General features: G+C 42.8%; 46 protein-coding genes and 2 pseudogenes (1 of these 48 running past the window's edge). 10 read left to right on the top strand and 38 right to left on the bottom strand.

The annotated features are described in order from the left end of the window. Positions 1–160, top strand: a pseudogene (locus J2S00_RS16400) (IS256 family transposase); the annotation flags it as partial. Positions 161–310: 150 nt separating this feature from the next. Here J2S00_RS16400 and J2S00_RS16405 read toward each other — a convergent pair. The 8 genes from J2S00_RS16405 to J2S00_RS16440 all read right to left on the bottom strand — a co-directional run bounded on the left by J2S00_RS16405 (position 311) and on the right by J2S00_RS16440 (position 11,649). Beyond that, positions 311–835 carry a hypothetical protein gene (locus tag J2S00_RS16405; protein WP_307342288.1) on the bottom strand — a complete coding sequence of 175 codons (525 nt, stop codon included), beginning with the start codon at positions 833–835 and terminating at the stop codon, positions 311–313. 81 nt (positions 836–916) lie between these two features. Further along, a complete protein-coding gene (locus J2S00_RS16410; RefSeq protein ID WP_307342291.1) occupies positions 917–2,602 on the bottom strand; it encodes a restriction endonuclease subunit S in 1,686 nt (561 codons plus the stop codon). Beyond that, positions 2,599–4,041: a type I restriction-modification system subunit M gene (locus J2S00_RS16415; RefSeq protein ID WP_307342294.1), complete on the bottom strand. Its 1,443-nt coding sequence runs from the start codon at positions 4,039–4,041 to the stop codon at positions 2,599–2,601. The genes J2S00_RS16410 and J2S00_RS16415 overlap by 4 nt, the downstream gene beginning before the upstream one ends. 19 nt (positions 4,042–4,060) lie before the next feature. Beyond that, on the bottom strand, positions 4,061–6,418 hold the full coding sequence (gene hsdR / locus J2S00_RS16420) for an EcoAI/FtnUII family type I restriction enzme subunit R (RefSeq protein WP_307342298.1): 2,358 nt from the start codon (positions 6,416–6,418) through the stop codon (positions 4,061–4,063). 122 nt (positions 6,419–6,540) lie between these two features. Continuing rightward, the gene (locus J2S00_RS16425) at positions 6,541–7,812 is read right to left on the bottom strand and encodes an McrC family protein (protein WP_307342301.1); all 1,272 of its coding nucleotides are present in this window, start codon (positions 7,810–7,812) and stop codon (positions 6,541–6,543) included. Between the two features lie 6 nt (positions 7,813–7,818). Next, positions 7,819–10,281 (bottom strand): DUF8426 domain-containing protein, encoded by a 2,463-nt coding sequence (locus tag J2S00_RS16430; RefSeq protein ID WP_307342303.1) that lies wholly within the window; start codon positions 10,279–10,281, stop codon positions 7,819–7,821. 272 nt (positions 10,282–10,553) lie between these two features. Next, positions 10,554–10,889, bottom strand: coding sequence for a RusA family crossover junction endodeoxyribonuclease (locus J2S00_RS16435; protein ID WP_307342306.1), 336 nt, complete (start codon positions 10,887–10,889; stop codon positions 10,554–10,556). A 475-nt stretch (positions 10,890–11,364) separates the two neighbouring features. After that, entirely contained in the window at positions 11,365–11,649 is a 285-nt protein-coding gene (locus J2S00_RS16440; RefSeq protein ID WP_307342477.1) for a hypothetical protein, read from the bottom strand. Here J2S00_RS16440 and J2S00_RS16445 point away from each other — a divergent pair. Beyond that, the gene (locus tag J2S00_RS16445) at positions 11,543–13,105 is read left to right on the top strand and encodes an AbgT family transporter (RefSeq protein ID WP_307342309.1); all 1,563 of its coding nucleotides are present in this window, start codon (positions 11,543–11,545) and stop codon (positions 13,103–13,105) included. The two genes, J2S00_RS16440 and J2S00_RS16445, sit on opposite strands and share 107 nt — an antisense overlap. 80 nt (positions 13,106–13,185) lie before the next feature. Here J2S00_RS16445 and J2S00_RS16450 read toward each other — a convergent pair whose 3' ends face one another. The 5 genes from J2S00_RS16450 to J2S00_RS16470 form a co-directional block, all read right to left on the bottom strand. Then, entirely contained in the window at positions 13,186–14,505 is a 1,320-nt protein-coding gene (locus tag J2S00_RS16450) for a Zn-dependent hydrolase (protein WP_307342312.1), read from the bottom strand. Between the two features lie 278 nt (positions 14,506–14,783). After that, the gene (locus J2S00_RS16455; RefSeq protein ID WP_307342315.1) at positions 14,784–16,310 is read right to left on the bottom strand and encodes a sodium:solute symporter family protein; all 1,527 of its coding nucleotides are present in this window, start codon (positions 16,308–16,310) and stop codon (positions 14,784–14,786) included. Positions 16,311–16,325: 15 nt separating this feature from the next. After that, a complete protein-coding gene (locus J2S00_RS16460) occupies positions 16,326–16,457 on the bottom strand; it encodes a hypothetical protein (protein WP_307342319.1) in 132 nt (43 codons plus the stop codon). Positions 16,458–16,511: 54 nt separating this feature from the next. Continuing rightward, a complete protein-coding gene (locus J2S00_RS16465; RefSeq protein WP_307342322.1) occupies positions 16,512–17,714 on the bottom strand; it encodes an AMP-binding protein in 1,203 nt (400 codons plus the stop codon). Continuing rightward, positions 17,690–18,013, bottom strand: coding sequence for an AMP-binding protein (locus J2S00_RS16470; RefSeq protein ID WP_307342464.1), 324 nt, complete (start codon positions 18,011–18,013; stop codon positions 17,690–17,692). Before J2S00_RS16470 ends, J2S00_RS16465 begins: the two co-directional genes overlap by 25 nt. A 122-nt stretch (positions 18,014–18,135) precedes the next feature. Between J2S00_RS16470 and J2S00_RS16475 the strand changes: the two genes are divergently transcribed. After that, complete coding sequence (locus J2S00_RS16475; RefSeq protein WP_307342325.1) at positions 18,136–18,747, top strand: TetR/AcrR family transcriptional regulator; 612 nt, start codon at positions 18,136–18,138, stop codon at positions 18,745–18,747. 45 nt (positions 18,748–18,792) lie between these two features. Here the strand turns inward: J2S00_RS16475 and J2S00_RS16480 are convergent, their stop codons facing one another. Continuing rightward, complete coding sequence (locus J2S00_RS16480) at positions 18,793–19,977, bottom strand: thiolase family protein (protein WP_307342328.1); 1,185 nt, start codon at positions 19,975–19,977, stop codon at positions 18,793–18,795. Positions 19,978–19,997: 20 nt separating this feature from the next. Continuing rightward, positions 19,998–21,551 carry an acyl-CoA synthetase gene (locus tag J2S00_RS16485; protein WP_307342330.1) on the bottom strand — a complete coding sequence of 518 codons (1,554 nt, stop codon included), beginning with the start codon at positions 21,549–21,551 and terminating at the stop codon, positions 19,998–20,000. Between the two features lie 408 nt (positions 21,552–21,959). Between J2S00_RS16485 and J2S00_RS16490 the strand changes: the two genes are divergently transcribed. From J2S00_RS16490 to J2S00_RS16500, 3 genes are read left to right on the top strand one after another with little or no spacing between them, the layout of a single operon-like run. Next, complete coding sequence (locus tag J2S00_RS16490) at positions 21,960–24,134, top strand: hydantoinase/oxoprolinase family protein (RefSeq protein ID WP_307342333.1); 2,175 nt, start codon at positions 21,960–21,962, stop codon at positions 24,132–24,134. A gap of 25 nt (positions 24,135–24,159) precedes the next feature. Further along, positions 24,160–26,433: a hydantoinase B/oxoprolinase family protein gene (locus J2S00_RS16495; protein ID WP_307342336.1), complete on the top strand. Its 2,274-nt coding sequence runs from the start codon at positions 24,160–24,162 to the stop codon at positions 26,431–26,433. Between the two features lie 52 nt (positions 26,434–26,485). Further along, complete coding sequence (locus tag J2S00_RS16500) at positions 26,486–26,989, top strand: acetone carboxylase subunit gamma (protein WP_307342467.1); 504 nt, start codon at positions 26,486–26,488, stop codon at positions 26,987–26,989. 94 nt (positions 26,990–27,083) lie between these two features. Here J2S00_RS16500 and J2S00_RS16505 read toward each other — a convergent pair whose 3' ends face one another. Together J2S00_RS16505 and J2S00_RS16510 are read right to left on the bottom strand one after the other, a co-directional pair. Then, a complete protein-coding gene (locus J2S00_RS16505; protein WP_307342339.1) occupies positions 27,084–29,156 on the bottom strand; it encodes a sigma-54-dependent Fis family transcriptional regulator in 2,073 nt (690 codons plus the stop codon). Between the two features lie 125 nt (positions 29,157–29,281). Beyond that, a pseudogene (locus J2S00_RS16510) lies at positions 29,282–30,191 on the bottom strand (S66 peptidase family protein). Between the two features lie 205 nt (positions 30,192–30,396). On the opposite strand from J2S00_RS16510, the gene J2S00_RS16515 reads away from it, so the two are divergent. Genes J2S00_RS16515 through J2S00_RS16530 form a run of 4 tightly spaced genes read left to right on the top strand, consistent with a single transcriptional unit; the run spans position 30,397 to position 33,128 of the window. Next, positions 30,397–30,786 carry a GntR family transcriptional regulator gene (locus J2S00_RS16515; protein ID WP_307342469.1) on the top strand — a complete coding sequence of 130 codons (390 nt, stop codon included), beginning with the start codon at positions 30,397–30,399 and terminating at the stop codon, positions 30,784–30,786. Further along, positions 30,786–31,688, top strand: a complete 903-nt coding sequence (locus tag J2S00_RS16520; protein WP_307342342.1) for an ATP-binding cassette domain-containing protein — start codon at positions 30,786–30,788, stop codon at positions 31,686–31,688. The genes J2S00_RS16515 and J2S00_RS16520 overlap by 1 nt, the downstream gene beginning before the upstream one ends. After that, positions 31,669–32,412 carry a hypothetical protein gene (locus J2S00_RS16525; protein ID WP_307342345.1) on the top strand — a complete coding sequence of 248 codons (744 nt, stop codon included), beginning with the start codon at positions 31,669–31,671 and terminating at the stop codon, positions 32,410–32,412. Before J2S00_RS16520 ends, J2S00_RS16525 begins: the two co-directional genes overlap by 20 nt. Continuing rightward, positions 32,412–33,128 (top strand): hypothetical protein, encoded by a 717-nt coding sequence (locus J2S00_RS16530; RefSeq protein ID WP_307342348.1) that lies wholly within the window; start codon positions 32,412–32,414, stop codon positions 33,126–33,128. Before J2S00_RS16525 ends, J2S00_RS16530 begins: the two co-directional genes overlap by 1 nt. Before the next feature lie 103 nt (positions 33,129–33,231). Here J2S00_RS16530 and J2S00_RS16535 read toward each other — a convergent pair whose 3' ends face one another. The 21 genes from J2S00_RS16535 to J2S00_RS16635 all read right to left on the bottom strand — a co-directional run. After that, the gene (locus J2S00_RS16535; protein ID WP_307342351.1) at positions 33,232–33,729 is read right to left on the bottom strand and encodes a glutathione peroxidase; all 498 of its coding nucleotides are present in this window, start codon (positions 33,727–33,729) and stop codon (positions 33,232–33,234) included. Beyond that, complete coding sequence (locus tag J2S00_RS16540) at positions 33,726–34,034, bottom strand: 4a-hydroxytetrahydrobiopterin dehydratase (protein ID WP_307342354.1); 309 nt, start codon at positions 34,032–34,034, stop codon at positions 33,726–33,728. Before J2S00_RS16540 ends, J2S00_RS16535 begins: the two co-directional genes overlap by 4 nt. A 21-nt stretch (positions 34,035–34,055) precedes the next feature. After that, entirely contained in the window at positions 34,056–35,012 is a 957-nt protein-coding gene (locus tag J2S00_RS16545) for an alpha/beta hydrolase (protein WP_307342359.1), read from the bottom strand. An 82-nt stretch (positions 35,013–35,094) separates the two neighbouring features. Next, on the bottom strand, positions 35,095–36,762 hold the full coding sequence (locus J2S00_RS16550) for a DUF4127 family protein (protein ID WP_307342363.1): 1,668 nt from the start codon (positions 36,760–36,762) through the stop codon (positions 35,095–35,097). A 60-nt stretch (positions 36,763–36,822) separates the two neighbouring features. Then, entirely contained in the window at positions 36,823–38,148 is a 1,326-nt protein-coding gene (locus tag J2S00_RS16555; RefSeq protein WP_307342472.1) for an FAD-dependent oxidoreductase, read from the bottom strand. Positions 38,149–38,185: 37 nt separating this feature from the next. Continuing rightward, the gene (locus tag J2S00_RS16560) at positions 38,186–39,007 is read right to left on the bottom strand and encodes a carbohydrate ABC transporter permease (protein ID WP_307342366.1); all 822 of its coding nucleotides are present in this window, start codon (positions 39,005–39,007) and stop codon (positions 38,186–38,188) included. After that, positions 38,997–39,899: a carbohydrate ABC transporter permease gene (locus tag J2S00_RS16565; RefSeq protein WP_307342475.1), complete on the bottom strand. Its 903-nt coding sequence runs from the start codon at positions 39,897–39,899 to the stop codon at positions 38,997–38,999. The genes J2S00_RS16560 and J2S00_RS16565 overlap by 11 nt, the downstream gene beginning before the upstream one ends. A gap of 78 nt (positions 39,900–39,977) precedes the next feature. Beyond that, positions 39,978–40,673: a beta/alpha barrel domain-containing protein gene (locus tag J2S00_RS16570; protein WP_307342369.1), complete on the bottom strand. Its 696-nt coding sequence runs from the start codon at positions 40,671–40,673 to the stop codon at positions 39,978–39,980. Positions 40,674–40,731: 58 nt separating this feature from the next. After that, complete coding sequence (locus tag J2S00_RS16575) at positions 40,732–42,027, bottom strand: ABC transporter substrate-binding protein (RefSeq protein WP_307342373.1); 1,296 nt, start codon at positions 42,025–42,027, stop codon at positions 40,732–40,734. A gap of 70 nt (positions 42,028–42,097) precedes the next feature. Next, complete coding sequence (locus tag J2S00_RS16580; RefSeq protein WP_307342377.1) at positions 42,098–42,841, bottom strand: response regulator transcription factor; 744 nt, start codon at positions 42,839–42,841, stop codon at positions 42,098–42,100. Beyond that, positions 42,841–44,586, bottom strand: a complete 1,746-nt coding sequence (locus J2S00_RS16585; protein WP_307342381.1) for a cache domain-containing sensor histidine kinase — start codon at positions 44,584–44,586, stop codon at positions 42,841–42,843. The genes J2S00_RS16580 and J2S00_RS16585 overlap by 1 nt, the downstream gene beginning before the upstream one ends. 244 nt (positions 44,587–44,830) lie before the next feature. After that, positions 44,831–46,417 carry a BCCT family transporter gene (locus J2S00_RS16590; RefSeq protein ID WP_307342384.1) on the bottom strand — a complete coding sequence of 529 codons (1,587 nt, stop codon included), beginning with the start codon at positions 46,415–46,417 and terminating at the stop codon, positions 44,831–44,833. A gap of 37 nt (positions 46,418–46,454) precedes the next feature. Continuing rightward, complete coding sequence (locus J2S00_RS16595) at positions 46,455–47,663, bottom strand: iron-containing alcohol dehydrogenase (RefSeq protein WP_307342386.1); 1,209 nt, start codon at positions 47,661–47,663, stop codon at positions 46,455–46,457. A 64-nt stretch (positions 47,664–47,727) separates the two neighbouring features. Continuing rightward, the gene (locus tag J2S00_RS16600; protein WP_307342389.1) at positions 47,728–48,894 is read right to left on the bottom strand and encodes a Zn-dependent alcohol dehydrogenase; all 1,167 of its coding nucleotides are present in this window, start codon (positions 48,892–48,894) and stop codon (positions 47,728–47,730) included. 28 nt (positions 48,895–48,922) lie between these two features. After that, the gene (locus J2S00_RS16605) at positions 48,923–50,440 is read right to left on the bottom strand and encodes an aldehyde dehydrogenase family protein (RefSeq protein WP_307342392.1); all 1,518 of its coding nucleotides are present in this window, start codon (positions 50,438–50,440) and stop codon (positions 48,923–48,925) included. Next, positions 50,427–51,806, bottom strand: coding sequence for a lyase family protein (locus tag J2S00_RS16610; RefSeq protein ID WP_307342395.1), 1,380 nt, complete (start codon positions 51,804–51,806; stop codon positions 50,427–50,429). Before J2S00_RS16610 ends, J2S00_RS16605 begins: the two co-directional genes overlap by 14 nt. A gap of 8 nt (positions 51,807–51,814) precedes the next feature. Further along, positions 51,815–53,269 carry an NAD-dependent succinate-semialdehyde dehydrogenase gene (locus tag J2S00_RS16615; protein ID WP_307342398.1) on the bottom strand — a complete coding sequence of 485 codons (1,455 nt, stop codon included), beginning with the start codon at positions 53,267–53,269 and terminating at the stop codon, positions 51,815–51,817. 1 nt (position 53,270) lies between these two features. Beyond that, positions 53,271–54,401 carry a mandelate racemase/muconate lactonizing enzyme family protein gene (locus tag J2S00_RS16620; protein ID WP_307342402.1) on the bottom strand — a complete coding sequence of 377 codons (1,131 nt, stop codon included), beginning with the start codon at positions 54,399–54,401 and terminating at the stop codon, positions 53,271–53,273. Positions 54,402–54,666: 265 nt separating this feature from the next. Continuing rightward, positions 54,667–55,632 (bottom strand): ABC transporter substrate-binding protein, encoded by a 966-nt coding sequence (locus tag J2S00_RS16625; RefSeq protein ID WP_307342405.1) that lies wholly within the window; start codon positions 55,630–55,632, stop codon positions 54,667–54,669. 12 nt (positions 55,633–55,644) lie between these two features. Then, positions 55,645–57,012, bottom strand: a complete 1,368-nt coding sequence (locus tag J2S00_RS16630) for a sigma-54-dependent transcriptional regulator (RefSeq protein WP_307342408.1) — start codon at positions 57,010–57,012, stop codon at positions 55,645–55,647. Continuing rightward, a protein-coding gene (locus J2S00_RS16635) for a sensor histidine kinase (RefSeq protein ID WP_307342411.1) crosses the window boundary here: on the bottom strand, positions 57,009–57,671 show its 3' portion. The gene runs 1,512 nt beyond the window's last position; 663 of the gene's 2,175 nt are visible here — the last part of the coding sequence; its start codon lies off the right edge, out of view; the stop codon is at positions 57,009–57,011. Before J2S00_RS16635 ends, J2S00_RS16630 begins: the two co-directional genes overlap by 4 nt.

Genomic DNA, 57,671 nt, shown 5'->3' on the forward strand with positions numbered 1-57,671 from the left:
AAGACCCATGAACAGTCTTCCAGATGTCAAAGCAGCCGAAAAAATCGTGTACCTTACTGTACAGGATATCAATCACAAATGGTCAGAAAGAAAATTACGTGGATTTGCTAGTGCCTATCAACAATTGCAAGCTATGTTTAAAGAACGCTATGAGATATAAGCTTCATCATCCTTATGCCATTTTAAAAAGTTCGAAGAACCTGTCAAGGGGCTCGTATACACTTCGCCCTTGACAGAACCTTCTGATACTTTTTTCATTAGTAATTAAGGATGATGAAGGTCTAAATATAGTCACGATTCCAGAGGTGCCCTACGGGCTTACACAAAATTCTTGACGGTACTCAAAAATCTGATCGGTGCCTATTGACAATCCTAAAAAATCTCGTGCTAAACCGTGAAAGCGATTGTATATCTCCTTAGCCAGTTCATCGATTCCTATCAAATGAAGGAGTACACCTTTGGAACGACATACTTCCATTAATCTATAATGTTCCCCTGCGGAAAGGTTTGAAGATGTAAAACAACAAATGATTTCAGCTATATTAGCTGTCTCAACTCCTGTTTTCTCGGGATTTAAGCAATCGCATATATCTTGGTAGAGCTTTTTATAAATATCTGATTGTTGAGTAGTATACATAACAAAGATATATTTGTTTTGAGAATTTAAAAAATATGTGTCTGGTATTCCTATAGTGGTTTTCTTGGTCCCCGGTTTCATCCCTAGAGCAAGAATGTTATCATAACCTATTTTGGATAAATAAGCATCACACAACTCTTGGAATGCTCCACCTTCCAATTGTAATATTTTTTGCTTAATATCAGTTAAATTTGACATAGATTTCCCTCCTAAAAAAATCAACTGTATATAAACTTAGATTCTTTTAAAAAAACTAATTTTCGCCACTTGCTTTTTACCTTAGGATGCTAATATTGCTCTAATAAGGGTGCTATGGGATTTCTCGTACTCCTCAATTCGTTTTTCTAGTTCATCACAAATTTTCATAAGCTCATCAACTTTGGCTACAATACGTTTTTGTTCGTTGAATGGGGGAACAGGAATTAATGTGGCTCGTACTCGATCAATGTTTAAGTTTTTTACACCTGTCCCAACTGCTTTTTTTTCAAATTGTTTAAAACTACCATTTAAAAAATAAAGCAACCATTCGTTGTTTACATATTTCTTAAATACTTGAAAAGACAGCCATCCATCATGAATACAACCATTAATACCAAGAATATAGGCTTTTCCAAAACTCATACTGTTTGACATAATTAACGAGCCTGATGTTAAATATACAGATTTTTTTGCTCCTTCTTTAGTGATTTTTTCTTTAGTTGATGTAATGTATTTATTACTTTTTTCTGCATCCCCAATTTTAATCCACGGAACCCCATTTTCATCTTCTGTAATAAAACTTTTAATAGGTCTGGGAGAAGCACCTCTTCTAATCAGAGTTATATCGTCTAATCGTACCCATTCCCAACTCTCCGGTATCTTATAGGGAATCTCCTCATCTTTAATCGTAGGCAACGCTTTTTGGCGACGCATTTTCTTCTCTTTTATAAACCGCTCTTTTTCTTCTTGAATCTTCTCAAGCAACACAGACGCAGGCTCGTCACTCGGATCTTGTGGTACAAGTTTTCCTCGCGTAGCGAGACTTAATATACTGTTACGTAACATTTGTACGTCCTCTTTTGTGTGTACTAAAGAATCCATATGTTCAAGGACAAACCGGATATCGTTTTCTACCTCGGTATTATTCGTATCCTGAATCCGAGTGAAAACCGTTTTATTGAACACAGATGATGTGTTATTCTTTTGCTTTATCCTTTCAACCAGTTCATCACACAAAGCCATTAGTTCATCAACTTTAGTTACAATACGTTTTTGTTCGTTGAATGGAGGAAGTGGGACTAATGTATCTTCAAAAAATGACTTAGAAACTCGTTGTTGTCCAGCAGTACCGGTATACGTAGATACTCCTTTATCTATAAAAAGTTTAGTCTTAAATAAAAATAAGATGTATTCTGGGATTATTAAACTAAAATGTAAAGGTCTAAAAACATGCAACTCAGTGGTAGCTGCTCCATATCCATTAACAAGCTTAGATAAGACTGCAGATTTTCTATTTTCAAAGCACGGGGTTATTTTTGCAACCACCACATCTCCTTCTCTCACATGAGTATACCCTTTTTTTACAGTACACCATTTTTTAACTTTATATGAATATTTATTACTAAACCCATCATGAATAAGTTTCATTGGGATAAATGATACTTCAATACTATCTTCTATATTGCTGCGAGGATTTATTAATCCTATATCACCTAACCTCACCCATACCCAACTCTCGGGTATTTTGTAGGGAATTTCCTCTTTTTTTATTGGTAGCAACTTTTTTGGCCGACGAATTATTTTTTCTCTAATCAACTGCTCTTTTTCCTTTTGAATCTTTTCAAGTAATACAGTTACGGGTTCATCGTTAGGGTCTTGAGGCACTAATTTCCCCCTAAAGGCTAAATCCAAAATCTTTTCCCTTAGTAGATCAACATCTTCTTCTGTTTGCACAGCATCATGTAAGTGTTTTAATAATTCACTCATACGCTCACCCTACCTATAATTGTAGCCAGTTCATCTGCTAACTTCTGTTTGGTTTCTTTTACACGTTTTAAGGCGTTTTGATACTGTTCATATGCTTCTTCGGGAGATAATAATTCCTGTTCTTGTGAATAAGGATTTTTGATATCTAAGTTATAATTTCTCTCTTTAATCTCTTCAATACTCACTTTCCAGGCGTATTCATTTTCTTCGCGGTTATTCCACCATTGTTTTTCTAGTTCAAACTCTTCAATCCGAATCGGTTTCGTTTTAGAGTAAGATTTCTGTCCCTCCGGATACGGATGTTCAAAGTACCAGATTTCATCAGTGGGCTTACCTTTTTCAAAAAATAAGAGATTCGTTTTGATCCCTGTATAAGGATTAAACACACCGTTTGGCAAACGGACAATGGTATGCAAATTGCATTCTTCAACTAACCGTTCTTTTAAACGGGTTTTGACACCTTCACCAAACAGGAACCCGTCAGGTAATACTACAGCAGCTCGCCCATTATCTTTCAGCTTGGCAAGAATTAATGCCATAAATAGATCAGCTGTCTCTTTCGTTTGAAAAGCGGCAGGGAAATTCGCCTGAATACCATCCTCTTCTTCGCCACCAAACGGAGGATTAGTTAAAATAATATCCACTTTATCCTGAGCACGAATATCACGCAACGGATAACTTAATGAGTTATCTCTTCTTAATTTCGGAATTTCGATATCATGCAGAATAAGATTAGTCATCGCCAAAATGTGGGGTAAAGGTTTTTTTTCAACCCCTAGAATGGTTTCATCCAATATCTTACGTTTCTCAACTGTATCCGCTTGTTTCTTGAGATGTTCTAGTGCGCATACGAGAAACCCACCCGTACCACAAGCCGGGTCTAACACCGTTTCTCCCAGTTTAGGATCTATCATATCAACCATAAATTGAGTGACCGCACGAGGTGTATAATATTCTCCTGCATTGCCTGCACTCTGTAGATCTTTTAAAAATGATTCATAAAAATCGTTGAATAGATGGCGATCCTCTGAGCTATTAAAGTCGATTTCGTCTATTTTATTGATCACTTGCCGGATGAGTGTCCCAGATTTCATATAGTTAAATGTATCTTCAAACACTTCACGTATTATAAATCCACGAGTGCCTTCTATTACATCAGGTAATTCTTTTAAACCGGGAAAAAGTTTATTATTCACAAAATCAAGTAATTCATCTCCGGTCATGCCTTCATCATCAGCAGCCCAATTTCGCCATCTTAATTCTTCCGGAATAGGTGACTGATAATGATCGTCCAGTATTTCCAACTCTTGCTCTTTATCGTCTAATATCTTTAAAAAGATCATCCACACTAACTGGGCGATCCGCTGGGCATCGCCATCAACGCCTACATCCTTTCGCATTATATCTTGAATCGACTTGATGATTGTTGTGATGCTCATAGTAAATCTCTCCTATCCCCTAAGCTGAATAGATGTTTTGTTTAAGTTCATTGACGGCCTGTAGATATCGGTCTTTACCACCGAATAATTTGATAATTTCAACCACAGAGCCGTACTCGTTAAAGGGAGGCAATTTGAGGACTTCCATGCTTTCGATGTTTTCAATACCAGAATCAGCATACTTCTCAAGTAAGGCTTCCAATACCTTTCTGGCTTGCTCCCCGTACTTGGTGAAATAATCCTGCTTTTTCACATTTTGAGCTCGTTCTCTACGGGTCAATGGTTTTTGATCAAAAGCCACATGCAAAATCAGATCGAAGGGATCCATATCTTTTCCCACTTCTTCTTGTAACGCTTCTAGAAGAACCCCTTGTTCCATTAATTCTTGTATAATAACCTCTTTTCGTTCTGTTTCGTTCCATTTACGCAAAAATTCGTCCAGTGAACGATACTCTTTTTGTACGGTTTTTTTAGTATAATCCTTTAAAGATTCGGTAATGAGTTTACCATCTTCTCCAATATATTGCACTCTCTCATTAAGTACTTTAATTTGAACGTTATCGACAACATATACTCTTGGTTTTTCGTTAATCAAACCTGCTGATCCGGTGTCTACTGGGTAGTCAGATCCAGATTCTTCTGGGTCATTATTTCCTTTAGTGTCTTCGCTATTTTCTTCTGACGGTAGAATAGGATCATTTTTGCCAGGTTCATATACACTTTCAGGAGGCCCGTCAAAAGCGGGATCAGCAAAAAGTCGAGTAGCGTTGCGAAAATCTAAGATCGTAAAGGAGTACTTCCCAAATTCCTCATTGACTCTAGTGCCTCGACCAATAATCTGTTTAAATTCGGTCATAGAATTAATATTAGAATCTAAAACGATCAGTTTACACGTTTGAGCATCTACTCCTGTCGTCATAAGTTTAGATGTACAGGCGATCACGGGATAGGTACTTCCTGGATCAATAAAGTTATCCAGTTCCCTTTTACCCTCTTCATCATCACCAGTAATACGCATAACATATTTTCGATTTTGTGAAACCAAATCAGCGTTTTCGTTCATCATTGCCTGGCGCATCCGTTCAGCATGATCTATGTTGACACAAAAGATAATGGTTTTCTGAAACCGATCCGTCTTCATTAAATACTCTGTCACTTTTTTAGCAACTAACTTGGTACGTTCATCAATAATTAAATTCCGATCAAAATCCTTCTGATTGTAAATACGGTCTTTAATTTCATAACCATATCTATCTCGTTGACCTTTTTCCGGTCTCCAACCTTCAACATCTTTATCAATGGTGTAGCGAATGACGCGATAAGGGGCCAAAAATCCATCTTCTATCCCTTGTTTAAGACTATAGGTATAGATCGGTTCACCAAAGTAGTGAATGTTCGACACATCTTTTGTTTCTTTTGGTGTTGCTGTCAACCCTATCTGAGTAGCCGACGAAAAGTACTCTAAAATCTCTCGCCAGGCCGAATCTTCTGCGGCACTGCCGCGATGACACTCGTCTACAATAACCAAATCAAAAAAGTCTGGTGAAAATTGCTTATAAATATTTTTCTCTTCTTCTGCTCCAGAAATCCCTTGATACAGCGACAAATAGATCTCAAATGATTTATCAACTTGACGGTGGGCGATCTTCGTCATCTTGTCTTTAAAAGGTTTAAAATCATTGGCCTTAGTCTGATCAATTAATATATTGCGATCAGCTAAAAACAAAATCCGTTTTTTCGTTCTTGATTTCCATAAACGCCAAATAATTTGAAATGCAGTGTAAGTTTTTCCTGTTCCAGTCGCCATTACTAGTAAAATACGATTTTGCCCCTTAGCCACCGCTTCTACAGTTCGATTAATGGCAATGCGTTGGTAATACCGAGGTTCTTTACCACTACCATCAACATAATAGTCATAAGTGACGATCTTCTCTTCAACTGGTTGCAAACCCTTCCATTGTCGATACTTATCCCACAGTTCTTCGGGTGACGGGAATTGGTCCAACGATATCTCTTGTTCGAGAGGCTCGCTTTTACCGGTACGATCATGAAATAAAAATCCCTTTCCGTTAGAACTAAACACAAACGGGATATCCAATATCTCAGCATATTCTAAGGCCTGTTGCATACCGGCACCAATAGAATGAGTCATATCCTTTGCTTCAATGAGAGCAATGGGAAGATTCGGTTTGTAATAAAGAATATAGTCTGCTCGTTTAGATTTTTTTCGTGTATATACGTTGCCTTTGGCCACTATCCGACCTTTGGTAAAGGTCACTTCTTCTCTGACTTGTTTGTGTATATCCCATCCTGCTTTTTGAATGGCGGGCGTGATATACTTCGTACATACATCACGTTCAGTTAGTTTGCCTTTCACACTAAATACCTCCTATCTTTAACCCACTTTAAGAGGCATTCCAATTAACATATCATATAGGTATAGTTCTATTTTACCATTTTCTATGCAAATTGGTATCACCTCCAAATGGTAGATTTAAATTAGTCTACTAACGTCCAAACTTTCCTCTCTAATTTCTTGACTTCCCTATCCTTTATATCTGTTAAACACTCCTCGATACCAATCGGCTTGACTGCAAGAACTCCCTGATGGAAAGTATCAGGTAACAAACGAATTTGCAGAGGTTGTGTATTCACCCCTGAAAACTTGGGATAGACAATGATTGCCCTATGCGGCTTTTCAATATGATGGTGAAAGTACTGGGCATAAAAGTTGAGCTGGAAGATATCTGCAGTTTCCACCTTCCGCTCGCCATAGTTTTTATATTTAGTGTCCAGCACGCTGTGATCCCCTGTCTCCTGATCCGTCACGATCATATCAGGAATGATATGCCTGTAACTGCTGCCATCAGCCATGATCGCTGTGGTGATTCTTTTAGATGCTGTCACCTTATACCTTGCCGGTAAGTATTGCTTTAAGAGTCCCACCACAAACCGTTCAAATAACTCGTTCATATCAATTAGCAGACTATAATAAGCGCTTTCCTCAAAGCGGTACAGGTTGTTGACAGCCATACTTTTAAATAAATATGAAGTGAGTTTATGCACTTTTTCATAATGAGCGTTTAACCGATGATAGTGAAACGGGGGCAGCTGCTCTCCTCGATACGGTTCACACCATTGCTCCCATTCTGTTCGGTATTGGTGGACTTTCTTCTGTGTTGCTGGATATAGATCGAGCTGCTGAGCCAATGTCAGTCCCTTTAAGATAACCTGATTTTCCGGGATGTTGGTCGCTAGTTCATCATAGCGGCAATACAGACGATGGGCCAAAGCAAAGTTGTGCTGCAACTGTTTCATAAAATCAGGTCTTCCCCGCAACCGGGTCAAATTGTCCTCTTCGGTGACATACTCTTTCACTATGCCGATCTCCATCAGTTTTTCTAGTTCAATCAGATAGAGGCGGACAAAAAGTTCCATCAACTGATGTCGACCCCATTCAGCTTCCGTTTCATCCCACTGATGAAACGGAAGCTGTTCCACAAAACAAATCATATCGATCAGTGACTGAAACCCTTTGTTAAATTTGGGGGTGATCACAAGTCTAACGCCTTCCAGTTCAATCACCCCCACCCAGCTGGTAGAGCGGAATCTGACACCAGTCCTCAACTCATCAAAATAAAGTTTAACTTCCTGATTTTGCCCATTAGCAGTGGCTGACAACCTGGATAAATAATCCCTTTCCGCGATGGACAGCCGGTAACCGGCTACATGCAACTCACTGTATTCACTGAGATAACAGATTTGTTTCATTGCCATCTATCCTTTGAAATGTTCATTTAGAGCAGCAATAAATACATCATCGGGCTCCGTAAAAATGGAACGGTTAATATCCATGACTTCGGTATCCACAAAACTAGGACCGACGATACTGGCCAGTCGTTCATAATCATCAAAACAGTAGTCCTGAACAAGAGGGATAATGTCTAGCTCGTATATTTCCTTCAAGTCCTCCACAGTAGCAACAGGCTGGCCATCTTTCATAAAATAGGCATGACCGATTTGTTTGTCTCTGCCTCCCATGGCCACTAACTTTTCATTAATTTGTTCTAAAATGTCTTTTGGACTTAAGCCCAGTTGATCAATGGTTTGATCAATCAATTCATAGCGAGGCATACACTCAATGAAAGCAAAGCGCCGCTTTAAGGCTGCATCCATCATCTTAATACTTCGATCAGAGGTGTTCATTGTGCCGATGATATATACATTCTCGGGGATTGTAAATGTTTCTTTACTCTGGGGTAAGGTTACTTTCATACCCCGCTTATCTTTTTCCAGAAGGGTGATAATCTCCCCGAAAATTTTGGGCACATTGCCCCGGTTAATTTCATCTATGATCAGAAAATATGGTTGATCCGGGTTTTCTTCCGCTTTTTTACATAAAGTTTTTAAGATGCCATCTTGCAGGTTAAACAGAACTTGCCCATGATTGTTAGCTATTGGCTTAAACCCTTCAATGAAATCTTCGTAGGTGAAGGAGGGATGAAACGTACATACATCCATATTGGTATTGCGCGTTTCACTTAAATATTGAACAGCCTCTTCATCTTCGATTTCCAGGAGATAATTAACGAGCCATTCAGAGAAACTCTCACTTAACTCAAACATCGTTCCCCGGTTCCCCATCCGACCGGCTTGTGTTTGTTGGTACTCCCTTATGTCTTTGACCTCTTCAAAAGGAATTGGCTGTTTAAAGGCATACAAACCTTTAACCCTTAACTTCTGCCCGTCAAAAGGCTGATCAATTTCAGCCAAACCTACAAAGCATCGTTCATTTCCCCCACCTTTATAGCACAGCACTTTATCACCTTTTTGGGCCAGACGAAAATTACGTTTTACACTTTTGAGTTCAAAGTCTATCGTGCCTCCGTTGGTCAGTATATCTTCCCACTGAAAATCATGGCGGACAGACGCGATCATCATCCATAGTTTCTGAGATTGCTTTCCTTCACTCGTCAGCAGCTCTTCTTTCTCGTTTTTCCACTGAATGTAACGCTTGGCCAAGTATGTTTTACCGGTTCCGGAGGGCCCATACAGTATGCACTGACCTTTTCTTTCAAGGGCTTTTTCCAGCTTTGTGAAAAATAGTTCTTCTTCCTCAGTATAGTTTTCCGCATCAATACCACTGTGTTGCTCTCGATGTTTCGTCCACTTGAGCACCTCTTTTTTAGACACTTCACGTAAAGTCGCAAAAGCCCAGTAGTCTTGTTTGGGTATGGAAAGAGGGGGATCATATACTGTATCCCACTGTACATAGACAACGTGTTTGTATGGGCTAAGATCCTCCCGGTATTCATATCCTTTGGTTACTGTGCCTATGCCCAGAATTTTAGAAGTCCCTTGATTTGCAATAACCTTATCTCCCGGCTGTAAGTTGTAGAATTCCCATAATTCATTGGCCTTAGCATTGTTTGGGGTGCCAGTGTGGAAATGATGTTTAAGAAAAGCTGTTTTAAATTCCTCATAATCGGGATACTGCGTCAAATCCCCTACCTCGTTCCATCCTACTGAGATCAAACCTTCCTTCAAGAATTGAGACCATAGACTAGCATTTTCACCAGGTGCAATTTTGTAGTACTTTTCATCTGTTATGACAACATGCCATAAGAAAGCCATCAGTTTAACCGGATGCCACTTATTTAAGGGTTCTAACTCATTTACAACATTTTTGAGCAAAAGATTGCATTCGATGGTATCTTTACCTTTCCATTCATTCTCTGGAACGTTAAGTGCAGACAAAATGGCATGCAAGTGTTTGGCCTTGTAAATGGGTAAAAATTTATCGGGGTGATAGAGAAAGAGCAGCTTCCCTTTTAACATATTAGCGTTAAAAACTAAGCTGTCCGGACTAATACCTTCTGAGGGTAACTGATCATATGCGTCAAGAAGCTCACATATATCATGTCGTAGTTGTTGCCAAGCCTGCTCCACAGAATCGAAGTGATCCGGATACTTCCATTCCTGATCCTTGGTGCTGTAATAGATAATATGCTTGCCGGCAAATCCTCCTTTGATGCTGCCTAACGGGCTTGTATGGTATTCCAGCCACCAACATAACGAATCTTTCTTCTTATAGCCAAGGGCATATTCCTCCAGACTGAGGGAAGAGAGATTCTCGCGAGGAAAACGGGATAAAAATTCTTTATGTAACTGTTTTGCTTTTTCAAGTGTTTCATAATCGTATCTTTGCTCAAATTGAGAAGCCAACTCCATCAGTTCCATATTCGGTTTCCTCCTTTTTTTAACCGGGTTAAGGGATAAGTTTGGGTTTAATATACCAAATCATTTTGACACAATAGTGTCAGGGAAAATATGTTCTGATTACATGTGTTTACACTTTAATACTACAATGGACTCATTTCTATTACTAGATAATGTTATTTGATCCTAAATTTGATCGATCCCCTCAATAATGACTTTATAGTACGGGCGTCTGTGTTCAAATGATTTCCTTTTCCAGGCTGTAATGGCCATCACTTGGCTATCATCCTCAATCAGCAAGGGTCGGGAAGGATCAATATCTCTGTTCTTAGAATCTCTAAACACGGGATGAGGTTGAACCTTGGATGGGCCGCTTGAATCCCATCACATATACCGGTAATGAAATTATCCAAATCACCCACCCGCTCTATTTTATCTGGTGGAAGATAGATGAAAAGGGATAAATGAATATGCCCTTTAAAGCAGCAGTCAAAACCAACCCTTTGCATTGCCTCGAAGGCCCTCGTTCTGAGGGAAATAATCCGGTGTGCTTCAATTTCTTTTTTCCACATAGAATTCGCGCCGTCTTTTTTAGGTGGAATATCCTCCACAACAAATTCTAGTCTCATATTTCATCACCTATTTCAAGGAAAAATCCATCAAAATAAAATAAATTTTTATATTAGTTTATCGCAAGATTTTTACATATTAATGTCAGGGAATTTATGTTCGTAAAAAATTTAATAAGGAAAATTTCACCTAGAAAAAAAGCACGTGTTATCCCGTGCCTGTCTTGCATTGCTATCCCTATTACGTTCCATATTATTAAAACCTAAAATATTCCTCCTTGCTTGTGTCGATCAATAATCCACTTCACTCGCTGCCGTAACTTTGGCATAAATATGTTCAATTTCTTAAACCGGGAGCACATCTGGATATTGACAGATAAATTCTTGTAACTATTCTTCATCGAATTCCTTTTGCCTAAAAGGTATTGCCCTCAGGTTTTTCAATGTCTCCCCCGTGTTTGACCATCATCGGTCTTATACTTGTCCGTTCGCCCCACACCTTGATCTCTGCCTCTTTCCCCTCTCATTTACTCTGCTAGACAATAGTCCGATATTTTAAAACACCCTTATCCATTTCCTCCACAATCTCTCCCCATTCGATTAACAGGTCCAAATGACCAACCGTCTCGGAAACAGTTAACATCGGTTCAGATTGATATTTTGTGGGAAACAGGGCTTGCACAATTTCAAAGCCAGTTTTCGGACGGCCTTTGATGATCTCCTTGATATCGTTGGCCCGTTTTTCTGCATGGGTTAGCCGTTCACTGACCAATTCCGGAACATACCGTTTTTTGAATGTGATTGAGATATACGGTAACAAGCTTCCTGATCCTGTAACCTTGTTTGTCATCATTGCCCTTATTATTCTTGTCGCTTCTGCTTTGGCAGCGATGACCAATGTATCTGCTATTAATCCCTCAACAGGAGAAAACATTGAAGCCGTTAACCTCTTATCTGGTGAAGGATTGGTTCAAATTCTGACTGAAATGGTCTCCAACTTTGCCAATTTCCCGCCCCTGGGTCTGGTCTTAGTGGTGATGATCGGGGTTGGTTTGGCTGAAGCAACCGAACTGATTCAGGCGCTTATGAGACGAGCTTTATCAAGCACGCCGCCTAAGTTTGTCATTCCGGCTATTATCTTTATCGGCATGTTAGGCAATATGGCCGGAGACGCAGCCTTTATTGTTTTACCCCCTATTGCCGCCATGCTGCTGATGGGACTTGGCTTAAACCCGCTTGCCGGTCTGATCGTTGCTTATGCCTCAGTAGCTGGGGGATTTGCAGCCAACCTGATTGTGAATATGTTGGATGTGTTAGTGGCCGGTTTCACGGAAGTAGGGGCCCAAATTATGGATCCGAATTATGCGGCTAACCCGGCTATGAACTGGTATTTCTTAATTGTTTCATTCCTTGTCCTCGTGATCGTGGCCACCATTGTCACCAACAAATTTACGATTCCACGTTTAGGGAAATATGACGGTAAAGTGGAGCAAATGGAGGAATTAACAGACGATGAAAAAAGGGGATTGCGCTGGGCTGGCTGGTCAGCACTGATCTATGTTGCCATTCTGCTCGTTTTGACCCTGCCAAGCAACGGCATTCTCCGAAATCCTGAGACGGGATCACTCGTCAGTGGCTCTCCCCTCATGACAGGATTAGTCCCTATCATTATGTTCCTATTCTTCATCCCAGCCTTGTTCTATGGCCTGGGAGCAAAAACGATTAAAAATGACAAAGATGTGGCCACGATGTTAGGTAAAGCCATGGTCACGATGGGGCCATACATCATTCTGGCTTTTGTGGCCGCCCAAATGATCGCTTATTTCAACTGGAGCAACTTAGGGCCGATCATTGCCATTAAAGGAGCAGAATTTTTACAGTCTGTCGGTTTAACTGGTATAGGCTTATTGGTAGGCTTTGTACTCATATCTGCTTTGATCAACTTACTGGTGGCCAACTCTTCGGCCAAATGGGCCATTCTGGCTCCAGTCTTTATACCCATGTTCATGATATTGGGGTATGACCCAGCCTTTACCCAAATGGCTTACCGCATCGGTGATTCCATTACCAATCCGATTACACCCATGCTGCCATATTTTGCGATCCTCCTCTCATTTGCTAAAGTCTATCAGTCAAAAATAGGGATCGGGACATTGATGTCAGCACTGCTTCCGTATTCCATTTTCTTTGCTATGGCCTGGATCATACTCCTGGTGATTTGGTTCTTCTTAGGCCTGCCTTTAGGACCGGATGGCCCGATCTTTCTTCCATCATAAGGCGTAAACACAAAGGACCTCTAATCGTACCAAATGATTGGAGGTCCTTCACTTTAGCTTTCTATTAACTTCATGTGATCTTAACAGTGCTCTTCCGTCACCAATTGTTCCAGAAGGTGTTTAAGGACATGGACGGCTTGTACACAGTCATTAAGCTCAGACCACTCGTTAGGATTGTGGCTGATCCCCTCCTTGCTCTGCACAAATAACATGGCGACGGGCACATGGCGTCCCAATACCATGGCATCATGTCCTGCCCCACTAGGGAGAAACAGAGGGGGGATGCCCAACGCCTCAACAGCAGTCCTCACTGTTTGCTGCATGTTTTCATAGATGGGGACAGGTTCGACCCTCAATGTTTCCGAAAGCTCCACTTGCAAACGACGCTGTTGGGCAATGTGGTGTGCCTCTTTCTGCACAGCATCAATCAGTTGATCTCTCGTTTCCCGCTTAATGTCTCTGAGATCCACGTACACTTTCACTTCACCTGGAATAACATTGATACCCCCCGGATGAACTTGTATTTTGCCGACCGTACCCACTGCGGTCGAACTGATTCGCTTAGGCAATGATTCCACCTGAAGAATAAACTGACTGGCCGCCGCTAACGCATCGAAGCGTTGGTTCATAGGGGTATTACCCGCATGACCCGCTTGCCCTCTAAAAGTCACTTCCAGCCAGCAAGGGCCGGCGATTCCGTTGACAATGCCAACCGGAATTCCAGCGTCTTCAAGGGTTTTCCCTTGTTCAATGTGAACTTCAACAAAAGCCGCAATCTCCGCAGGATCCCGCTTGGCCGCCATAAATTGTTCAACCGTCAAGCCATCCCGTTCTATCACGGATTGAAATGAATCGCCGTTAATATCTTTTAACTGCTGCTGTTTCTCCAGGTTAACTTCACCCATCATGGCCCGGCTGCCGGTCAGTCCTCCGTTAAATCGGGCCCCTTCTTCATCTGAGAAAATGACCACTTCATAGGGAGCATCAGGGCGATAGCCAGTCTCCTTCCAGGCTTGCGCCACTTCCAGCGCGGCTAACACACCCAAGGTGCCGTCAAAATGGCCGCCGTTGGGAACACTGTCTACATGGGAACCGGACATGACGACAGGCAAGTGATCTTGTTGAGCCGTGAACCGTCCAATGACATTACCTGCACCGTCTTCCCTCACCTCCAGCCCTGCTTCGTTCATCCACTGTTTGACTAACTCTTTTGCAGCTCTTTCTTCGGGTGAAAAACCAATCCGCTGAGAACCACCCTCTTCCGTCAGGCCAATAGCTGCTAGCTGAGCCAGTCTTGCAGCCAGCCTTTCTCCACTGACACCTGAATGATCGTGACTGTCATTATATGTCGCCATTAGCCGGTCTAGCACCTTCTTGTTTACTTCCGATACACCAGCCATGTATAAAAACTCCTTCCTCTATTTGTCACTGTTCTTCCTGTTATGATTAGAGCAAATAAAACAGCGTTTTGTTATCATTTCTTTGTTTGTTTCGAAATTCCTGCCTATCAGTAGGAGGAATGTGGTATAAAAAAAGCCCCCTATTCTATAATAGAGGGCACCTTATTGTGACCACACATACCGATAAGCCTGTAAAGAGATATTTAAGGCCTTCTCACCTGAAGGTATAGTCGTTATTACAGAATAAACTTGTTAAATCATACTAAAAGTTAACACTCTTATTTATTAATAGCAGGAGATTGGTCAGTTTCGTTTTCCGCTTCAAATATCTTATTTAAATGCTCTTCGGGAAGCGGTATAGTAAATAAACTCACTATGATACAGGATGAAAAGGCGATAATCATCGCAACAGTACTCCCTGCCCAAGGGACTGTAAATAGTGTTACACCTAACTGCTGACCCATTATAAAGTATAGAATTAAATATGAACCAAACCCTAGAGTAGAGCCAACAATCGCACCGGCTTTTGTCGTTTTTCTCCACACGCTGCCCACTATCATGACTGGGGAGATCCCCCCTACAAATGCTCCGATACCAATCCACATAAGAGCCGTAAGGAATTGTGGAGGATTAAAAGCAATAATGATTCCAACAAGCATTACTATTGGTATCATCATTCTGGTTCCTAGAAATGTAATTCTGTCCGCTTGTTCTTCAGACATTTTCTTTTTAAAACGCGGAACTATTAAATCTCTAAAAATATCATTAGCCACCGCTATACTTAATACTAGAAACAGTCCTGACGTTGTTGACATGATAGCAGCAAGTATAGCCACTCCTGCCATGGCAATAACAGGTGCTGGCATAAACTTTGTAAGCATCTCTAATACCCCTACATCTGGAGGAACATCAGGGACTACTGCTCTTGCTCCCAAACCCCCTAACCACATTAACAGTCCCATGAAGAACATAAATACCAATCCTACAAGTAATGTAGTGGGGATTTGCCTTTCCTCACGCAGAGTAAACCACATCTTTGACAGTTGCGGTGTTAAGGCAAACAAAGCCAGTGAAATCATAATACCGGGTCCGGTAAATTCTCCGAAGAAGGGGTTATTAAATACGACATCCCAACTTAAATTAGGGTCTTGTGCTGTAAGCTTATCATTTATTTCGGAAATTGTACCTACGTAATATAAGACTGTAAATGTAACAAATAAGGCCAAGACAAGCATAATGACACCCTGAATTGCTGAATTCAAAACCTCCGCATGGGTACCTCCAATGACGATATATGCTGCAATAATTATTCCAGCCAAAATGACTCCAAAATGATAAGGAATATTTAATATCCGGTCAAAAATCCAACCTGTTCCGGCAAATTGGCCGGCCACATAATAAATCATTGTTAAGGTGACTATGGCAGTAATGGCTCTCATGTAATTGCTTTGGAATCTAATGCCCATGTAATCTGGCAAAGACTTGGCGGACATCCTTGTACTTATCTTAGATAGTTTAAAGGCTACAAACGCCCAAGCAACTACTGCTCCACCATAACCAAATGCGTACCATAAAGCCGGCCAGCCCATATTAAATACCAGACCAGGGTTACCCATAGTTGCCGCAGCACTGCATGTTGTTGCCCCTAATGCCAGCCCAACAATAATGGGCCCATATGACCTTCGGGCTGCAAGGAAATCAACTAACCCCTTAGTCTTCTTATGCCCGAAATATGTTAAAAAAGCTAAAAAAGCGAAAAATAGCAAGAACAAGTTCCAACCCCAAACTACAACTGATTTATCCATTGGCAGTACTCCTCTCTATACATTTTTACTTTCACTTTTCTTAGAATCGATTACTTTGTGTTTGTTTTTATGCCAGAAATATATACCAATTATTACAGCAGTCCAAAAAAACCATTGAGCATACCACAGTATTGCCATCGTTCCCATACTCAGTCACCTCCTTATCCTGATTCTCTGATAAACAAATAAGCAATACAGTTTTTACTTTATGTTGTAGTATTTATTTCTCCAGTCAGGAATTTCTTTATTTCTATCCCAACCATGACATTCACGCGCTCTTTCTTCATTTTTTAATGTCATTTTTTGAATCCTTTCTGTTGAAGTTTTCGGAAATTTACTCACAATTTCTATATATCTCGGCACTTTAAAGTACGCCAATCTTTGTGCACAATGCTCAATGATTTCCTCCATATTAACGTCATTTATTCCCTCTTTGAGCTTAATAAATATTTTTATTTCTTCTCCTCTAATGGGGTCCGGTACAGGTATGGCCGCTGATTGCTCAATAGCTGGATGACTATTGACAACATCTTCAACTTCAAAAGCAGATACATTTTCTCCAGCCACTCTAATGATGAACTTCTTTCTATCTACAAAATAGTGGTATCCTTCTTCGTCTTTTCTTACAATATCTCCTGAGTGAATCCACCCATCTGCATCAAATACTTCTGATGTTGCCTTTGGTGCATTGAGATACTCCTTCATCATAAAATCTTGCCCCTTTTGTATAAGTTCCCCTACCCCTGCTTTTACTTCTTGGTTATGATCATCAACAATTTTAGTTTCTCTACCGAGATCAGCAAAAATAGGTTTGCCAAATGAGCCAACTTTTCTTTTGCTTTTTTCCGGGTGGAAATTTCCAAATAATACAGGAACTTCACTCATACTATAAGCCTCAAAAATATCGACTTTAAATTTCTTTTCAAACCGTTCCCATAGCTCTTTAGGAGTTCCACCTACAGCTACAAATTTAGCAGTATGTTCCGGAACGTCTTCTTCTCCGAACGTTACATCTAAAATCTGCATCATTCCACCAATGGAATTAAAATATGTTGCCTTATATTTTGATATCTTGTTAAAGAAATTTCTTGGTGAGAAGTGATCCGACAAAACAAGTGATGCCCCTAAACATCTCATCCCGGTTACGGAGTACAATTGAGCATTGGCATGAAAGAGGGGAAGACATGTATAATTTCTCGATTTTTTGTTTACTAAAGGAATAGCACAAATACTTTTGGCAGCAAGAATATATGTTTTGTTTGAAAGTGGAGCTCCTTTAGGTAATCCTGTCGTACCTGATGTAAAAAATATGCAAGTTGGATCTGATTCATTTACTTTAATATCTGGATTACTTTCATCCGAATTCTCCATCAATTCAGTTAATAAATATATATTGGCTTCCATTTTTGGTTTTTTTTGATATCACCTACGATGATTACATTTTTTAATACAGATGATTCACTGGATATTTTAGAAAGAATATTTATGAATTCCATATTTGCTTCAACGATAATGGTCGATACATGAGCGGTATTTATAATATGCAGTATTTCTGGTTCTCTAAAGTTAGGATTTATCGGTACTTCGACTAATCCGGCTTTTCCAATTGCAAATAAGCTGAAAACATAAAACGGGTTGTTTTTCATGTAAATTCCAACACGGTCACCCTTAGATAATCCAATACCCAATAATGAGTGAGCAATTTTATTTGATCCTTCGGATCACAATAGATTTTTCGAAATATTTATGTTAATCTACTTACAAAAATGACTTGATTCAATGACTGTAGTCATCTTTGCAATGAAAATAAGGAGGGTAATCTGATATGGGTAAAGAAAAATTGACCCAAAGACAATTAAAAGCGTTACAGACAAAAAAGGATCTTTTTGAAAGTGCAATCACTCTTTTTAGACAAAAAGGATATGATGAAGTTTCTATTGATGATATTGCTGAAAGAGCAGGGACAGCCAAAGGTACTTTTTATACTTACTTCAAGTCCAAAGACCAGGTCATCATTGAGCAATTTAATAAAATAGATGAACAATACTTACAAGTATTTAAAAGCTTTAATAATCAACAATCTGCAACAGAAAAACTGATGCGGTTTGTTAAAGAACAGCATTTATATTGTAGCCATGTGATAGGGATAGATTTGCTAAAAATTGTCTATTACAGCCAAATTAGAAATAAAGGTGAAGCAGTCGAAGTCATTGACGAAAATAGATGGTTATATAGGTTAGTTCGCAATATAATTGAAGAGGGACAGGCTTCGGGTGAATTTAGGACTGATTTATCTTCTGAGGAACTAACAAGGATGGTTGTCCGCTGTATGAGAGGTACATTGTACGACTATTGCTTATACAATGGTCAATTTGATTTGGTCGAAGATGGACAAAAATTTTTCGAATTATTCATCAATGGTGTCTTAAAACAATGATACTTCAGTGTTTTTATATATAGCACTGCCCCAGCCACAACTCTTTTATTTTTTTAGTAAATGAATAAACGCAGCGGCATTATCGTTATTAATAAATCCCCCTACATTTTCTGTTAGACCAACTTTTGGATCGGTTGAGACTTGCCGTTTCCCTGCAGCACCTCGAAGCTGCCATACGATCTCAACGATTTGGGCCACTCCAGTTGCACCGACTGGGTGCCCTCTCGAAATTAATCCTCCGCTTGGATTTACAGGTAAATCACCATCAAGTTTTGTTTTCCCTGATTCAATCAGTTCTCCACCTTGCCCTTTTTGACAAAGTCCCAATTGCTCATAAGCTAACAGTTCGCCGATGACGGTTGCATCATGAACTTCAAGGACATCCAAGTCATCCGGACCTAATCCTGCCTTTTCATAAGATTTTATGGCAGCCCTTTCTACAGTACTTTTATCGTTTGTAGATCCTACTTCTGAAACACCAACTGAACTTGCAACGTATATAGGTTTTGTTGAAAATTTACTCGCCACTTTTTTATTGCAAAGTACTGCAGCTGCGGCGCCATCAGAAACCGGTGAACACATCAGTAACCTTAGCGGGTCACTAATCATACGGGATTGAAGTATACTCTCAAGTGAATGAGCTTCTTGATATTGTGCATAAGGGTTAAAACTTCCATTATAACTGTTCTTTTCTGCAATTTTTGCTAGTGTTTCAATTGATGTTCCATACTGATTCATATGCTTATTGGCTTCGTCTGCATAATAATCCATAAAAATACTTTTTCCTTTACTATTTTCACAGTATCCAGGAAAATTCTTGAGTTGTTCTACATCGGTTCCACTCTCTAGCGCCTTAAACGCTTTATTTTTATCTTGATAAACCATCTTTTCTGCTGCAAGTACCAATACAACGTCATATACTCCTGAAGCGACTGCTGTCCATGCCAAATGAAAAGCACTAGAACCACTTGCGCAGGCGTTTTCTGTATTAATAACGTTTACATCAGATAAACCTACGTCATTTAATATCACTTGCCCTCTGATACATTCCTGGCCAGACAATATACCTGCCATTGCATTTCCAACAAAAGCGGCTTCTATTTGCGAATGATCAATGTTGACATCTTCAATCGCATTTAATGCAGCCTCTTTCCCCAATTCTTTCAAACTTTTATCCAGATGCTTTCCAAACCTTGTCATCCCCACCCCAATGATACAAACATCGTTCATTTGTTTTCCTCCCCGGAGTTTTAATTAATTTGACGCTCTTTCTTTTCCCAATATCGTTTACGCAATGCCTTTTTATCTATTTTTCCATATGGAGTTAATGGTAAAGTGTCAACAAAGTCAATTGATTTAGGCACTTCATAACCGGATAAATGTTTTTTACAATGTGATAGGAGTTCAACTTCAGTAACATTTGATTTATCGTGTTTGACTACAATGGCCTTTACAGCTTCTCCCCATTTATCATCTGGAACACCGATGACGGCTGCTTGTTTGACACCGGGATGCTTGAATAAAGCGCTTTCAACATTTGTCGTATAAATATTAAAGCCACCGCTGATGATCATATCTTTTTTTCTATCTACCAGATAAATATAGCCTTCTTGATCTCGATAAGCTAAATCACCTGTATAAATCCAACCCTTCTTTATTGTTTCCATCGTTTCTTTCCTAAGTTTCCAATATCCTTTCATCATATGTGGACCACGTGTTATTATTTCTCCTACTTCTTCAACCCCCACCTCTTGCCCATTGTCATCTACAATTTTCACCTGTGAAATAATAACCTCTTTTCCACAAGAGGCCAGACGTTTCTTATCGTTTTTCAAAAACTTAACATGGTCTTGCTTAGTCAGTACTGTTGTTTGGTTGGCTACCTCCATTTGTGAATAGATTTGGATTAGTATTGGGCCAAAGGTTTCAAGTGCCTGTTCTATACGCGCAGGCGCCATTGGTGCCGCGCCATATACAATCGTTTGTAAACTGCTCAAATCATAGCTGGATCTTTCCTCAAGATCTAAAATGGCATAAATCATAGTAGGAACTAATAATGCAAATGTGACTCTTTCTCGTTCAACAGTTTCACAAAATTTGGCTGGATTAAATTCTTTATGGAGAATATGAGTGCATCCTCTTAGCAAGCCGGGTAGGATGAAGAAGCCAGCTGCATGAGGAAGTGGGGTACTGTGAAGTAATACACCTTCTCGAGTAATGTCACATTCAATAATTTCACTGTACATTAAAGAAATGAGTGATTTGTGTGTATGAATAACACCCTTTGAACGCCCAGTAGTTCCTCCCGTGTACATAATTGCTGCGATATCTTCTTCTTTTACATGAGGTTCTTGAACATCACTTGAAGACTTCTTCATTAGTGAATTGAGGCTAAAATCATCTTCATTATCTACTGTTACGACTATAAGGTCTTTTAGATCGCGATTTTTAATACTTTGTATACGATTATAAAATTCTGCACTACAAAAAATGGCTTTCGATTGTGAATCTGTTAATCGATATTCAACCTCTTTTTCATTTAAAAAATGGTTTAAAGGTACTCGCACAGCACCAACTTTGGCAATAGCAAATTCCAATACGATATATTCGATACAGTTTTTCATATATAATGCAACCCGATCACCATGTTTAATTCCGAGCTGCATTAATAAATGAGCACACTTATTCACTTCTACTCTTAGTTCGTTATAAGTAACCGACCTTCTATAGTCTTTAATAGCTGTTTTATGAGAGTATTGACTGACTGATTTTTCAAACAAATCTCCAATCGAAGTCCCTATCATCAAATTTACCCTCCCACTATAAATTAAGGTTTATCTAACTAAATATGGAAGTGTATACATGCTCACCTTCATCTAAGATTCAATAGGATCTTGATTTTGACCAGGGTCAGTGACTTAAGTCATTTTCAAGTATAATCACATTATTTAATATTGTCAATGTTAAAAATCATTTAACAAAATTTAACGTGTATATCACAGTTTGCATTTGCCGTTTGGCATTAGCGTCTATAGTTCAACAGTGTAGCGTTTCGCTGCAGTACTATAATACGTGTAGCGAAATGATACATGTCCCCAACTTCGGTGGATTTAACCGAAAAGTAGTGAAATACACAATTTTGCGCATTTTATGGCACGCTTTTTTGGGTTTTTAGCAGTTGGCACGGTTTTTGCTATTTAATTTAGTACAACATGATAAAAATTGTTGAAAGGAGCGAATGTAGGTTGGCCACAAGAAATTCACAAATTTTAGCCATTGATGCAGGCGGAACAATGACCGATACGTTCATCATTGACAACAACGGGGAATTTGTCGTTGGCAAAGCACAATCGACACCCGAAGATGAATCGATTGGTCTCTTAAATTCCGCCAGGGATGCACTCAGTTATTGGGATACCACGGTAGAAGAGGAATTCCCCAAGTTGCTTGCCGGTGTGTATTCGGGAACGGCGATGCTAAACAGGCTTGTTTCACGAAAAGGGCGCCGGGTCGGTTTGATCGTCAACAAGGGAATGGAAGATTTTCACCGCATGGGGAGGGCGATTCAAGCGTATTTGGGGTATTCGTATTCCGATCGCCTTCATCTGAATACGCACCGTTATGATCCACCGCTGGTGCCAAGGGAGTTGACACGTGGAGTAACCGAAAGAGTGGACTTGTTTGGAAACGTTGTCATTCCCCTTTATGAACATGAAGTGGCACCGGCTGTGCAAGATCTTCTCGATCAAGACGTGGAAGCCATTGTCATCAGCTTGCTTCATTCGTATAAATACCCGCATCACGAGAGAAAGATCAGGGACATTGCCCGCGACATCATCAAGTCGAGTGGAAAAGAGATTCCCGTTTTTGCCTCAGTTGATTATTATCCCGTGCGTAAGGAGTCTCATCGCACAAACACAACCATTATTGAAGCCTATGCCGCGGATCCGTCGCGGGAAACGTTAAACAAAATCAGCAAACGTATCCGTGACCATGGTGCAACCTTTGACCTCCGTGTCATGGCCAGCCATGGCGGGACGATCAGTACCAAGGCGAACGAATTGGCCCGGACCCTTGTCTCCGGACCGATCGGTGGCGTCGTCGGTGCTAAATATCTGGGAGAATACCTCGGCATTTCCAATATCGCCTGTTCAGACATCGGTGGCACCAGCTTTGACATGGCCCTTATTACACAAGGGGATTTAAGTATCAACACCAGCCCCGACATGGCTCGCTTAGTGCTTTCACTCCCGCTTGTCGCCATGGATACAGTCGGAGCGGGCGCAGGCAGCTACGTGCGCATAGATCCCAACTTTAAATCCATCACTTTGGGACCTGACAGTGCAGGACACCGCGTTGGTGTATGCTATCCTGAAGGCGGTGTGGAGACAGTGACCGTGTCTGACTGTCACGTCGTGCTCGGCTTGATTAACCCGGACAATTTCCTGGGCGGTGAAGTGAAATTGCATCCGGAACGGGCTTATGAAGCGGTTAAAACTCAAATTGCAGAACCGCTCGGATTGTCCGTTGAAGATGCGGCTTACGGTGTGATCGACTTGTTAGAGTCACAACTGCGCAACTACCTCGAATCGATGATCCTGGGCAAAGGTTATTCTCCTTCGCAATACGTCTGCTTCTCATACGGTGGCGGCGGGCCGCTGCATACGGCAGGTTATACGAAAGGACTCGGTTTCGAAGATGTGCTTGTTCCCGCTTGGGCGGCCGGGTTTTCAGCCTTCGGATGCGGTGCGGCTGACTTTGAATATCGCTACGATAAAACACTGGACATCAACGTCAATGATGGTGCAAGTGAGCAAGAGAAAATCGCGGCTGGACGTGAATTGCAGGACGCCTGGAATGAGTTGATGGAAAAGGTGGCCCAGGAGTTTGAGAAAAACAAATTTTCCAGAGATGAAGTAGATTTTCGTTTGTATTTCAGAATGCAATACCAAGGACAGCTAAACGATTTGGAAATCGAAAGCCCGATTCAGTCTTTTAAACACGTCGGTCACTGGGAAGATCTTGTGCAAGCATTTGAAGAGATGTACACCCGTGTCTATGCCAAAGCAGCAACCTCGCCGGAGTTAGGCTACAGCATTACCGGTGCCATCGTCCGCGGAATCGTCGAAGTGGCCAAACCGAAAGTGCCCGAAGAACCGCTGGAAGGCGAAACCCCGCCGCAAGACGCCTATCTTGGCAAACGCCGCGTGTATTGGAAAGGCGAATGGATTGAGGCCGACATCTGGGAGATGGAAAAACTGAAAGCCGGAAACAAAATCAAAGCGTTCGCCATTTTGGAATCACCAGCAACGACGTTTGTTATTCCCCCCGGCTTTGAGACCTATCTTGATCAACACCGCATCTTCCACTTGAAAGAATTAAAATAAATTAAAATGAAAGGGAGGAATTTCGATGGCCATTCGAGAGGAAGAGCTTTATCGTAAAAATAAATTTCCCATCGGTTGGGACGGAAAAACGCTTAAGCAAATGAGGATGGAGATTGATGAGATCAGCAGGGCCACAGGCCATTATGCGGGATTGAAAGAACTGCCTTTTAAAGAAGCAGAGCCGATCCGCTATGAAAAAATCTTCTCCAAATTGCGCGGTGGGGTTGTTCATGCCAGGGAAACGGCCAAAAAGGTAGCCGCCTCCCCGATTGTTGAACAGGAAGGGGAACTTTGCTTTACGCTGTATACACCGGAAGGAGACTCTATCGTCACTTCGACGGGGATTATTATACACGTCGGGACGATGGGAGCAGCGATCAAATACATGATCAAAAACGACTATGAAGACAACCCCGGGATTGAAGACGGTGATATCTTCTGTAATAATGACTGTCAAATCGGAAACGTACACCCGTGTGACGTGCACACCATTGTACCCATCTTTTATGACGGGGAATTGATCGGCTGGGTTGGCGGCGTTACCCATGTCATCGATGTGGGCGCAACGGCACCTGGAAGCATGACCGTAGGACCAGTCACACGCTATGACGACGGGTATCAGGTGGCTTGCCGGAAAATTGGCGCGAATGACACTTTGTTCAAAGATTGGCTCATTGAAAGCCAACGCTCTGTGCGTACGACCAAATATTGGCTGTTGGACGAACGAACTCGTCTCGCCGGTTGCCACATGATACGCGACCTCGTCCTCGATATCGTCAATGAAGAAGGCATCGAGGCCTACAAGCAATTTATCCGCGAAGTGATCGAAGACGGACGACGGGGCTTTATTAATCAAGTCAAAACCTTGCTCATTCCGGGACGATACCGCCAAGTCTCCTTTGTCGACGTGCCGTATAAAAATTTGGATGTTCCGCCATATGCTAAGGTGGATACGATCATGCACGCACCGACGGAGGTCATCGTGCATAAAGACGGCAAATTCGAGATCGACTTCGAAGGGGTTAACCGTTGGGGATGGCACAGTTATAATGCCACACCAGTCTCCATCACGAGCGGCATTTGGGTGATGATGTCTCAAACGCTCATCCCAAATGACCGGGTCAATGACGGCGCCTATTACGCCAGTCAGTTCGATTTGCCATATGGTTCTTGGTTAAATCCCGACGACATCCGCACAGCGCACAGTTACGCTTGGCACTTCCTCGTCTCCGCTTGGAGTCCGTTATGGCGGGCCTTGAGCCGCAATTATTTTGCCCGCGGCTATCTGGAAGAAGTCAACGCCGGAAATGCCAATACATCCAACTGGCTGCAAGGCGGCGGTTACAATCAGTTTAACGAAAACCACGCTGTGAACAGTTTTGAATCAGCTGCTGAAGGTGTCGGGGCAAGTGCCGTACGGGATGGAATCAGCCACGCCGCAGCTATTTGGAATCCGGAAGGCGACATGGGCGATATGGAAATTTGGGAATTGGCCGAACCGCTCATCTATTTAGGCAGAAGCATCAAGCCCAACACGGGCGGTTACGGCAAATACCGGGGAGGCAGCGGATACGAGACATTACGCTTAGTATATGGCGCCAAAGACTGGACCATGTTTTTCATGGGTAACGGTTATATCTCCAGTGATTGCGGGCTGATGGGCGGCTATCCGGCCGCATCAGGCTATCGTTTTGAGGCGCACGGAACGGACATTAAAGAGCGGATCGAAAAACGATTACCCATTCCGACTGGCGGCGATCCGGATCCTGACAACCCTCAATACGAAACAGTCATGAATGCCAAAGAAGTCGTTCGTGACAAACAATCGATTACGACCGAAACCATCTTTGAAAACTATGATCTGTATCTCAATTATTTACGCGGAGGCCCGGGATTCGGTGATCCACTGGAAAGAAAACCGCACATGATCGAAGCAGACCTGAACGAAGGTCACTTGCTGCCCCGGTTTGCCGAGAGCGTGTACGGCGCTGTTGTGTATCAGGATGAAACAGGCACCTACAAAGTTGATGTCGAAAAAACAGCACAACGCCGCCAAGAAAAGAGAAGAGAGCGCCTAAAGCGGGGCGTGCCGGTCAAAGAGTGGATGAAACAAGAAAGAGAAAAAATTATCAACAAAGAGGCGTCCGTACAAGTTCAGCATATGTATGCTTCAAGTTTCGGCCTGAGTGAAAAATTCTTTAATGAGTTTAAATCATTTTGGTCTTTACCTGCTGATTGGGTGTTAAAGGAAGAGGAGTTGGATATGCCAACCTTCGGAGTTAAAATCAAGCGGAATTAGGATAAAAAGAGCAGATCAGAACCAACAAAATTCAGACGGTGGGGTGAGTGATTTGACGGTTTATGATCGTAAGACGATTGAGGAGTTGATCGACGGCACGATCGAGTTTTATAAATTAAAAGAAATGCTGTCCAACTTTAAGGACAGGGACCGTTTTGACAAGTATATCAGCATATTGCAGGAACGGGTGCCCTGGGATGATCCGATCCTGTTGCCGGCAGGACTTCACTTATACATCGTTCAAAAACCGGATGGTCAGCGTATTGTGAAGTGCGATTGCGGTCACGAATTTTGTGATTATCGCGACAATTGGAAGTTGCATGCCTTAATTCATGTGCGCGATACAGAGGAAAAAATGGCTGAACTGTATCCGAAACTGTTAGCTCCAGATCCACAGTGGCAGGTTATACGTGAGTATTATTGTCCAAACTGTGCGACCCAACTCGAAGTGGAAGCAGTGACGCCGTGGTATCCGGTCATAAAAGATTTCGAGCCTGATATAGATACGTTCTATACGGAATGGTTGCAAAAACCGCTCCCTGGGTCAAAGGGATAAAATCTGAGAAGCTATTGTACTGAGATTGTTCCTGAGACACAAGAAGGGGCTGTCTCAAAAGTCTGGAGACAGCCCCATTTTACTTTGAACCGATTCACCTTAACCCGTACTTTTTGATTTTACGGTATAACGTCGTCCGGGCAATATTGCATTTTTTGGCCACCGCTGATAAATTCCAATTTGTCTGATCGAGCAATTGGAGCAACAATTTCTTTTCCTTGATTTCTAATGGGGATAAGTTCTTGTCTTGCTGCTGGGCATGGATGAGGTCATTTTCCCCTTCACTAAGGGACAAACCGGATGTCTCCTGCCCCTGCCCATAACCTTCAGTAGGGTCACGATGTCTTTCCTGCTGCCGTATTGTTGACGGGAGATGCTGAGGTTGTATGTAAGCTGTCTCTGCAAAAATAACGGCATATTGAATAACGTTTTGCAGCTCACGGATGTTTCCAGGCCAGGAATACGATTCAAACAGAGATAAGGTACTCTCATCCAAACCGTCAATATTTTTATTGTGTTGACGTGCATATTCTTTGAGAAAATAATGAGCCAGCGAAGGGATATCCTCTTTCCGCTCCCGCAAAGGGGGCATGTGTATGTCTACCACATTCAAGCGATAATACAAATCCTTGCGGAAACGCCCTTCCCGGACCATCTCCTCCAAATTTTTATTCGTCGCAGCAATGATACGTACATTGACTCTCCTGGGGGCGGAAGCGCCCAGCCGCAATACCTCACTCTCCTGTAAGACACGGAGCAAATAGACTTGCAGATCCAACGGCATTTCCCCGATTTCATCCAGAAACAATGTTCCGCCGTCTGCTTCTTCGAATTTCCCCTTTTTTCCTGCTTTGGCGCCACCGGTAAAAGTGCCAGGTTCATAACCAAACATTTCGCTTGCCATAAGCTCCTTCGGAATCGCACCGCAGTTAATGGCCAAAAATGTTTCTTTTTTACGCGGGCTGGCCTCATGAATTGTGCGGGCGATCTTTTCTTTTCCTGTACCGCTTTCACCGGTCAACAGGACGGGTACATCAGTATGGGCCACTTTCTGACATTGACGGATAACATTTTTAATGGCGTTGGATTGGCCAACGATGTGCTGCCACGGCTGGACATCATCAATAAGATAAAATGTACGGTTAATCTTGTTGATGTTTTTAAAAACGATTAAGTAACCGGCTATATCTTGATTGCACTGCAGGCGTTCAATGCAGGCGTTACATCCGAATGCAGGTAATTCAACTTCGCTTTTCGTGTTGTTTTGCTGCTGTGGTGGACTTTGTGAATGCCTGACAAGTTCATTGACAAGCGGGTGGAATTCAGGTTTACTTTGCAAGTCTTTCCATTTTGAAAGTTGGAAATATTTAAGCATATGCGGATCACCTTTTACAACTTCCATGGCCGGATTTAAGAGTAAGACACCGTCATTTGGCCATCGGTTAACGGCTTGATCATAACTTGAGACTAAATAGTGATGCATGTCGGTCAATGACTGTTGGAATTGCTGCTGAATGGTAAAAGCGCTGGACAGAGCGGTGGCTAAAGTGTGAGGTTGTGCATCAGGCCAAAGTCCGGTAAGATCAAGGGCACCCAGCACTTCATTGGTAAATGGATGAAGAATGGGAGCAGATGAGCACGTCCAGGGGTGACATCCTTGGCAAAAATGTTCTGCCGAAAAAATTTGCGTCGGTTGTTTAGTTACGATAGATGTGCCGATTGCATTCGTTCCCGCTGCTTGTTCACTCCAATCTGCTCCTGGAACAAAGTTCATTTTTTCCGCTTCATTAAGAATACGGCGTTCACCTTTCAGATAGATAATCCGGCCGTTTTGATCGCATAAGGTGACAATGTAACCCGTCCCTGAAAGATGAAAAGATAAATCATCGATAATCGGTTTGGCAATCCGGTACAGTTGAGAATTTTGGAGCAACTCCGTTAACTCTTTGTCGGTCAAGGCAAGCTTTGTTTCTTTTTGGCCTGGATCAACGCGGAGCGCCTGACAACGTTGCCATGATTGCAGGATTATTTCCCGTAATTTCTCTGTAAAAGGATTGCCGCCGGGGGGAGGATTTCCCTTAACGAAGTGTTCCCATGCATACTGTAATTCAGTGTTTTTTTGAGCCAGTTCACGGGTTGAGTATATAGCTATGTTGGGGTTTTTCATAGCTATCCCTCCAACTTAATATGTCTCACAATTTATAATATTATAACATCAATTCGTCTTATATGTAAAAAAACATTTGTTTACCCGTGAAACACCACGTGGACAAATCATAATGAACTATACCATCATACGGTAACGGTTGGTTCAAGTACAGTCAAAGTATTATTGACGGTATCCAGATTAACAGTGGCACCGATTGGAATAGTCGCCTTATAGAAACCATGGGCAGTAGCCAGGTTGGTCATGAGCGGTTTTCCTAACGGCACTAATAAAGCATTTATCAAATCTTGATACGATGTGCCGTAAGAGACAGGGCAATTGGTGCATTCCCCCATGATAATGCCCAGACAATTGTCAAATTTTCCTGCCATCAACAGCTGTATTAAATACCGGTAAATCAGCGTTGTGGGTGTATTGGTATCTTCTAAGAACAGGATTTTCCCGTCCATGGTGTGCCAAGCGTATTGACGATCGAGGTTAGATTGCCACCCACGATAGGGGCAGTGACATTGCTGGAACCAAGCTAATCAGGGGGATGCCCGGGGGATTGAGGATCATCCTGGGTGCAGTCAATGTAGAGGTTGCTGTAAAAAATTGATCGAAATTATAAGCGGGTGTGTCCGGCCGAAAATCAATCAGCATCAAACTGTGAAAGGTAACTAAGTCACTCAGCTGGTACAAAATATTAAGTAATACGGTTATGTCGCTGTATCCTGTGACGATTTTAGGGTTGTCTCTTATCACGTCATAATCCAGATAGGGAAGCATGTTCTGAACTCCTGTCCCACCCCGTGTGGGCAGTATCATTTTCACTCTTGGGTCCGTAAACATCGTCATGACGTCCTCAGCCCTCTGTTCAGCTGGTGCAGTGACAATACCTTCAAAAGCATAAACATACCTGCCAAAAACGACATTAAAGCCCATCGCGATCAATGTTTGTACTCTGGCATTAATCAAGTTCGCATCAAGAGGACTGCCAGGTGTCACCAAGCCAATGGTATCTCCCCTCTGCAACAACGGTGGTTTAATGGCCATATTTTACCTCCTGCACTCATGTTCATTTTATTCATGCTAAGATGTATATGCTTTAAAACCACCAGCATTGATGCCTATTTTTAATAGGAAGGTAACACCCGGCATATAAAAGTTTTTATTTTGTGTCTTGAAAATATCTCCAACATCTGATATAGTACATTACAACACTAATGCACTATATCGGAAAAGGAGGGTAGATGTGCCCTTGCCAATTAATCCAGATGGGACGAAACCAATCTATGTTCAGATAGCTGAATGGTTAGAAACGGAGATTTTGTCAGGCAATATTGCTGCTGATGAAAAAATTTACTCCCAATATCAACTGGCTGAGATGTTTAACATTAACCCAGCTACCGCAGCTAAAGGATTAAAATTGTTGGCTGAACAAAACATTCTCTACAAAAAACGGGGGTTAGGCATGTTTGTCTCTTCGCAAGCAAAAGAATTGATCCTCCACAGGCGCAAAAACGAAACCTTAATCCACCTGGTTGAGGAGCTCATCACTGAAGCCCAGCGTGTGGGTCTCAGTGAAACTGAATTGTTGTCTTTAGTCCAATCTTCATATCAACAACGCAAGGGGAAAGGGGAATCTTGATGCATGTCATTGAAACGGAAAAGCTGAGCAAAGTATATGGTTCTGCCACAGCGATTGACCAGCTTTCCTTGACCATTGGAGAAAACAAACTGATCGGTTTGATTGGGCGCAACGGGGCTGGCAAAACGACTCTGATGAAACTGATCGCTGGCTATCTTTTACCCTCGGCTGGCCAGATCAAGGTCTTTGGAGAGCCGCCTTTCAACAATCTGACAGTCTCTAGCAACATGATTCTGACCAATGACCGCCTGCCTGTTATACCCACGCTGACCATTGCCGAGATCATGGATAGCATGGCCCTATTTTATCCCCACTGGGATCATGGACTGGCCAAACGCTTGTGTCAATATTTTGAATTGAATTCCAAAGTCTACCCGAATACATTGTCCAAAGGGCAACAAAGCACCTTGTACACCATTATTGGCATTGCTGCCCGCTGTCCCTTAACGATGCTTGATGAGCCAACCACAGGGATGGATAAAGCGGTACGTAAGGATATCTACCGGGTGTTGCTCAAAGATTATCTCAACCATCCCCGCACCATGATCATTTCCAGTCACTTGCTGAACGAGCTGGAAGAGATCCTGGAAGAGATTATCTTGCTCGATAAGGGACAAAAAAAAGTGCATTTGCCTGTGGAGGAATTAAGCCGGCTGGTGATCCGGCTGAGAGGTAAAAAAGACGCGCTGGCACCTGTGTTAGAGACAAAGCTGGTCATTGACCAGCAACCGCTGGGCCCTGACAGCCTCACTGTGGTCGTGAAGAATGAGTTGCCGGAGGATCTGCTGCGCTCTCTTCGTCAGCAACAGGTGGAAATATTGTCTGTGCCCACAGATGAAACTTGCGTCTATCTGACCAAAACGAGACAAGGAGGCATTGATGATGTCTTTAACCACAACTAGCCTGGCCCACAATGTCAAGCAACTCTACCGCTACAAACTGCATGCCTATTTTACCGTATTTGGGTCATTAATTGCCGTGCAGCTGCTAGGATTACTCCTTTCTCTTAATGGAGTGGGCCAGTTCGCAACGTATTTTGATCATATCTATATTCATGTGAATCATTTCTCCGCCAATTTCATTATTATATTCAGCCTGATGTGGGTATTTATTATTGCTGTGACGGTCACCACCCAACCTTACCGGGACGCCGATTTTGTGTTTGTGGCCAACCGGATGAGCAGTCATTTGTCCAATATCCTTTTTCTGCTCACGGCCAGTGTGATTGGGGGCGTCACAGCTATGTTGTGCGGTTTTGTCCTTAAACTGGTGGCTGGGTACATACTCTATCAGGATCTGGTATTCCAGCAGACGCTTTCACTGCCTGAACTGCTGCTCGGCCTTGCCGCGGCCAGTTTGTACATGATTCTCCTCAGCTCAGCTGGCTTTTTGGCCGGTATGCTCTCACAACTGCACAAGGCCGTTAAGTTTGTACTCCCAGCATTAGTGTTGGCCATGCTTATCATGGAAACAGGAAGTCCCAGATTACCAATTATGATCATGCTGGCCCAATTTTTCACAAATGAGGATTCATTTGTTATCTTTGTCATCAAAGTAGCGGCCAGTTCAAGCCTGCTGTTTGGCACTGCCCTACTGATTTCCAACCGGCTGGAGGTGAGACAATAATGGGGGTTGTGGTTGTGTGGAGTTTACTGCTGTTAATTGTGATTCTCGTTCTGATGATCATCTTGATACAACGCTTGTTGAAAAGGGGTAACCGCTTCTGGACACTGAACCGTCTCAAATGGTTAAGTGGTGCATACTTGTTGATCTTGCTGCTCGCCCTGGCGCTCTATTATGTATTGCCTATAAAGGAGACCTCTGAGCTGAGGACGATCAGCTACGAGGAAGCAGAACAGCGCAGATTAGATTTTTACCGGGCTGTAGAGCAAGGCAAACTAGCAGAGCTTGAACAGGATGACTTCCGGGAACAATGGCGGTTTGAAACATATGTTGAACGTCTCTACATTAAGCTGAATAAGACCGTTTATCCCGAAGAAATGGGTTCAGAACTTATCGTTGAACAAACAGATGACACTGAGGGAGCGATTGAGGTGCGGTACATAATGACACCAACAGTAATAGAGAGGCTCGATGTGACTGATCAACTCGACACTCCTCGCGTTGACTTACAGGGAGAACATTTGTTCATCCATTTTCCGGATCATCAAGAGCTGCGGCTGGCTCACTTCAGTAAGGCATTTACGATCAAACAGTTCAGTGCTCCGGAATATATTGAGGGAGTGTCTTCCCCAGGAGCCAGTGCCTTGTATATCCGCCTGCCCCAGCATATTGAACTTGAGGCCAGTGACAATCTGCCTATCCGCTGGGTTGGACAGTAGCCTATTAGCCGGCTAAGCATCGGTGCTCTTGAGTTTACAGGGGGCGTCACCGTCGCCCCCTTTTCCCTTTACTCCCTGCACAGTCTGAAAAAGGACTTGTGGATTAAGCATTGGTGGCAGAACCCTGCCCTAATAAACGCTCAATATCGGGAGCTATTTTTAGAGGTGAGGTAGTGGGCGCGTAACGTTTGACAACCTGGCCATCCTTGTCGATCAGGAACTTGGTGAAATTCCATTTGATTTCATCCGTGAAGATCCCCTTCGCTTGCCGGGTCAGATAGCGGAACAAGGGGTGGGCTGAATTCCCTTTCACCTCCACCTTGGCGAACAGGGGAAACGTGGCATTGTAATTCGTCTGGCAAAAAGAAAGAATCTCCTCCTCACTGCCTGGTTCCTGGTTCATGAACTGGTTGCAAGGAAAACCTAGCACAACAAATCCTCGATCCTTGTAAGTTTGGTAGAGTTGTTCCAGCTCCCGGTACTGTGGTGTAAAACCGCAGCGGCTGGCTGTGTTGACAATTAAAACCACCTGTCCCTTGTAATCTGCCAAAGATTGCTCTTGGCCATTAATCAAGCGGGCAGTAAAATCATAGATACTCATGGTGCTTCCCCTTTTCCTGTTTGTTGTGCCTCATACAGCTGGTCATAGCGCTCAGCTGAAGTAAAATCCAGTTCGGTCAATCCGCCAGCATGCCAGCTGGTTAAGCGCAGAGTGACCAGTTTGTACTCAATATGGATCATGGGATGGTGATTGAGTGATTCAGCTACCTGAGCTATCTGATTGACAAACTCAATGGCATCCATAAATTCTTGAAAGCGGTATTTGCGCTCAATCCACTTGCCGTCCCTCTTCCACGTTTTAAGCTGAGCAAGATGCTCGGTGATGGCTTGTTCTTCCAAACGCATGTGATCTCCTCCTTGAAATATTTACAATCCCAATGTCATGGAATTGATTTGCTCAAGCTGCTCTTCCAGCCAGCTGACGATATCTGCATAAACTTCTTGCCTGTTAAGTTCATTCAACATTTCGTGGCGTCCATCTGGATACAATTTGTATGACACATGCTTCAGCCCGGCCCGTTTATACATCTGAACAGCGGCCAGGACACCCTTGGCCTGTTTTCCTACCGGGTCTTGATCTCCGGATATAAACAATAGGGGCAGGTTCTTAGGTATTTGTGCAACCTGTCCCTGATCATGGATCAGTTGCAAACCATGAAACAAATCATAGAAAAAGCCCGCTGTACATATTCCTCCGCACAAGGGATCCTTGATGTATTGATCCACCTCCTGCTCATCCCTTGTTAACCAGTCAAATGCTGTTCTGTTTGGTTTAAAACCTTTGTTAAAGCTGCCAAACGTCAGTTTGTCTAACAGCGGGCTGGGTATTTTTCTTCCTTTCTTCCTGATCTCATACTGGGTAACAAGTTTTCCCAGCTTGCCCAACAGACCAGGGTCTCCCCCTGTTCCAGATAAAATCACCCCTTGGATGTGGTCACCGTGCAACTGGATATATCTCCTGGCCAAAAAGGAACCCATGCTGTGCTCAAACAAAAATACAGGAACACCTGGATGTTCTGTTTTAATCATGTTGGTCAGTTGCAGCATATCACTGACCACTTTATCAAAGCCATCCTCATCTGCAAAATAGCCAGCTATGCCCATTTTTTGACCTGTTAAACCATGTCCCCGGTGATCATTACCATATACGGCAAACTGATGTTTGACCAAATGCCTGGCAAACTGGTCGTAACGCTGAATATGTTCGGCCATGCCATGGGCAATTTGGACAACCGCTTTGGGTTTCACCTGATCATGCACCCATCTTCTGGCAACAATCTGCACACCATCCTGTGCTGTAAATGTAAAGGTAATGGCAGACATTTGCTAAGCCCTAGCTCCCTTCTTAGGAAACAATACCACCCTTGTCTGTGGACATATTCAACAATAGTGAGTCTATAAATAATTACTCTAGAATCAAGATAGGTTCCAATTCCGCTTCAAAGATTCGAGGCCATGGTAGCTTCACGTGGACATCTTCTAATTTTGAAATTGTTGCGTAAAAATCTTTATTTCCTCTTGAACCAATATAGACTTCCTTACCTGCGAAGTGCTCAAAATAATTTTCCGTTTCTGATTTTAATTGTTCTTGTACAAAACCATTAACTTCATCATAATGGTCTCCCAAGTCCCACTCGCTTCCACCAATAGACTGAATAAAGTTTCTTGCTCTGGGATGGACAACATTTTTGTAACCGTCATCTTTGGCAAAGCGGTGGAGTAAAAATTCATAATGGGCTTTAGCAGCATGCAAATATTGAGGAACGCCCATCCCTGACGTTTGTTCTAAGAATGTATAGCGTGAAGCAGCATGACCAATGGTAATCCCCAAAGTATTGCCGGCTGTGTTCCACCCACTGTAGGCAAGCAGCTTGGTTACATCGATTTGCTCCAGAAGCATTTCAACAAAGACGGCTTCAGAACGGTTCACCTCAATCACATCTCCAATGGCCACCTGCTTATTTAAATCAATTAATTCTTTTATTCGATTAACTAGTTTATTAATATCTTCTGGTCTGTTGTCAGAAGGTGTGTTTAGTAATAAATAAATATCTGCATCCTCTTGGTTCTCTACAATAGTTCCGCCTGCGGCAAGAATGTGTTTTTCAACATTATAGTCAAAAGTGGTGTCTTCAAAGGGAGCAATCCATTCTGATCCATGAATCCCTGCATACTCAACATAAAAAGCAGGCGACTGTTTCAATAATTGATTAACAAACCTTGCAACCAGAACGGCATCGATCTCATCAGCGCCAGGGAATACAAATGCCCGATCCTGTACTTGAAGCTGTTCTATTTTATTAACCAAGACCTCCCTTTCCGCTCGATGAAGTCCGTATTCAGCAGCATCATCCTGAGCAAGAATCAGAAAATCTATTATCCCTTCATCCACCCAATCCACCAATAGTTGATTTATTTGATGATTTCTTGCTCTGGCATTTAAATAATCTTCCAAGACATGAGGCGGTATCGTGCGCTGCAATTCCTCCAATCTCTCTCTTCCTTCTTCCATGCCAAGATTCACTACTTTATCATATAGGATGGCCCATTCTCTAACTTCATTGTAATATTCAAGATACTCATCGCTAATGGCGGTGACCGCTAACCGTTGGATCGTATCATAAACATAAATCGGTTTGTCCGGATATTTCTCTCTAATGTTTTTAATGATCTGTACATTTTCAACTGCTTTTTCATAAGATTGGATCCCTGTTCTTGACGCAATTAAACCTCCGTACGCCAACATGCTGACTGAAATTACAAAAGCATCTGCATGATCCCCTTGTTCCAGCAACCATTCACCTATGGCTTCTCCATCCCCCGGGGATGTAAAATAACCCAATTTTTCCCTTGGAGGAATCAAGACATCAATCCCTGCCGCTTTACCGATGTGTTGGGGGAAATAAATATTAGCGGGGCGGTCATCGAGTGGAACAAGTAAAATTGTCGCTAAAGGTTTAACTTTACCTTGTTTTCCTAAAGCATGAACATCGCTCATTGGCAAGCTGAAAAATGCTGTCGTACAGAGAGAAAACACCATCATGAGACATATTAACTTTTTAACTTTCTTCATCGTATCCCTCCATTTATATTGGTGATGATTTAAAAGCTTGCCCGGTTACTGCCGGGCAGCTTATAAAACCACATTGTCTTTTCGCAATTGATCCTGCAACACATTGATGTTTACTTCCCCCGGGCTTATCCCCTCTCTGATGGCCAGCGCTGCTGCTGTTCCTGCAGCCTGTCCAGTCGCCATTGCGCTTGGTGTTAAGCGCGTCGTAGCAAACGCTTCATGAGTGGTTGATATGCAACGTCCTGCTGCCAAGAGGTTACTTATTTTTTGTGGAACTAAACAGCGGTAAGGGATATCAAATGTACCGTCGCCGGAAACAAAGGCAACTTGTAATCCCTTCTTTGTTGGGTCGTGAATGTCAATGGGGTAACCGCTTTTAGCAATAACATCATCAAATTTGCGTGCATGGACCACATCGTCTTTTGTTAACGTGTATTGCCCGATAATTCTTCTCGTCTCACGAATGCCGATTTGAGTCCCAACGTTTGAAATGGATGCCTGCTCGAAACCGGGAATATGCTTTTGAAGAAATTCGGCAATCATCAAAACTTGTTTTCGTCCCTCATATTCTCCGAGTGTGAGGTCCTCTGTTTTTGTCCCATCATAGCCTTGCACACGGGACATATTTACTAACACTTCGTCCTTTTCCGGTCCTATGAAAAACAGAACTTGATCACGATTTATGGGAAGGTTGGCTGCTTCCCACTGGGGGTAAAATCCTTGCACCGCTGTCAAGGGTAACTCATCCAACCGATCAACAAGAGTTTTCTCATAAAAATGTTCCGGATGAGCTTTGATATACGCTTTAATCTTTTCTGTATCAACACTCCGCATTCTAAATTTCATGGTCAGCGGCTGGGTCCTGTTATCCGACTCTCTCCCTTTTACCGTAGGCGCTCCTGCCAAATAGGCCACATCCGCATCACCTGAGGAATCGATAAACACCTTGGCCGTAAGTTTCCTTCGTCCCGATTTTCCAGTAACTGAAACAGATTGAATCCGGTCTCCATCCGTCTCCACCTCGTCAACATAGCTGTGCAACAGGACATCTACATTTGCTTCTCGCAGCATTTCAAAGGCCAGCACTTTATATATTTCCGGATGGTAAGGCGTCACGGAATAAACAAAACCGATGGTATCTCTTAAATGACCGGGTGATCCACCGTGTTCCATCAATCTTTCGACAATTTCCTGTGCAATCCCCTTAATGACTTGATCACCTTGACTGTTATGAAACGTCATCCACGGGTAAACCAATGCGGCCGTTGACATTCCACCCAGAAAACCGTAACGTTCAATGATAAGCGTCTTCATTTGCTGTCTGCCAGCGGCAATCGCCGCATTGATTCCTGCAGGGCCTCCTCCAATCACAATGACATCATACATCGTGGTCAACATTACCACTCCTTTTATCAATGACTTGTTATTCTTTCACACTTCCCAAGGTCATGCCTTCAATGAACTTTTTCTGTGCAAAGAAGAAAATGATCAACAACGGAATGGTTGCTAAAGTGGTTGCTCCCATCAAATGGTGCCAAGCTGTCCCTGTTTCATCTGTAAACAAGGAAAGACCAACAGGCAGTGTCATAAGCTCCCTTGAGTTAATAAAAATGAGCGGGTTCAAAAACTCATCCCAATTCTGTAAGAAGGTAAAGATCGTCAGTGTGGAAATTGCAGGAACTGCTAAAGGCAACATGAGCCGCCAATAGACTTTCCAGCGTGAACACCCATCAATTTTGGCAGCTTCTTCTAATTCTTTAGGAATCGTTAAAAAGAACTGGCGCATGAGAAACACACCAAAAGCCCCCGGTGCTCCAAAAATGGGAAGTAAAATTAACGGGATGTGTGTGTTGATCCATCCTAGTTCCCTCATGAATAAAAAGAGGGGGATAATGGTCACCTCTGGTGGAATCATCATCATACTTAACAATAAAAGAAAGGCAAAATCACGGCCAAAAAAATTTAATCTTGCAAAAGCATAACCTGCCATTGAAGAGAAAATAATGGTTCCCACTGTGACGACAATGCCAATATAAATACTGTTTAAGTACTGCCTTAAAAAAACGGTATTGGCCAAAACTTCCACGTAGTTTTCCCACCGGATGGGCCAGGGAAAAAACTGGGTAAAAACACGGGCTGGTTCTTTTAAAGATGTCAGCATCATCCAAATCAGCGGTATGATCATCAGCAGAGAGATGATAGATAAGATAATATATTTTATGACATGTGAGCCTTTAATTCTCATGGAATACCCACCTCTTTCTGAGCTGCCATAAAATGAGTGTAAACACGAGCAAAATGAAGAACAAAACGAAAGCCAGTGCTGCGGCATAGCCCATCTCAAAGTGCCGAAATGCTTTTTCCCAAATATAGTAAACCAGCACCTTTGTGCTTGTCCCCGGGCCACCGCGTGTCATGACATATATCTGAGCAAAAATTTTCATGGCTCCAATGGTAGTAATAATCATCGTCATGAACACCGTAGGCATAATCATTGGAAACGTAATATGCCAAAACGTTCTCCACCGTTTTGCTCCGTCCAAAGCTGCAGCCTCATATAATGAATGAGGCACCTGCTGCAAGGCAGTTAAAAATAAAATCATATTAAGGCCCACATTTTTTAGGACACTGACAATGATGACAGATGGCATGGCCAGACGATTGTCCAACAGCCAGGCAGGACCCTGTATACCAAAGAGTCCCAATAATTGGTTGATAAAACCTGATTCAGGAGCTAACATATACTTCCAAATAATAGCCCACACGACAAGGGACGTTACTACAGGAACAAATATAGCTGTCCGGAACAAACCGATCCCTGCCATTTTTTCCTTTAACAGCAAAGCCAGCCCAAGGGCAAGCATCAGATTCAACGGCACAAGTCCTGCCGTAAATATAAACGTGTTTTTCAATACAATCCTGAACTCTTGATCATTGATTATATTTTGATAATTGTTCAAACCGATGAAACGGGCATCTCCTAAGAGGGGCCATTCAAGGAAACTCATGTAAAACGCATAAATTAAGGGTCCCAGCATAAAAATGAGAAAGCCAATAAACATCGGTGATATAAACAGCCATCCCGTCAGGTTTTCATTACCGGAGAAAGCCTTCTTGCGCTGTTTAAACTTAACCATCCCGTGTGGCTCAGGCCCTGTTAACCGAGGGTTATTTGCCGCTTGTTTCACCTACATGTCCTCCTGTCCCTATATCTCTTATGTTGAGAGTTTGTCTACCTCATTGCGAAAGTCGCTGACAGCCTTCTTTAAAGTTTCGACGTGATCACCCGTAACAACTGCACCAAGCATGATAGCTTTGACTCCCGCTTCTCTCAAAGGCCGCACATCCTCGGGAACAAGACTGCGCTGAGACGGTACGATCGTTGGGATGTTAACCTGTTGCACGATGGCACTGTATAACAATACATCTTCAAAATGCAGGCGGCTTCCATACTCTTCCTTGGGTACCGTAGAGATTTCCAATGCATCCAAATTAAACTTAGACAAACCCTGAAGGATAACCGGATCATAACCATGAGCAATGGCAAAAGTGCGCGCCATTCCCTCGGCATTGACCAGTGAGGCTGGAAGATGAAAACCGTATAAAGAATAATAGTCAAATCCCCATTCGACCGCACGGTTAAATTCTTCTCGATTGATCTTCGATAAGCTGTCTCCCAGAACGATGCCCATCAAACCGTTAAATTCTTTTCTTACCTGAACAAACACATCATGATAGTGATCCAGCCCTTGAAAATGATTACCTGAGGCCCGATGGTTCACGTTAATATGAAACTTGATACCATCAGCGCCTGCATCTATTGCCGCTCTGGCAAGTTCCAAGTCATTATCCGGCAAACTCACGATCAAAGACATGGGTTTGGATTGAATCATTTGTTGAAATTTATTCATTTTAGATCCTCCTAGTAAATGGCGATCCAACCAGAGTTGGATCGCCACTGTTTTGTTGTTATTTTTGAAGAATGGGATTGATTTCGTTTTCCATCTTTTGAAGGATCTCTTCCGGAGTTGCTGATTGAGAAAACAACTCGTCAAACCCACTCACAATGATACTTTCTATTTGTGTCCAGTCTTTATGCAAGGGATAAATCCGCCCGTTGTCCATTTCGTTTAGCAACGCCCGTTCAATCGACTCTCTCGGTGGGTTATTTGGCACATTTACAAATTCGTCAGACTCAAGAACAGACTGCCTCGGAGGCACGAAAAACTGGGACTGAGCCTGAATCCCTTTTTTACTGGCCAGAAATTTTAGCAGTTCCATTGCTGCTTCGGGATGTTCACTCCCCTCAAAGGCAACTAGACCTGCCTGGCCCAATAATGGTGCTGTTCCTTCAGGACCGGACGGGAGGGGTGCAATATCCCATTCAAAATCGTCAATACCGCGAACATTAGCAATGTAACTATACATAAAGGTAAACATCCCCACTCGGCCTGTTTCAAATGGGATATTTTCTCCAGGCGGAACATGTGACTTATCCTCAAACATCATCCGCTGTAACATTTTAAAGGTTTCGATCCCTTCAGGTGAATTCCATTTAAATTCGGTCATATCTTCATTAAAGATTTCTCCACCTGCTGACCAAGTGTGAGAAAGTACCGTGGCAAAGTTAGTCCAATCGATCCACAAATTTGCTCCATAGATCCGGTTGGCACCTTCACCAGATGAAATTGCTTTGGCTGTTTCTTCAAATTGTTCCCACGTCCATGTGCCTTCTTCTGCGTGTTCATTTGGTGTTTTTACACCAGCTTCATCAAAAATCGTTTTATTGAAGTACATGATCATCGGTGGTGTCGAAAAGGGAAAACCGAGTAATTTTCCATCGTGCTGCCATAATTCAAGTGTTGATGGGTAAAAATCTTCAAAATCAAACTCAGGATCCTCGGTAATTTCGGTCACATCTCTCAAAATACCATTTTCCACAAATTGTGGGACCATCCGTTCAGCTACCCAGCCAACATCCGGTAACTCTTGTCCTGCAGCCAAAACCGACATTTTTTGTTGGTAATCGGCGTGGGGATAACTTTCAATATTCACCTTAATATGCGGATGATCTTCATAGAACTCTTCCAGTAGCTCCTCATACATGGCAACGTGATGTTCATTTCCCCAAACCGAAAAGGTCAATTCTACCGTTTCTGTGTTATTACTTTGATTCGAATCATCACTTGAGCCCGTATCACTGCTGCATGCAGAGACTGCGAGTATCAATAAAAGGCTCAAAAAGGCAATTGTTGTCTTTTTCATCAAGATCCCCCTTTCTTGTTTGTTATTTTAGCAGGATGAAAACGCTTAATTAATAGCGCGGTCTTCAGATTTAGTATGATATCTTAATATTTCGATATTTTTTAGGGGACATATTAGTATGTTTTTTAAAAACTGACATAAAATGCTTTGAGCTTTGGTAACCGACCAAATGGGCTATTTCATATATTTTAAGGTTTGTATTTCTCAACAGTTCTTTCGCTTTCCTGATACGCTGCTCAGTGACATAAGCGGAAAAACTTTTTCCCGTTTCTTTAGCAAATATTTGGCTTATGTAATTGGGATGTAAATTGACAACCTCGCTAATGGATTGTAAGCTGATCTCATGACTCAAGTTCTCAGCAATAAATTCCTTGATTTGTTGTATTATTTTTGACTCAGTTCGATTTTCTTCACTGGGATTCAATGTGTTTTGTTTTTTCTCAGATAACTGTTTTTTAATGTCCTGCAGGGCTTCTGCAAGTTCGACCCGGTTAACCGGCTTGAGCAAATAATGCCTAACACCGTATTTCATCGCTTTTTTGGCATAGTCAAAGTCTCCATACCCGCTAATAATTACAATAGGAGCTTGGGGATATATTTGTTTGGCCTGTTTGATAAAATCCAAACCGTTCATCACCGGCATCCGAATATCTGTCATGATGACATCAGGGATATCGCTGTTCATGATCTCTAATGCTCTGCGCCCATGATCGGCTTCCCACGTCACCCGGAACACATCCATCACATGTTCAATCGTTTTCTTTAAACCTTGACGGATCAGTTTTTCATCCTCAACCAATAAAACATGATACATCAGTTGCTCTCCTCCTTCATGGTGGGAATGGTTATAACAACAGAAGTGCCCAAACCCATTTGGGATTGAATCGTTAAGCCGTAACGCCGGCCATACAGCAAAACAATACGGCGGTGAATATTCCATAAGCCGATGCTGTCACGGGTTTGAACATTGTTATCGACACGGGCCAAGTTTGAAGTAATCGCTTTGACCTGTTTATCAGGCATGCCTGCTCCGTTGTCCTTAATCGTACACCTGATGCAATTGTCTTCTTTAATGATACTGATCCATACTCTGCCTCCCTCTTCAAGAGAAGAGATGCCGTGTATGATGGCGTTTTCCACAACCGGTTGAAGGGACAATTTCGGAATAAGAAAATCCAGTGCTTCTTCATCCACATCCCACTCAACTTCCAATCGTTCTCCCAAGCGTGTCTGCATAATGAAAATATAAGATTTAAGGACGGCGACTTCCTCCCTAATCTGGACCATCTTTTTTCGGTGATCAGTGGAATAACGGAGCAAATGCCCCAATCCGGTCACCATATCAGAAATTTGGTAATTGTCTTTCTCTAACGCCAGCATGTTGATCGATTCTAACGTATTGTAAATAAAATGGGGATTAATCTGACTTTGCAATGCTTTAAATTCCGCTTCTTTTTCACGCAGTCCTTTTTCATAAATTTCGTTTATGAGACGATTGATTTCTTCAATCATGTTATTAAATCCCTCAGCCAGCTTGCCGATTTCATCTTTACGCCTGATGTTAATCCTTTCATCCAAACGACCATGCTGAACGCGCTCCATACTCATTTTCAATTCTTCGATCGGACGGACCACTTGTTTAGAACTGACAACCGAGAGGCCAAAAGCAATCATTGAACTGACCAACATAAAGCCAAGAGTGACCATTCCCAGTTGTTTGGATTCTTGTAATATATCATCTTCAGGAATAAGACAGAGGATGGAAAGACCTGATTCAGCAGAGGTATGCTTAATGGCTAAATATTTTTTATCTTGATCGTAGAGCCATTGTGGTGTATCAAGCTCAACCGCGGCTCTGTCAAAAACTTCTGCTAATGATCCTTCTTCGTAAATCAGACGCCCCTGTGCATCTTCTACCCTCACCAATGCACCAGCTATAGAAGACAACAACTCTTGCATATACTCCATTTTGACATCGATCTTCATGATCCCTAAAGGAGTATAAGTATTTGGATCTCTCACCAGGCGTCCGATACCGAAGTGTTGATCTTGGTGTTGAAAACGGTAATAAGTGGGAGTATGTGCAGGAAGAATAACGGCTGCACCGTTCGCTTTAATCACCTCATCCACCCAACCATTTTCCTGATTCGAATCGAACCAAGGCCTCAACTCATTGCGGTCCATATGACTGAAGACGTTACCATCATTAGAGATTAAATGAATTCCTTGTAATTCGCTCCTTTTATACATTAACGCGGACAAAAACATGGAGATTTTCTCATTGTCTGCCGCACTTCTATAGAATCTTTTAGAACTGTCACTGTGTTTTTTCAAAATAGACAGAACACTTTTATCATAGAGAGGCGATAAACTAAGCCGGGACAAATCAGACATAAGCAAGTCAAGGTTGTTAATGATTTGTATAGCCACTCTTTGAGTCGATTGTACCGCATTCTGCTCCAAGGTGTTTGAAAAGCGCTCATAGACCATAATTCCTAATATTCCAAGCGGAAGTAATGTTAACAAAAAGAAGATAAGGGTGATTTTTCTGCGCAGCAAAGTCATCCCCCCCCCTGTAACCTGTCAAAGACATAAACACAACTGATTGTTTAACACAACTCTAGGAAGAACCAGATTGCCATGACCGGGTTGTGATCATGATACCTCCACGGGCCAAAATCAACAAGTAAAATTTTTGTAAAAAAAGTAGGACCCCATAAAATACCCAGGGGTCCCAAAGCAATATATAAGTTTATTCATAACTGATTTTCTTTTTCTATAAATTTTCTAGTGTTTTCCTAAACTACATTGCCTCATGGACCTCTTTATTTGATACCTCTACGCCTTTCTCATCTTGTTCCTCACTTTGTTCTTCGGTGATTGTCATGTCGTATTTCTCAGGAGATCTCGCAACCTTGATAAGTGAAATAACGACCATCAACCCCAGCAGCACAGCCGGGACGCCGCCAAGATTAGAAAGCATTTTTATACCGTCGATTTGAGCAAAGCTGATCATCACCCAGGCAACTACACTTATTGTAACTCCCCATATGACTTTAATCATAATCCCCGGTTCAGGACTCTCGGGAGAGATACCTGTTGAACTGATACCCCCCATGGCTGCCAAAGTTGAATCTGCAGCCGTGACGAATGCTATAAAGACTATAAACAGATAAACTGGAATGACCACTTGTGCTAAAGGCAGCGCGGCCATAACAGCATAAAGTACAGCTTCAGGGCCATTATTGGCTAAGATTTCACCAAGTCCTGCTCCGTTCATCTGCATGTAAATCGATGTTCCGCTGAATATGGTCATCCATAAACCGCCAAACAGTGCAGGCAAAGCAAAGTTGACCAAAATAAACGCTCTTACCGTTTGGCCATAAGCAATTCTTCCCAGGAACAGGGCAGTGATAGCAGCCCAAGAAAACCAGTTGGCCCAGTAGAATGTAGTCCACCACTGTGGCCATTGGTCATCTGCAGCTGCACCAGTAAACAAACTTTTATCAAAAAAGTTGCTTAAATAATGCCCAAACGCTTCTGTTCCCAAATTTAACAAGTAGGCCGTTGGACCAGCAAGAAACAAAAATAAAATGATTACAAAAAATAACTTGAAGTTGATATCAGACAAAATGCGTATCCCTTTCATTAACCCCGTAGAGGCGGAGACAACAAAGGTGACCATCACAACAATGGCAATAACAGCCCAAAGGGATGGGGTACTTGGCAAACCACTTAAATAATTAACGCCCCCAGCTAAGTTCAGTATGCTTGTGCCCATCGCTGCAGCCATACCTAACGCCAATGTATATAAGCAAATGGCATCGATCCCTTTTCCCCATTTGCCAGTGATCTTATCCCCCAACAAAGGAGTCAGCGTAGAACTTAAACTGAAAGGCTTACGCATATTATAGTAAGCAAAAGCAAACATAAGAGCTGGGACACAGTAAATCGCATATGGTGTAATGGTCCAGTGCAAATACATAGTAGACATAGCAAATAGAGCCGCTTGTGGGCTATTGGCTTCAATACCAAGAGAAGCAGGGGGTGCTGTGAGATGATATATTGGTTCTACTATCCCCCAGAATGTAATCCCAGCAGCAATCGTTGTCGTTAATGTAATTGCAAACCAATTACGAAAGGAAAGCAATGGCTTGGCATTTGTACCGCCTATTCTTACCTTTCCCAAGGGTGAAAAATAAACACCGACACAGACTAAAACCATAATAAAGCCACTAACACTAAAAACCCAACCGAAATTAGCGATTAACCATTCGTTGGCTCCATTGGCCATGCTTGTAAACGCATCTCGATGTGTGAAGCTTAAAATAGCAGCAATGAGTACAAGTAAAAATGGCGGCCAAAATACTAAATGTTTTATCTTTTTCATCTCTTATCCTCCTCAATTTTACAATTATAGTAAATAGTTACAAAATTGACTGATTCAAATCCTTTGATTTACTTGAAGTTTGCAAAATATCTGCTGCAAATTGTTTTAAATCAGCAGAGGTTGCTAAACGGCAGTTGTTCAGGCGCATGGGCGCATTCTCTTCTGATTCCATCACCTCCAAAAAACAATCTATGTCAGCTGCAGATAAATTTTCATCTTGGAGGGATAAATTTAACCCGCTTTCGGCTACCATTTGAGAAAATTGACTGGCACCTGCCAACGCCAATTCCTTCTCTGTTAATCCTTCATCTTTTACCCCGAGAGCGCGGGCGATTTCAGCATACATAGTGACCGCTGCTTCTGCGTTCCACATGTACGTCGCCATTAAGGCAATGGTGACGGCCTTCCCGTGATGAATCCGCGCCAGCGTTCCCAGAGCATGACCAATACAATGGGCTATTCCTGTCCCTCCTTGTTCAATGGCCATGCCGGCCATAGTAGCAGCAAGGGCAAGCTTACCGCGTGCTTCAAGGTCATCAGGCCTGTGCAAAACCTTCTTTATGTTTTGGCTGATCAAGCGAATCGCCTGTAAGCTAAAGGCTTCAATGATTGGGGTTGTTCTTTTTCCAGTGCAGGCTTCAATGGCATGAACAAGGGCGTCAAAAGTAGTAGCCGCAGTTAATTGAGCGGGAAGAGCTGCTGTTAATTGGGGATCAATGATGGCCATATCAGGAGCCATTTCCGCATCCCAAGCCCACACCTTACGCTTATTTTCATCCGAAAAAACCACAGTGTTTGTCACTTCAGCACCCGTACCTGATGTTGTTGGAATCATGATTGTACAAATACTCTTTGGTGCAAAAGGATTTGCCATGAGTGCATAATGCATGGCGGCTCTCTCCCCTCCAGCAACGAGCGCAGCCATTTTAGCTACATCCATGGCAGACCCTCCCCCAAGACCAAGCACACATTTGGCCCCACAGGAGCGGATGATTTCAGCTGCTTCATCAATAGATCCAGCCATTGGATCACTTTGCACATTGTGGAAGACCTGAATCTCAATGTCTTCCTTTTCCAAGGCCCCTATGACGTGATCAGCTAAACCTGCCTTTATTATCCCCGGATCAGTAATGAGTACAGCTTTATTACTTCGGCTCAATTTTTTGACATCTTTGCCAAGTTCCAAAGAGCGGTCAATCCCAAAAGCAATTTTTGTACGCGAACTAAATTCAAACGTATTTCCCATCAAGCTATCCCTCCTAAACACCTATGCTAGCTAGCCGGCCGCACGGCAGCGGCCACAATCATTTTTAAGAAACGAATTCAAACCCTTCGCAGTCATCCATCGTTTGTGTGTCGGTTTTCACCGGCATCTCTATGATGGAACGTCCAACATTTATACAATTGCAGTCATGAAATGCATCAAATGCCTGGTTAATTTCCTCCAGCTTGAGGCGATTCAAAATGAGTTCATCAAGCATAAATCGTCCATCTAAATAAAGACGGGCAATTGTCGGAAAATCACGAAACGGTTGTACATCTCCGTAAAAGCTTCCTCTCAAAATTTTCCCAACACGGTGAAAACCTCCGGCGGGAAGACTGAGCACCTTGTGTGGATTAAACGCCCCCACAACAACCACAGTTCCTCCTTTTCGAGTGCCTTTCCATGCATTTTCTGTTGCTTCCGTATGACCTGAACAATCAATGGCAAAATGAACACCAAAACCTCCTGTTAACTCCTTCAGTGCTTCTTCTACATTGTCTTTAGCGACATTAACGGTATGAGTCGCTCCAAACTTCTTGGCTATTTCCAAATTAGCTGGTTTCACATCACAGGCAATGATTTTGGCTGCCCCAGCAATTCGTGCACCCTGAATGGCATTAACGCCAACACCGCCAATACCAAAAACAGCTACAGTAGAACCTGGGGTTACTTTTGCTGCATTCACTGCCGCCCCATATCCCGTTGCCACACCGCAGCCGATCAGAGAGGCTTGGGCCATGGGCATTTCATCAGGAAGCTTGACACATGACATCTCCGGCACCACGGTATATTCTGCAAAGGTTGACAGCAAGGAGTAATGAAAAATGATGTTGTCATCTTTACTAAGTCTTGAAGTACCATCCAATAAGGTCCCATTAAACATAGGACCAAAAGCAGATTCACATAAATGTACCGCTCCTGTGACACAAAACTCACAGCGTCCGCAGTAAGGTACCCAGTTTAGAGCTACTTTATCCCCGACTTGAACGTTTGTTACATTGGGACCAACTTCCACTACAATTCCTGCACCTTCATGACCAAGTATAGTCGGAGTGGGGGTCGTGCTGTCATTTAGCGCATTTAAATCACTGTGGCAAACACCTGTAGCTTCCACCTTAACCAATACTTCATTTGCTTTTGGCGGAGCCAGATCGACCGCCTGGATTTCAAGCGGCCGTCCAACTCCTGTCATCACCGCTGCTTTTATTTTCACTTTTTTCCCCTCATTTCCTCTCAAATGTTTAATAAGCTACCCAGATTGCTTTTGTTTTGGTGTAAGACTGAAGGGAATGAATGGCATATTCCTTACCCCAGCCACTTTGCTTTAAGCCTCCAAACGGACTGGCAAAATCATAACAGCCGTATCTGTTGACAAAAACCATTCCTGCCTGAAGCTTGTTGGCAACCCTGTGGGCGCGGGATACATCATTGGTCCACAATCCGGCGGCCAATCCATAGATGGTATCATTGGCCATTCTGATCACTTCTTCTTCCGTATCAAAAGGAATAATACACAGTACAGGGCCAAATATTTCCTCTTGGGCAATGGTCATCTTGTTATCGACATCAGCAAATATAGTAGGGCGTATATAATATCCATTGGCATTCGTTCCTGTCACATCCCGCTCTCCGCCTGCTACAAGACGGGCTCCCTCCTGTTTGCCAATGTCAATATATCTTAAAATAGATTCCATATGAGCTTTTGATACTTGGGGGCCTTGGTCGCTTTCCGGGTCAAACGGGTCTCCGCATTTATAACCATTAGCGTATTCTGCCATTTTTTGAACCACGATGTCATAGATTTCGCGCTGCACAAACAGTCGAGTAGGTGCCGAACATTTTTCCCCTTTGTGTGTAAATAACCCGTAAAATGAACGCTCTATGGCACCATCCAAGTCAGGCGCATCACTGAAAATAATATTAGGAGATTTGCCACCCAGCTCCAGTGTCACCGGTTTCAAATTGGAGTCAGCTGAATCGTGAACCAATTGTTTACCTACCTTCGTACTGCCTGTAAAAGATATTTTGTCGACATCCATATGCCGGCTGAGGTAAGAGCCGATAGAACCCCGGCCCAGAATCAGATTAATCACACCCGGTGGCAGAAGTTCAGCCTTATCGATAAGTTCAAATAAGCGAATCGCTGAGTAAGACGTGAGGCTGGAAGGTTTTAATACAACCGTATTGCCCATAGCCAGTGCAGGAGCCAGCTTCCAAACGGCCATCCCAAGCGGAAAGTTGAATGGTACGATTTGTCCGCACACACCAATAGGATCCCGCGTTGTAAAACTTAAAAAATTCCCTTCTACCGGGTTGTTTTCCCCGTAATATTTATCAGTCCAACCAGCGTAATACTCAAATAAATCTGAGGCTTCCTGCACATCATCGTTGTAAGATTCCCTGTACAGTTTCCCATTATCAAGAGATTCAAGTGTAGCTAGTTCAGCCTGATGTTGTTTAATTAACACACTAATTTGACGAAGTATTTTAGCTCTCTCTTTTCGGGACATATTTGGCCATGGTCCATCGTCAAATGCCTTTCTGGCAGCAGCCACCGCGTGGTCTACATCCTCCCTTGTGGCACTTTGGATTGTGCCGTTAACCTCCCCGTTGGCCGGGTTGATAGATTCAATTACTTCGCTGCTTGAGCTATCCACCCATTGACCAGCGATATACAGCTTTTTGGTTTCCTTCAACCAATCTTTTGCCCAGTCAAGCTTAGGCTGCTCAATCCCTTCAAACACCTTAAAATGTGTCATCTGTATCCCCTCCATCTCTGAGTAATTGTTTAATTCCTTCAGGCCCCTCTTTTTTCAATAGCTGCGCTAAGGCAAAGTAACCATATTTTTCTTTCAAATCTACGACAGCCGGGATCAAACTCGTTGATAATGCCTCGCACCTTTCTTTATTGGCTTCAATACCGTACAAACATTTTTCAACGAATAAACGCAGGGCCTTGTTCAACATGTCCATGGCATCTAAGATATTGGCACCTGCCAAACCCTCGAATACATTCAAGTCAAGCTCTCCATGCTCAATAGCAGCTTGGACAGCACGGTCACAGCCAAGCACCTGAAAGCAGCATTGAATGAGGGTTTCAGGAATGACCGGATTCACCTTCCCTGGGAAAAATGAAGAACCAGCTTGCACAGCAGGAAGCCGCAATTCACCAAAACCGGCTTCAGGTCCAGATGACAAAAGACGTAAATCTTTAGCTATCTTAATCAAACTTGTGGCAAGCAAACACAATTCACTGGACACTTGGGCAAGGTCATCCATATTTTGAGCTGCATCAAACAGATTTTCACGGTAACTGAGGGGCAGCTTGGAAACTTGGCACAGCTTTGGCAACACTGTTTCACGATACAACTTTGGAGCTCCAACCCCTGATCCGATCACCGTGCCCCCCAGATTGACTTGATGCAAGTTGGCAATGGTGGTAACAAGATGATCCAATCTCCTTTGAATAACAGTAGAATAAGCACTGAACTTTTCACCCAGTTTTGCGCGCATACCGTCCTGCAAACAGGTCCGGGCAATCGTATTGATATCTTGAAACTGCATGGCTTTTTCTTTGGTCACCTCAACCGTCGCTTTCACCGCCTCGCTGAGGGTATTAAAACTGAGGATAATGGCCATACGTATCGCAGTGTGGCATACATCGGAAGTGGATTGGGAGGCATTGACATGTGTTATCGGATGAACCGGATCATAATTTCCTCTGCTTCCTCCCAACTTTTCATTGGCTAAATTGGCTACCACCTCGTTCACATTCATATTGGCGCCAATACCGCCCCCGCCATGCAGCATATCAACCGGAAAATGCTCATGGTGTAACCCTGCTATGATCTCGTCACATGCCTGGATAATGGCCTCGCTCATTGCTTGGCTTAATAAGCCGGCTTCAAAATTGGCCTGGGCAGCCGCATGTTTGACCATGGCCAGTGCTTTCACATACATAGGATAGTGTTGTAACAGACGCCCTGAAAATGAAAGGTTGAGCATGGCCCGGGCCGTTTGAATACCGTACAAGGCAGCAGCGGGGATTTGCAAAGCTCCCAAATCATCTTTTTCTACCCTGAACTTGTTCAATCTGTCACCTTCCCTGCCGTTGGTATTCATCATTGATCTAATCAGAAATTAAGATTTAAAAACTTGTATTCCAAATAATCTTCCAATCCATGGCGGCCACCTTCACGTCCCATGCCGCTTTGTTTGATACCACCAAACGGTGCCTGCACATATCCTAGAGTTGAAGCATTAATTCCCACCATGCCGTATTCTAGTTCATTGGAGACGCGCATGGTGCGTGCCAGATCACGCGTATAGAGATAAGCAGCTAGACCGTATGGTGTATCATTGGCCATCTGCACCACTTCTTCATCTGTATTAAATACAATGATTGGTGCAACTGGGCCGAAGGTTTCTTCACGGTATACCTTCATGTCGGGTGTTACACCACAGAGCACTGTCGGCTGATAAAAGTTTCCCCTTGCATACTCACCCTCAGTAAGCGGCTGTCCTCCCGCGACGATAACTGCCCCTTTGGAGACAGCATCTTGCACATGTTCCATGACTTTTTCCAACGCTTGCTGATGAATAAGGGGACCCACTTGATTGGCAGGATCCAGACCATTGCCCACTTTCAATCCTTTCACTTTTTCCACTAATTTGACCGTAAATGCATCAGCCACTTCACTGTGAACAAAAATACGGTTGGCGCAAATACATGTTTGACCGTTGTTTTGAAATTTGTTGATCATTAAGCCGTCCACCGCGAGATCAAGGTCTGCGTCGTTGAAGACAATATACGGTGCATGCCCCCCTAGTTCCAGGGATACCTTCTTCACGGTTTTGGCGGATTGCTCCATTAAGTACTTGCCAACTTGAGTCGATCCCGTAAAACTGATTTTTCTTACTTTTTCACTGCTAACAAGCACAGAACCAATTTCTTGGGCATCTCCCAGCACCAGGTTGGCGACACCTCTGGGCAAACCGGCCTGTTCAAAGATTTCAAATAAGGCTATAGCTGAAAGCGGTGTCTCCGGTGCTGGCTTAACAACGACAGTACAGCCTGCTGCCAACGCCGGGGCCAACTTTCTAGTAATCATAGAAGAAGGGAAATTCCAGGGGGTGATGGCCCCTACGACACCGATGGGTTGTCTTTGCACCAGCAGCCGCTGTCTATGTCCAGAAGGCGGGATGATCTCACCGTAGACCCGCCGCGCCTCTTCGGCATACCACAACATAAACTCGGCTCCCCAAAGCACTTCACCCTTGGCTTCTTCAAACGGCTTTCCTTGTTCAAGTGTCATGATTTCGGCCAATCGGTCTGCCTTGTCTATAATTAAATGATAGATTTGACGCAGTATGGCTGCGCGTTCATCTGCTGTACTGTTTGCCCATGCTGGAAATGCCTGATAAGCTGCTTCTACGGCTTGTTGTGCTTCTTGTGCTCCTCCATAAGCCACCTCAGCCACGACTTCCCCTGTAGCAGGGTTTAAAATAGTTGATTTGGCATCTGAACAAGCCTCTGTCCATTGTCCGTCAATATACATTTGTGTTCTTACCTTTACAGACGTTTCCATGTTACTCCTCTCCCACGTAGACATGGTTGATTTCATATTTTTTCAGTGCCTCTTCATTTAACTCAATGCCAAGCCCCGGTTTTTCCGGTACGATCAAATAACCGTCTGAATCAATCATAAGCGGCTCCTGTTGAACAAAATCACGCCGGTCAACGGACCACACCGGAGGATCATACGGAAACTCCAAATACGGACAGTGGCTTACCGCTGCAGCAAGATGCAGATTGGCCAGCAAGCCGATGCCATTGGACCAGGTATGGGGACTAAACCAGGCACCACTACCTTGCACAAGATCAGCAATTTTCTTCACCTGTGTAATCCCTCCCGCCAGGGCAACATCCGGCTGATAAACGTCAAGGACATGATGTTTATTCATCTCTCTAAAGTCATACCAATTACGGTTCATTTCTCCACCCGCTATACGGAGGCTCACCATTTCCCGCAGCTTGGCCATCAGTTCAAAATGGTGTGAGGGCAGGGGCTCTTCAAGCCAAAAAACATTTAATTGTTCAAGTTCCTTGGCAACCTGGCAGGCCATTTTCAAATCCCAAGTCCGCTCAACATCCCATGGCATTTTCCAGCCCTGGTTGGCATCAACCATAATGTCAAGCTTGTTACCCACTGCTTTTCTAACCGCTTCGACTACCTTAAGATCTTCTCTCACATCTTCATGATGGAAGCGAATCTTCATTGCTTTAAATCCTTGCTCAACTAACAACTGGGCACGCTCAGCCCTTTCTTCCGGTGAGACAATTTCACCGGTTGAAGCGTAAGCAAGTAATTTATTTGAACGTCCCCCAAGCAGTTTATAAACGGGCTGACCCGTTGCTTTTCCAATCAAATCCCATAAGGCCAAATCAAGGGGCCAGCACCGTCCATAGTGGAAATTGATATTGTCAATCACCTGCACATGACGCTCAATGGCAAATGGATCCTGGCCGATAAAAAGGTGTTCATGTCCTTCGAATCCAACCATTAAATCTCCAGAACCAATGCCCGTGAGACCTTCATCTGTGTGCACATAGACAATGGTTGTGGCAAACTTTCTGCGCGGTTCAGGATCCCACGCCGCTTTAAACGGAGGCTCTAGCGGAAGCAGATAGTGCTTGATCTCAACCGATGTAATTTTCATCTCAACCTTCCTCCCTGAAAAGTTACTCCAATCTTCATGCGCTTATAGATTTGCAAAAATGATGCCAAAGACAAAAATCCCTTTCTGGCAATCATTGATTGAATGGGAACATCAAAAGTGTGTGAAGATTCAACACTTTTGCTGTGTGATTGTTCTACACTGTTGAGGTTTTTCACAGATTCAGTGACCACACAACAGACATTCCCCACAGTCAGGGATCATTTGATCAAAAAAAAAAGCGCCCTTTTTACTGAGGACGTATACATCATGGCGCTTCTAGCAAACCTTTTTCTATTAAAAATTCTTTCGCTACTTTTGTCAGATCCATGTGTTGAACATCAACCAAATAGTTTAAATGGATCATCTCTTCATTCGTAATGGACCGGGCCAGCTCTTCCAATACGGGGATGACAGGGGCGTGTTTATGATACACCTCTTCTAAAACAACAGGTGCGGCATGATAAGGAGGAAAAGCTTGTTGATCATCTTGCAAAACGGTTAGGTGGTATTCTTCGATTCGGCTGTCTGAGATCATACCGACAGCAACATGAACCCTGTCTTCTTTGACGGCAAGTGTTAAGAGCTCAGAATCAATAGCGATGAGTTGATCTTGACTAACAGAAAAATGATACACATGCTGCAAATGTTCCAGACCGTCTTCCCTAATAAGAAATTCTTCATTTGTTGCAAATTTTATAGGGTGGTCATGAGCTTTAATATACCTGATTAAGTCACTGATAGTGACTAGCTGATGTTCTTCAGCAAATGATTTTTTGACGATAATGCCCCAGCTGCTGTTAAAGTCACTGCGGTCAAGCCAGATCAGATGATGTTGGGCATCATGCTCTTTTACCGCTGCATAAGCCTCATCCGGATCAAAAATTGGAAGCTCTTTATGATAATACATTCGGGCTGTACTGGTGTATTCCCAATATATATCGATGACCTGCTCTTCTATGGCTGTACGGATGGAAGGGCTGTCCAAAAAACGTATCTCTTTCACATCATAACCTTGGTCCCGCAGTAATAACGCAGTCATCTTCATTAATAAGTATTGTTCGGTGAGAGACTTGGAACCCAGTGTGATCAGCGGGCGTTGTTCCGACTGTATCACAAGTTCTTTTTCCACTGTCTGGCTGGAGCGGATACTGCAAGAAACAAGCAAGAAGATGCAAAACAATAGGATCAGGGTGTTCAGGTTAATTTTTATCAAGATGGGGCTTCTTCTCATCTCTTTTCCCCCTCACGATTTCAGACCCATCTTTTTAATTTTATAGATCAGTGCGTGACGGGAAATACCCAGTCTCTCTGCTGCCTTGGTTTGATTGCCGTTTGTTTCTTCCAAAGCCTGCTTGATCATTTTGGCCTCCACTTCTTCCAGCACCTTGGGTAAAGGACCTGATAAGAAATTGAACGACTGGTCCGTTCCGGATGGGAAATTATGTCGTTTTTCTTCAAAATAAAGAGATGCTTGAACTAAGTCTTCCGGATGAATGGTGCCTTTTCGTTTTAAAATATGCACCCTTTCCAAGATATTTAACAGTTCCCTTACATTGCCCGGCCAATGGTAATCGGAAAGGATGGTGAGACACTGTGCATCAATAGATATGTGTTTGTTATACTTTGCATTTAAATAGGACATGTAATGATCAATTAAAAGGGGAATGTCCTCCTTGCGTTCTCGCAATGGGGGCACATTCACTTCGATTAGGTTTAAGCGATAATAAAGATCCTCTCGGAATGCTCCGGCTTTAACCATTTCTCTTATGTTTTTGTTGGTAGCTGTGATGATTCTGACGTCCACTTCCTGGTAATCATTACTTCCTAACTGCATGACACGCTTTTCTTCCAGGACATGCAGAAGTTTGGCTTGCATCTTAGCGGAGATTTCCCCAATTTCATCTAAAAAAATCGTACCGCCGCCAGCTGCAGTAAATTTCCCCGCCTTGGACGAAGTCGCACCGGTAAAAGCACCTTTTTTATAACCAAACAATTCGCTTTCCAGTAAGGACTCCGGGATAGCAGCACAGTTGATGGACAGAAAGGGCCCGTTTCGACGATGACTATGCTCATGAATCCACTTTGCCAGGGCCGTTTTTCCCACTCCGCTCTCACCCAGAATTAATATGCTGACATCAGTTTCTTTGACTTGTTCCAATAGTGCCATGATGCTTTTCATTTTTTGGCTTTTAAACTTAAAGACATTCCTTGTATCGCTTTTTCCGTGCTGGATATTTTTCGATCGTTCAGCACAGTATTTTAAAACAACATCCTTCAGTTCTGCTAATTCAATTGGTTTATTCAAATAGTCTGCCGCCCCTAATTTCATGGCCTTAACAGCACTTTCCACATTTCCATAGGCCGTAAGCATAATGACCGGAAGACGCTCCTTATTTTTCTTAATCTCTTTAAGGACTTCCAATCCTGTCATATCAGGAAGCAAATAGTCCAGAATGACAACATCAACGTGATGATGTTTTAAAAGCGTCAACGCTTCCTTGCCATTATGAGCCAAATGGCAATGGATAGCTGCCTTCTTCAATTTGCGAGCAATTAATTTACACAACTGGACTTCATCATCAACTATTAATACAGTGTATTGCTCTGTCATATTAATTCCTCCCTTACTCTGTCTTGTGCAAACCGACATTGAACCTTCGTTCCTTCACCAACCAGGCTGTCTATTGTCAATTCGCCGTTATGCTCGCTGATAATATCCCTGGCAATGGTTAAGCCGAGCCCATTCCCGCTTTCTTTTGTTGAGAAAAATGGATCAAACAGCCACTCTAAATCCTTTTCCGGAATACCTGCACCTGTATCAGTAATTGTGACAACTTTCTCCTTGGAGTGATCCCCTACTCCCTCTGTCCCAATGGAGACTGTTAATGTCCCTCCGTCTGGCATCGCTTCAATGGCATTTAAAACTAAATTTAAGAAGGCCTGGATCAGTTGATCTCTTTGTCCAATCAATTTAAAAGGATGAGCATAGTGGCGGTCGACAATTACTCTACATTCACGTAATTTTAAACGCACAAGATGAAGGACTTCTTCCATCACATCCTTGATATCAATCAGTTCTTTGTTTCTTTTGTTTATTTTAGCAAAGCTCAGAAAGTTATTGACCGTATCTTTCATTCGCTGGACAACCTGGTAGATATCTAACGATAGTTCCTTCACTTCTTCCGTGCAAGCTGCTTCTTCAGCCGATTCCAACAAAAGCTCAGTAGAACCAGAAAGAATAGCAAGGGGATTCTTGATCTCATGGGCAAT

It is taken from the genome of Caldalkalibacillus uzonensis (assembly GCF_030814135.1).
GTDB classification, from domain to species: domain Bacteria; phylum Bacillota; class Bacilli; order Caldalkalibacillales; family Caldalkalibacillaceae; genus Caldalkalibacillus; species Caldalkalibacillus uzonensis.

Bases quoted from the DNA above. Each gene is read 5' to 3' on its own strand.
- J2S00_RS16465 (WP_307342322.1), bottom strand. From the start codon at position 17,714: ATGGAAGCCAATATATATTTATTAACTGAATTGATGGAGAATTCGGAT.
- J2S00_RS16530 (WP_307342348.1), top strand. From the start codon at position 32,412: ATGGGGGTTGTGGTTGTGTGGAGTTTACTGCTGTTAATTGTGATTCTC.
- J2S00_RS16525 (WP_307342345.1), top strand. From the start codon at position 31,669: ATGTCTTTAACCACAACTAGCCTGGCCCACAATGTCAAGCAACTCTAC.
- J2S00_RS16495 (WP_307342336.1), top strand. From the start codon at position 24,160: ATGGCCATTCGAGAGGAAGAGCTTTATCGTAAAAATAAATTTCCCATC.
- J2S00_RS16560 (WP_307342366.1), bottom strand. From the start codon at position 39,007: ATGAGAATTAAAGGCTCACATGTCATAAAATATATTATCTTATCTATC.
- J2S00_RS16535 (WP_307342351.1), bottom strand. From the start codon at position 33,729: ATGAGTATCTATGATTTTACTGCCCGCTTGATTAATGGCCAAGAGCAA.
- J2S00_RS16575 (WP_307342373.1), bottom strand. From the start codon at position 42,027: ATGAAAAAGACAACAATTGCCTTTTTGAGCCTTTTATTGATACTCGCA.
- J2S00_RS16570 (WP_307342369.1), bottom strand. From the start codon at position 40,673: ATGAATAAATTTCAACAAATGATTCAATCCAAACCCATGTCTTTGATC.
- J2S00_RS16555 (WP_307342472.1), bottom strand. From the start codon at position 38,148: ATGTATGATGTCATTGTGATTGGAGGAGGCCCTGCAGGAATCAATGCG.
- J2S00_RS16490 (WP_307342333.1), top strand. From the start codon at position 21,960: ATGATAAAAATTGTTGAAAGGAGCGAATGTAGGTTGGCCACAAGAAAT.
- J2S00_RS16580 (WP_307342377.1), bottom strand. From the start codon at position 42,841: ATGTATCATGTTTTATTGGTTGAGGATGAAAAACTGATCCGTCAAGGT.
- J2S00_RS16455 (WP_307342315.1), bottom strand. From the start codon at position 16,310: ATGGATAAATCAGTTGTAGTTTGGGGTTGGAACTTGTTCTTGCTATTT.
- J2S00_RS16545 (WP_307342359.1), bottom strand. From the start codon at position 35,012: ATGTCTGCCATTACCTTTACATTTACAGCACAGGATGGTGTGCAGATT.
- J2S00_RS16480 (WP_307342328.1), bottom strand. From the start codon at position 19,977: ATGAACGATGTTTGTATCATTGGGGTGGGGATGACAAGGTTTGGAAAG.
- J2S00_RS16415 (WP_307342294.1), bottom strand. From the start codon at position 4,041: ATGAGCATCACAACAATCATCAAGTCGATTCAAGATATAATGCGAAAG.
- J2S00_RS16620 (WP_307342402.1), bottom strand. From the start codon at position 54,401: ATGAAAATTACATCGGTTGAGATCAAGCACTATCTGCTTCCGCTAGAG.
- J2S00_RS16405 (WP_307342288.1), bottom strand. From the start codon at position 835: ATGTCAAATTTAACTGATATTAAGCAAAAAATATTACAATTGGAAGGT.
- J2S00_RS16475 (WP_307342325.1), top strand. From the start codon at position 18,136: ATGGGTAAAGAAAAATTGACCCAAAGACAATTAAAAGCGTTACAGACA.
- J2S00_RS16550 (WP_307342363.1), bottom strand. From the start codon at position 36,762: ATGAAGAAAGTTAAAAAGTTAATATGTCTCATGATGGTGTTTTCTCTC.
- J2S00_RS16615 (WP_307342398.1), bottom strand. From the start codon at position 53,269: ATGGAAACGTCTGTAAAGGTAAGAACACAAATGTATATTGACGGACAA.
- J2S00_RS16460 (WP_307342319.1), bottom strand. From the start codon at position 16,457: ATGGGAACGATGGCAATACTGTGGTATGCTCAATGGTTTTTTTGGACT.
- J2S00_RS16425 (WP_307342301.1), bottom strand. From the start codon at position 7,812: ATGAAACAAATCTGTTATCTCAGTGAATACAGTGAGTTGCATGTAGCC.
- J2S00_RS16590 (WP_307342384.1), bottom strand. From the start codon at position 46,417: ATGAAAAAGATAAAACATTTAGTATTTTGGCCGCCATTTTTACTTGTA.
- J2S00_RS16410 (WP_307342291.1), bottom strand. From the start codon at position 2,602: ATGAGTGAATTATTAAAACACTTACATGATGCTGTGCAAACAGAAGAA.
- J2S00_RS16565 (WP_307342475.1), bottom strand. From the start codon at position 39,899: ATGGTTAAGTTTAAACAGCGCAAGAAGGCTTTCTCCGGTAATGAAAAC.
- J2S00_RS16435 (WP_307342306.1), bottom strand. From the start codon at position 10,889: ATGAGACTAGAATTTGTTGTGGAGGATATTCCACCTAAAAAAGACGGC.
- J2S00_RS16610 (WP_307342395.1), bottom strand. From the start codon at position 51,806: ATGATGAATACCAACGGCAGGGAAGGTGACAGATTGAACAAGTTCAGG.
- J2S00_RS16540 (WP_307342354.1), bottom strand. From the start codon at position 34,034: ATGCGTTTGGAAGAACAAGCCATCACCGAGCATCTTGCTCAGCTTAAA.
- J2S00_RS16625 (WP_307342405.1), bottom strand. From the start codon at position 55,632: ATGAGAAGAAGCCCCATCTTGATAAAAATTAACCTGAACACCCTGATC.
- J2S00_RS16505 (WP_307342339.1), bottom strand. From the start codon at position 29,156: ATGAAAAACCCCAACATAGCTATATACTCAACCCGTGAACTGGCTCAA.
- J2S00_RS16445 (WP_307342309.1), top strand. From the start codon at position 11,543: ATGATCTCCTTGATATCGTTGGCCCGTTTTTCTGCATGGGTTAGCCGT.
- J2S00_RS16485 (WP_307342330.1), bottom strand. From the start codon at position 21,551: ATGATAGGGACTTCGATTGGAGATTTGTTTGAAAAATCAGTCAGTCAA.
- J2S00_RS16450 (WP_307342312.1), bottom strand. From the start codon at position 14,505: ATGGCTGGTGTATCGGAAGTAAACAAGAAGGTGCTAGACCGGCTAATG.
- J2S00_RS16595 (WP_307342386.1), bottom strand. From the start codon at position 47,663: ATGGGAAATACGTTTGAATTTAGTTCGCGTACAAAAATTGCTTTTGGG.
- J2S00_RS16430 (WP_307342303.1), bottom strand. From the start codon at position 10,281: ATGGAACTGATGGAGTTGGCTTCTCAATTTGAGCAAAGATACGATTAT.
- J2S00_RS16630 (WP_307342408.1), bottom strand. From the start codon at position 57,012: ATGACAGAGCAATACACTGTATTAATAGTTGATGATGAAGTCCAGTTG.
- J2S00_RS16520 (WP_307342342.1), top strand. From the start codon at position 30,786: ATGCATGTCATTGAAACGGAAAAGCTGAGCAAAGTATATGGTTCTGCC.
- J2S00_RS16605 (WP_307342392.1), bottom strand. From the start codon at position 50,440: ATGACACATTTTAAGGTGTTTGAAGGGATTGAGCAGCCTAAGCTTGAC.